The 43,502-nt window shown below is 55.4% G+C and carries 34 protein-coding genes; 24 read left to right on the top strand and 10 right to left on the bottom strand.

What is annotated here, in order from left to right:
• The 11 genes from WC488_00170 to WC488_00120 form a co-directional block, all read left to right on the top strand.
• The coding region (locus WC488_00170; protein ID MFA5076832.1) for a hypothetical protein at positions 1-757 on the top strand (757 nt) is incomplete at its 5' end.
• Positions 754-1,833 carry a hypothetical protein gene (locus tag WC488_00165; protein ID MFA5076831.1) on the top strand — a complete coding sequence of 360 codons (1,080 nt, stop codon included), beginning with the start codon at positions 754-756 and terminating at the stop codon, positions 1,831-1,833. The genes WC488_00170 and WC488_00165, both read left to right, overlap by 4 nt.
• A complete protein-coding gene (locus WC488_00160) occupies positions 1,830-4,067 on the top strand; it encodes a hypothetical protein (GenBank protein ID MFA5076830.1) in 2,238 nt (745 codons plus the stop codon). The genes WC488_00165 and WC488_00160 overlap by 4 nt, the downstream gene beginning before the upstream one ends.
• Positions 4,068-5,000, top strand: coding sequence for a hypothetical protein (locus tag WC488_00155; GenBank protein ID MFA5076829.1), 933 nt, complete (start codon positions 4,068-4,070; stop codon positions 4,998-5,000). It abuts the gene before it with no gap.
• Positions 5,000-8,152, top strand: coding sequence for a hypothetical protein (locus tag WC488_00150; protein ID MFA5076828.1), 3,153 nt, complete (start codon positions 5,000-5,002; stop codon positions 8,150-8,152). Before WC488_00155 ends, WC488_00150 begins: the two co-directional genes overlap by 1 nt.
• A 2-nt stretch (positions 8,153-8,154) precedes the next feature.
• Positions 8,155-9,225, top strand: coding sequence for a hypothetical protein (locus WC488_00145; GenBank protein ID MFA5076827.1), 1,071 nt, complete (start codon positions 8,155-8,157; stop codon positions 9,223-9,225).
• Between the two features lie 2 nt (positions 9,226-9,227).
• A complete protein-coding gene (locus tag WC488_00140; GenBank protein MFA5076826.1) occupies positions 9,228-13,100 on the top strand; it encodes a hypothetical protein in 3,873 nt (1,290 codons plus the stop codon).
• Positions 13,101-13,122: 22 nt separating this feature from the next.
• On the top strand, positions 13,123-21,096 hold the full coding sequence (locus tag WC488_00135; GenBank protein MFA5076825.1) for a right-handed parallel beta-helix repeat-containing protein: 7,974 nt from the start codon (positions 13,123-13,125) through the stop codon (positions 21,094-21,096).
• 11 nt (positions 21,097-21,107) lie between these two features.
• Positions 21,108-21,431, top strand: a complete 324-nt coding sequence (locus tag WC488_00130; protein MFA5076824.1) for a zinc ribbon domain-containing protein — start codon at positions 21,108-21,110, stop codon at positions 21,429-21,431.
• Positions 21,432-21,468: 37 nt separating this feature from the next.
• Positions 21,469-22,038, top strand: a complete 570-nt coding sequence (locus tag WC488_00125; GenBank protein MFA5076823.1) for a hypothetical protein — start codon at positions 21,469-21,471, stop codon at positions 22,036-22,038.
• Entirely contained in the window at positions 22,038-22,568 is a 531-nt protein-coding gene (locus tag WC488_00120; protein ID MFA5076822.1) for a tRNA (cytidine(56)-2'-O)-methyltransferase, read from the top strand. The genes WC488_00125 and WC488_00120 overlap by 1 nt, the downstream gene beginning before the upstream one ends.
• On the opposite strand, the gene WC488_00115 is transcribed toward WC488_00120, so the two are convergent.
• From WC488_00115 to WC488_00105, 3 genes are read right to left on the bottom strand one after another with little or no spacing between them, the layout of a single operon-like run.
• Complete coding sequence (locus WC488_00115) at positions 22,565-23,134, bottom strand: DUF1405 domain-containing protein (GenBank protein ID MFA5076821.1); 570 nt, start codon at positions 23,132-23,134, stop codon at positions 22,565-22,567. The genes WC488_00120 and WC488_00115 overlap by 4 nt on opposite strands.
• 4 nt (positions 23,135-23,138) lie before the next feature.
• Positions 23,139-23,609: an acyltransferase gene (locus WC488_00110; protein MFA5076820.1), complete on the bottom strand. Its 471-nt coding sequence runs from the start codon at positions 23,607-23,609 to the stop codon at positions 23,139-23,141.
• Positions 23,606-25,405, bottom strand: a complete 1,800-nt coding sequence (locus WC488_00105; protein MFA5076819.1) for a cation:proton antiporter — start codon at positions 25,403-25,405, stop codon at positions 23,606-23,608. Before WC488_00105 ends, WC488_00110 begins: the two co-directional genes overlap by 4 nt.
• Positions 25,406-25,648: 243 nt before the next feature.
• Here WC488_00105 and WC488_00100 point away from each other — a divergent pair, with 243 nt between their 5' ends.
• Positions 25,649-26,593 carry a hypothetical protein gene (locus WC488_00100; protein ID MFA5076818.1) on the top strand — a complete coding sequence of 315 codons (945 nt, stop codon included), beginning with the start codon at positions 25,649-25,651 and terminating at the stop codon, positions 26,591-26,593.
• A gap of 9 nt (positions 26,594-26,602) precedes the next feature.
• Entirely contained in the window at positions 26,603-27,001 is a 399-nt protein-coding gene (locus WC488_00095; protein MFA5076817.1) for an NUDIX hydrolase, read from the top strand.
• A 36-nt stretch (positions 27,002-27,037) separates the two neighbouring features.
• Here WC488_00095 and WC488_00090 read toward each other — a convergent pair whose 3' ends face one another.
• Entirely contained in the window at positions 27,038-28,408 is a 1,371-nt protein-coding gene (locus tag WC488_00090; GenBank protein MFA5076816.1) for an eight-cysteine-cluster domain-containing protein, read from the bottom strand.
• 37 nt (positions 28,409-28,445) lie between these two features.
• Positions 28,446-29,591: a redox-regulated ATPase YchF gene (locus WC488_00085; protein ID MFA5076815.1), complete on the bottom strand. Its 1,146-nt coding sequence runs from the start codon at positions 29,589-29,591 to the stop codon at positions 28,446-28,448.
• A gap of 111 nt (positions 29,592-29,702) precedes the next feature.
• On the opposite strand from WC488_00085, the gene WC488_00080 reads away from it, so the two are divergent.
• Entirely contained in the window at positions 29,703-30,257 is a 555-nt protein-coding gene (locus tag WC488_00080) for an arginine decarboxylase, pyruvoyl-dependent (GenBank protein ID MFA5076814.1), read from the top strand.
• 12 nt (positions 30,258-30,269) lie between these two features.
• On the opposite strand, the gene WC488_00075 is transcribed toward WC488_00080, so the two are convergent.
• Positions 30,270-30,764 carry a hypothetical protein gene (locus WC488_00075; protein ID MFA5076813.1) on the bottom strand — a complete coding sequence of 165 codons (495 nt, stop codon included), beginning with the start codon at positions 30,762-30,764 and terminating at the stop codon, positions 30,270-30,272.
• 38 nt (positions 30,765-30,802) lie between these two features.
• Positions 30,803-32,119, bottom strand: a complete 1,317-nt coding sequence (locus WC488_00070; GenBank protein ID MFA5076812.1) for a DHH family phosphoesterase — start codon at positions 32,117-32,119, stop codon at positions 30,803-30,805.
• A 93-nt stretch (positions 32,120-32,212) separates the two neighbouring features.
• Between WC488_00070 and WC488_00065 the strand changes: the two genes are divergently transcribed.
• A complete protein-coding gene (locus WC488_00065) occupies positions 32,213-32,728 on the top strand; it encodes a hypothetical protein (protein MFA5076811.1) in 516 nt (171 codons plus the stop codon).
• On the opposite strand, the gene WC488_00060 is transcribed toward WC488_00065, so the two are convergent.
• Entirely contained in the window at positions 32,703-33,284 is a 582-nt protein-coding gene (locus WC488_00060; GenBank protein MFA5076810.1) for a MarC family protein, read from the bottom strand. The two genes, WC488_00065 and WC488_00060, sit on opposite strands and share 26 nt — an antisense overlap.
• Before the next feature lie 198 nt (positions 33,285-33,482).
• Between WC488_00060 and WC488_00055 the strand changes: the two genes are divergently transcribed.
• From WC488_00055 to WC488_00015, 9 genes are all read left to right on the top strand, one after another.
• Entirely contained in the window at positions 33,483-33,845 is a 363-nt protein-coding gene (locus tag WC488_00055) for a PadR family transcriptional regulator (protein ID MFA5076809.1), read from the top strand.
• Positions 33,842-34,552 carry an ABC transporter ATP-binding protein gene (locus WC488_00050; protein MFA5076808.1) on the top strand — a complete coding sequence of 237 codons (711 nt, stop codon included), beginning with the start codon at positions 33,842-33,844 and terminating at the stop codon, positions 34,550-34,552. The genes WC488_00055 and WC488_00050 overlap by 4 nt, the downstream gene beginning before the upstream one ends.
• A gap of 73 nt (positions 34,553-34,625) precedes the next feature.
• Positions 34,626-36,083, top strand: coding sequence for a hypothetical protein (locus WC488_00045; GenBank protein MFA5076807.1), 1,458 nt, complete (start codon positions 34,626-34,628; stop codon positions 36,081-36,083).
• Between the two features lie 108 nt (positions 36,084-36,191).
• Entirely contained in the window at positions 36,192-37,415 is a 1,224-nt protein-coding gene (locus WC488_00040) for an ABC transporter permease (GenBank protein ID MFA5076806.1), read from the top strand.
• A gap of 98 nt (positions 37,416-37,513) precedes the next feature.
• Positions 37,514-38,401, top strand: a complete 888-nt coding sequence (gene pyrB / locus WC488_00035) for an aspartate carbamoyltransferase (protein MFA5076805.1) — start codon at positions 37,514-37,516, stop codon at positions 38,399-38,401.
• Between the two features lie 9 nt (positions 38,402-38,410).
• On the top strand, positions 38,411-38,836 hold the full coding sequence (locus WC488_00030; GenBank protein ID MFA5076804.1) for an aspartate carbamoyltransferase regulatory subunit: 426 nt from the start codon (positions 38,411-38,413) through the stop codon (positions 38,834-38,836).
• Between the two features lie 14 nt (positions 38,837-38,850).
• Entirely contained in the window at positions 38,851-39,450 is a 600-nt protein-coding gene (locus WC488_00025) for an L-threonylcarbamoyladenylate synthase (GenBank protein MFA5076803.1), read from the top strand.
• A gap of 192 nt (positions 39,451-39,642) precedes the next feature.
• Complete coding sequence (psmB, locus tag WC488_00020; protein MFA5076802.1) at positions 39,643-40,272, top strand: archaeal proteasome endopeptidase complex subunit beta; 630 nt, start codon at positions 39,643-39,645, stop codon at positions 40,270-40,272.
• A 91-nt stretch (positions 40,273-40,363) separates the two neighbouring features.
• On the top strand, positions 40,364-42,262 hold the full coding sequence (locus WC488_00015; GenBank protein ID MFA5076801.1) for a beta-CASP ribonuclease aCPSF1: 1,899 nt from the start codon (positions 40,364-40,366) through the stop codon (positions 42,260-42,262).
• 133 nt (positions 42,263-42,395) lie between these two features.
• Here the strand turns inward: WC488_00015 and WC488_00010 are convergent, their stop codons facing one another.
• Together WC488_00010 and WC488_00005 are read right to left on the bottom strand one after the other, a co-directional pair.
• Positions 42,396-42,980: a DUF2085 domain-containing protein gene (locus tag WC488_00010; GenBank protein ID MFA5076800.1), complete on the bottom strand. Its 585-nt coding sequence runs from the start codon at positions 42,978-42,980 to the stop codon at positions 42,396-42,398.
• Between the two features lie 9 nt (positions 42,981-42,989).
• Positions 42,990-43,466, bottom strand: a complete 477-nt coding sequence (locus WC488_00005) for a phosphoribosyltransferase (protein MFA5076799.1) — start codon at positions 43,464-43,466, stop codon at positions 42,990-42,992.
• Positions 43,467-43,502: the final 36 nt, after the last annotated feature.

Below are 43,502 nucleotides of genomic sequence, written 5' to 3'. Positions count from 1 at the left end.
CGGGCTCATGCAGTCCCTTTCTGTGCTCGCGTCCAACATCTCCACAGGAATCCTGGTCTACGAGGCGATGATTCTTTTCATGCGCTTCCTGTTCAGCATATCCATCACCGCGATACTGCCCATAGGCTTCGCGCTCCGTTTCATACCTTTCACCAGGAAGATAGGCGGGACCCTGCTCGGCCTCGCGATAGCAGGAATATTCGCGTACCCGTTCGCGATGGCGCTAGCTGCGGAAATTCACGACAACGTGGATGTTCAGCACTCGATGATAACCGCCGAGGACCTGGGGAAAGTTTCCCTCCACCTCCCATCTTTCCTCGTGGGCTTGTGCACCAACGATTTCATAAGAGTGTTCACATCTTTGAGCGAATGGGGCTGGTGGGCAATAATATGCATCCCGCTCTGCCTCGCGTGCTGTCTGCTGACCGGCCTGTGGCATTGCCTCGCGCCCATAGCAGGGTGGTGCTGGTGGGGAATCTCGTACCAGTTCTACAATTTCACCCAGATGGCGCTCATGCTCGTATCCTCGGCTGCGATGGTTTCGGCTTCCCAGCGGATGCAGAGCGCGATAGGGGCAGACGCGGGCGCGATACACGACATAGTAATGAACCATTTGATAATACCGGTGAGCAGCGCGTCCGCGCTCCCCATAATGGAAGCGGTGTTCGTGGGCGGATTCACAATCCTCGTTGCAAGGAGCCTTTCATCAGCCCTTGGCGGGGAGCTGGCCATAGCGGGCCTGGAGAGATTGATATGAGAAAATCCGCGCTCCTGCTCCTGCTTTTCATCGCCCTCGCCAGCGCAGCCCCAACCCTTGAAGTAGGCGCAGGTCAGTGCGCAGCCGATTCAGTGCGCAGGATGATAGACGACGGTGCAGGGGGCTTGATTGCGCTCATAATATTCACAACCATCGCGGCGCTCGCGCTCATATACATGGTTGCCTACGCCCTGAACAGGCAGGAGTACATCCTGCTCGTGAAGGATGAATTTTTCCATCTGGGCGTTTCAATAGCGATACTCGTCCTGTTCGGAATGATAATGAGCGTGAGCTGCGCGCTCGTCGGGAGCGCGTTCAACTTCGCCTACGAGAACATAAACAAAGGCTCGCTCAACGACCCGTGCTACGGGGAAAGCACGGACGTGCAGTCCGTTTCCGTGTGCTACATGCGCCTGATGGAATCCGACGCGAAGGAGATAATCAACACATACACGAAAGCCAACATAGACCTGCAGCTCAAGGCCTCGGGTTACGTGAGCTATTACGGCCTTCTTTCCGGGACCACGTTCGCGCCCAAGGCGTACATGCGCTCCCAAGCCGCGTTCATAGACAACGTGAACAACATGTTCGTGATACCCGCCTACGTGAGCATATACACGCAGGACATATTCATGCGCTACTTCGTGGGCTACAAGACGGAGGGCCCGGAGGGTGTGAACACCTCCGCAATCCTCGGGCTTCTCCTGCCCGGCGCGTTCGTGCTCCGCTTCTTCGCGCCCACACGCCAGATAGGGAACATGCTCATCGCGTTCTCCGTGGGGATTTACCTGATAATACCGGTGTTCGTGGCGCTGAACGCGATAATGTACCAGTACACGTTCACCCCGCAGGACTGCGACAGGTACAAAGACGTGATAGCAGACCCGGTTTCCATCTGGGGCGGGGAAGCAGAAACCACGGGCGGCCCGAACCAGGCGCTCGCGTGCGACTCCCCTGCGAACCTGCTCGCTGTCGCAAGGCTCTACCCCCAGGCGTTCCTGCTGCCCAACATAACCATAATAATATTCATCGCGTTCATGACCTCTGTGAACAAGGCGCTGAAGGTGCTCGGATGAGAAGGATACTATTGCTCCTGCTGTTTGCCGTTCTGGCAGGCTCCGCGTTTGCCGCTGCATCCAACGTGAGCGAAGTCGTGAAGGAGACCGAGCAGGGCCTGGGCGCTGTGGAAGCAGGCTCGCCCTTCTACTCCACCGGGATTCTCAACCAGTGGAAGGAGCTTTCGGTAACATTAGCGCTGATAATGGTGTTCCTCGTGGGGTTCGCGCGCATGATTGCAGACCCGCTCAACCTTCCCGACCTCAAGGCATGGGCGAACGTGGAGTGGGCCCAGACGATAGTGACTGTGGTGATAGTGCTAGCCACAATAGGATGCCTGGTTTTCGTGGACATGGCGGTCGCGGACGAGGTGAACAGGTCGCCCGGAAGCCCGGTGCAGTGCGACTCTTCTGAATTCTGCCTGATAAAGGTCTCCAATGTCTACTTAGACGGCCTCATCAACCTTTCCCAGGAAAGCTCGCGTTCAGCTTTCACCGCGAGCGTGAGCGCAGGCTCCACAGCATCGGAAAGGCAGACGTTTTCCTGCGGCACGCTCCTGATTCCGCCCTGCCTCTGGGGCTACATAAGCTGGGCGAACAACGGCTTCCTCATACTGGACGTGGAGCGCTACAACCAGGAAATAGAGATGTTCGGCTCGATAATATACGCGCTCGGGGTGCAGCAGTTCTTCGTGAACAAGGTTGCTTACTTGGTCGGGCCGGTGCTCCTGCTGATAGGGATAGTGGGGCGCGGCTTCTTCCTCACCAGGCGCGCCGGCGGCATGCTCATGGCTGTCGCGCTGGGCATAATGTTCGTCTTCCCGATGATGTACCTGTGGAACATGATAACGCTCAATGTTGCCGTTTACGGCGACCGGCTTTTCGCGATGCCGAACCCGGACTGCCCGAAGGAATGCGGGATGGAGGCGCCGATTGCGTATTCCATTTCGGACCAAAGTACCGGATATTACAATATAACCGAGATAATAGAGGATAACAAGCCTTCCGGGAGCACAATATCCGAATCTGAGCGCCGCGCCATCCTGGAAGGATTGGAGAACGGCTCGCGCTTTTCGTACGGGAACGCAGGCTCGTGCGAGAACATCTCCATTGAAATAAATTCCACCCATGCCCGGAACGGGCACAACAACGAGTTCGGGGACTACTATTGCCCGGACTATTGCAGGGAACTTCCATATCCCTACTCAATCTATGAATGCTCCAACGCGAAAGTCGAGCTCGCGTGCATGGAAATGCCCCGTGGGTGCAAAATAGTCCGGGAAGTGGCAATAGCGGGCGGGTCTTCGGACGTTTGCCTTAATGCAGACAATACCCCTATCTGCCCCGACGACTGCAAGGTGATTGCGCCGCTCAACGCGGACTGCACGTCCTGCTTCGAGCCGGGTTTCAGCTATTCCAGCCCGGTTTCCGCGCCGTTCAACTGCCGGATTGCGCTTCTGAGACAGACGCTCGACGCGCAGGGCCAGGTGGTGAGCGACATTTCCGGAAGGCCAGAAAGCTGCACCCAATCCAGCCTTACCGACCCTACGACCGGGGCAACCTACACGAACGATTACTCGCAGGCAACGATGAACTGCAAGGCCGACATGGACCCTGCGGAATCCTGCGCCTACATAGTTCCCGAGATGCCGGACTGTGAGTGCTCGGGTCCGGAGTGCTGCATTTTCGTGGAAGGGGTGAGCGACTGCGCGAATTTTTACGCGACCACGAGCGGAGGCAACGTCACGGTTTCCCAGCAGCCGAGCGTGGACGAAAGCCCTGACAACGAGGAAGTGGTGACTGGGACCGACCTGCAGGTGGTGCGGCACTACGAGTGCTCCTCGAACACCGCGGGTACGTGCCTCAACCACCCGAGCGACAGGTTCTGGAACAACAACACGCACACGTGCCAGTGCTACGGGCGCAACTGCTCCAAGCCTAGCGCGAGGTGCAATTCCTGCCTGGACGTTCCCAAGGACTACTGCTTCTTCAAGCCCTACGTGGCGCTCAGCTGCGCCGAAGACTGCACTACCGGGACGTTCCTCAAGCCCGCGCTCCTCACCGCTGCCGAATTCGCGAAAAAATCCAGCGAAGGCATGTTCGGGAGGGAGGACATAAAGAACGTGAGCCGGATGCTCCTTCCGGCCTATTTGCTGCCGCTCATCAACATCGCGGTCACGCTCATGTTCATCAGGGGATTCTCGCCCATATTCGGAGGGGACTTCGAAATTCCGGGCTACGCGAAGGTGCTGTGAATGAAAAAACTGATGCTCGCGCTCCTGCTGGTTCCGCTTGCCTTTGCCCAGTCTGCGTGGCAGGACCTCAGCATAGTGGCGATACTCGCGTCGGTCGCTGCGCTCGGCATATTGTTCGCAGTAGGCTATGGCATTGAATCCAACGAATTGAAATTCCTTGCAAAAGAGGAACTGTTCCAGGTGATGATCACCGCGGTCATGGTGGCCGGATTCATAGCAGTGGTGCAGCCCATCGTGCAGGGCGCGCACATAAGCGCCACTGCGGACGTGGGCGCCACGATAGACAAGATAACCGATATAAACGGCATACTCGGAAAAGCCGCGATGGAACTCGGGAAGGAAGGGAGCAAGTCCATATGGTGCAGCTTCTCTGCCGCGGGCTTCGGCGTCAGCTCCTGCTCGGGATTCAGGATGCTTGGCCCGGCGCTTTCACTGGGCTTCCAGCTCACCGCGACCGCGCTCGCAGAGCTCCAGGGCATGATGTTCCTGATGGATTTCGCCGAGACGTACATATTCACGCTCTTCTTCCCGCTCGGCCTCTTCATGCGCACGTTCAAGTACACGCGGGGCGCAGGCGGGCTCCTGATGGCGGTGGGGCTCGCGTTTTACGTCGTGATGCCCATAACTTACAGCTACCTTCACGGCATAATTGCGGACCCGAGCGTTCCAGTCTCGGACCCCTCGCCCATAAACGTCCAATCGTGCGATCACTACGCGATCCAGGGGACAGGCAACGAGAACGCGGCCATAGCGACGTTCCAGGGCGCGATACAAAACCGCGACGCCATAATACGCCCGCTCCTGTACTACGCGATAATGGACGCCACGCTGTGCGTGGTGGTTTCGCTCGCGGTCGCGGTCATTTCCATAAGGTACCTTTCCTCCATCGCGGGGGCAGAGGTGGACGTTCACGCTTTGGGCAGGCTGATATGATGACAACGGAGTTTGCAGGCGGAAAGGCATTCGTGCTCCTGCTAGCCGCGGCCCTGCTCTCCTCATCCTCGTTCGCCATTTTCGGCGTGGAGTGGAACAGGACGTTCCCGGGTTCAGGTGCATCTTCGCTTTCAACCATGATAAAAACATCAGACGCTTACCTGCTGGCCGGAAGCACCAGCCCGAGCGACTACAGCGCGCCGTCGGACATTTACGTGGTAAAGACAGACCTGAGCGGCAACCTCGTTTGGCAGAAGACGTTCGGCGGCTCAGGAATAGACCAGGGAAACGGCATAATAGAAACTCCCGGCGGCTACGTGGTGGCCGGCTCCACGGAATCTTTCGGCGCCGTGGGCAGTGACGCGTGGATAATCGCTCTTGACCGGAACGGCAACCACTTGTGGAACGTCACTTACGGCGGCGCAGGGGGACAGGCAGCAATTTCAGTCGTGGCCGGCCCGGGCGGCTACGTGGCTGTTGGATACACGGCCCCGGCATTCTACAGTGACGTTTTGCTCTTCAAAGTTGACGAAAGCAGCCACGCGGTGGACTGGAGCAAAACGTTCGGAGGGAGCCAAAGCGACCTGGCCAGGGAAATTGTCGCGCTTCCCGACGGCTACGCCGTGCTCGGGGACATCACTCCTCCAGGTTCCTTCAATTCTGACTTCTGGCTCATAAGGACCGACCTTGCCGGCACGCACCTTTGGAACAGGACCTATGGCGAAAGCGACGGGTGGGAATACGGCAATTCCCTGATTTCAATTCCAGGCGGATTCGTGCTCGCCGGCGACAAGTATCTAGGAATATACATTGTAAAAACAGCCGGCAACGGCGACGTGGTTTGGGAGAAAGCATATGAATTTTCTTCTGCCACGCGGGCCAACTCAATCACGCAGATCCCGGACGGCGGCTATGTGCTAGGCGGGCAAGGAGCAGGCTGCAGCGGGACCGGGGCTATGATTTCAAAACTGGATTCGGAAGGGAACATGACCGCTAACGAGACGTTCAGGGGCGTGAACAGCATCTCCGCGGTGATTCCGCTGTCCGACACCAGCTACGTGGCGGCAGGCGCAACTTCTTATTCATCACCAACCCCGTATTCCATGTGGCTCGCAGGCATAAACACGTATCCTGACCCGAACCTCACCATACAGAGCCCGCTCGAAGCCGGTGTATATCCTCCGTTTACCCCCATCGAGCTCAACTACACTGCCGCGGGATTCAATATATGCGAATACGCCGTGGACAACGGCCCTTACAAAAGTTTGGCTAACTGCTCGAATGCTACCCCAACTGGCTTGGGTGTGGGCAACCACACCGTAAAGGTGCATGCAAGGGACCAAAACTGCCATTCAGCAATAGTGAACGTTACATTCCAGATAACCAGCAACGCACTCTCGCTCCAGGTGCAGAGCCCTGTCCAGAAAGTTTACAACGTCACTGCAGCGAGGCTGAACTACACTGTGAAGCTCGCGAGCTCCTGCTGGTACACCCTGGACGGGGGAGCGAGCGTTAACCTTCCGAATTGCTGGAACGCCACCCTCGCGTCCCTCGCAGAAGGCAGGCACGCGCTCGCGGTTTACGCGACCAACGGCACCACCATAGTGAACGTTACGGTCAATTTCACGGTGGACAGCGTTCCGCCGGCAATCAGCATAGCCAGCCCTGAGGGCAAGACGTATTATCAATCTTCAATACCGCTCCAATATTCGATTTCCGAGAACGCCTCGTGCAGCTATGCGCTCGATTCAGGGGGGCCAATTCCTCTTCCCAGCTGCATGAACATTACGCTCGGCTCGCTTTCCTCGCTTCCCCACACAGTGACCGTTTCAGCAAGGGATAGCGCAGGCAACACAGCAAGCGCGAGCGTCTCTTTCGTTGTGGACACTGCGGCTCCCCTCGCGCTCACAATAAACAGCCCGGTCTCAGGACAGAACGTAACTTCAACGCCGGTGCACGTGGACTACGATGTAAGCGGGGCGGTGCGCTGCTCGTGGAAGCTCAACAGCGGCCCTGAAACAGACGTGGAATGCGGCGGGCCGATTACGCTGGACCCTTCCGATGGAACGCACACCCTGCACGTTTACGCGTTCAGCGCTGCAGGCGGCATGATGCAGCGGGAAGTGGTTTTCGAGGTCAGCAGCTCAGGCCAGCCAGGCGGCTCGGGCTTCTTCTGCTCCCAGGACTTCTACACTGTGCTCAACGAGAACATCTACCCGGTTTCGCTTTTAGCAGGAATACTTGCCGCGATGATTATAGGGCTGGTGTTCGCTGCTTCCCAGGCGCTGAGCGACCCCAAACTTTCAGTATGGTCAAGGACCGAGGCAGTGCAGCTCGTGATGTCCGCAGCGTTCATATTCATAATGATAGTGCTGCTCAACTCGTTCTGCCTGTTCACGGTTGCTGACATGGCCTCCATAGTGGGCGCCGCTTCCACCTCCTCTGCGTCAGTTTATGAAGGCGCGGAGGCGTACCTGCTCAGGGCCGCGAAGCTCTCGCACGTCGCCATACTGGAGAACAGGTACTACTTGGGCGCGATAAATATAGAAGAGGTTTACTCGACATGGAAATGCCCGCTCTGGTGCTTCCTTTCCATAGGCGGCACAGGAGCGTCCACGTCCCCCCAGGCCGGCGCTTCCTACATGTCTTCGGGCTTCATGCTCCTGATGAATTCCGCGACGCTCTCATTCTTCTCGGCGTTCATGCACATATTCTTCCTCAAGTATGTGGGAAGCGGGCTGTTCCTGTTCATGTTCCCCATAGCCATAGTGACGCGCTCGCTCCCGTTCATGCGCGGCTTCGGCTCGATACTTCTGGCAGTGCTCTTCGCGCTCTACGTAGTGTATCCGTCAATCCTTGCAGTGCTCTACGCGACCGTGGGCTCCACGGACCCTGACCTAATCAATATACCTGCCCCGCACCTGGAGAGCAGCCTCAAGGTTTCCGCGAACGCATTCAGCGGAGGCGGCTACAACGGCCCTGAAGTGCAGCCAGGCGACATGGCGTTCGCTGCAGGAATCTCGATGAAAGCTTTCTTCTACTCTGTGCTTCTCCCAACGATGGCGCTTCTCGGAGCCGCTGCAGCGGCAGCGTATGTGGGGCGCCTGATGGGAGAGGAAATAGATTTGAGCAGGCTTACCCAAATGGTGTGATTATGTCTTATTACCCTAGTCCAGAAACCGGCCTTGGCGGTGTGATAACCGGGTTTTCAGGCACCGAGTTCGTGGACTGGATGGGCGGCTGGGGCACCATGGTAGTGCTGTCCATGATGGTGGTGATTTTCTTCTACGGGCTCGTGTACATGCTGGCCTACGCGTTCAACGTGGAGGAGCTCAAGCGGAGCACGAAGAGCCACCTCTACGACGCGCTCTTCACCGCGCTCCTCGCGGTGATGGTGCTCGTGATACTGAACGGCATTTTCCAGGTCATGCTGCTCTATTTCAGCGGAGCCAGCGTGAGCTGCGACATGTACGGCAAGATAGAGCTTTCCAGCGGAGTCAATCCGTTCGACTTCGTGGAATGCAAGCTCACCGAGAAAGCGACCTACATGACCATGCTCTACGAGCGCATATATTTCTCAGCCCGCGACCCGTTCAAGAAATTCGGGCTCATGTGGGGCCTTTTCGGGATACCGATATACATGCAGGGCGCCTACATCTGGCAGACCCAAATCTCGCAGCTTTATACCCAGATTGAAAGCTACCGCATGCTGGCGCACATATCCGTGCTCCTCCTGATAGCGCTGAACGCCTATATAGGAGCGATACATTACATCTCAGCGAACATGCTCACAATGTTCCTCCCCATAGGGATAGTGCTGCGCGCGATACCGTTCACGCGGGGCATAGGCGCGTTCTTCATAGCGCTAGCCCTGGGCTTCTACATAATCTTCCCGTTCCTGTTCGTGATAACCGACCCGAGCTTCATCAAGGTGCCGGGCATGTACGTGGACCTTTCCGACCCCTCGGCAATCACTTTCCCGTGGCCCACCTTCAGCGGCGCGGTATCCATAATTACCATGGCGCCCCAGACCCAGACCGGCTCGGACTTTTTCGGTGCAGTGAGCATAAACGAGGGCGCCGCGGAACTGTCCAAGCTCTATTACGGCCTCATACTCCAGCCAATAGTGATTTTAAGCATAACGCTGATATTCGTGCGCTATCTAACGACGTTGTTCGGAGGGGAGAGCCAGGAGATTTACAGGCTTGCATCGAGAGTGATATGACCATGGGAAGGATTGCGCTCGCAGTTTCGGCTTTCGCCCTGCTCCTGCTCCTGGGCTGTTTCACGCCGAACATGAACGGCCCGTGCTGCAAGCTCGCGGACGCGCTCCAGGGCACGTGCAACCTCTACACACAGCCAGGCCCTGACGACCCTCCTGATTCCTCAGGGTCTGAGGAATTGTGCAACGGGAACACGCTCTCGAACGGGCTGAAATGCACGACGCGGTTCTGCACGCTCGCGAATTCCACCCCTGGGCGCAACGAAACAATATACATCAAATACACCACTTCAGGATACAGCGTGCTGGACTGCAGCAACTATTCCCCCTCGAACACTTCGCACCCGTGCAACAACATCGGCTATTGCTTCATAAACGCGGTGAACGAGAGCGCGCCGGACCAGAGTTACAATTACTCGGTTCCGATTTGCACCGAGCGCAGCGAGATGGGCATTGATACGGATTGCAAGACCATGCTGTGCGGGAACATAAAATACTCGCCCCAGCACTCCTTCCTTCCAGAGCCCGCGAAGAACCCCATGTACCAGAACCTCGGCTCTTCGTACACTATTAATCTATATAACGCGATGTGCAACTTCTACACTTTAGACAACAAGACCATGAAGAAACTCAAGAAGGGGAGCGGGATATTCGTAAACTCATACAGGTTCGGAATCGGGGAAAGCATTTCCGATTTTGAAGAGGGAAGGTACTATTTCCCTCTAAGCGACAGGTGGTGCGGCTTCGTGCCTGACCTGCCGGGGGCAGCCGAGGATGCTATGTGCAGCATAAGAGACAGGTACATGAACTATCTGAACCTTAGTGCTGGCGCGGGCGCATCCTACACACAGACGCACGTGAGCGGAAGCGGGAACGGCCAGCTCTGCACAGATGAACTGATATACATAATGGTCGATTACAAAGCTGACGGGGCGCATCTCCTCGTTACGGATACCGCGTTCAACACCGGCGACACGCCGCTGGATGAAAAATGGTGGCACGACAACTGCCAGGCAAGCAACCCCTCGTTTATCGGCGGCAAGGGGCCGTCCACTACTTCCGGGGACTTCCAGCACGGCGAATGGCACGAATTGGAAGTCCTTCCAGGTCATTTCGAGCCGGGTTCGCTGACGCTCACTGCTGGCTTCAGCGGCGGCGCCTGCAGCCTTGGTTCAGCCTCGACAACAGGCGGTGCAATCCAGCTTCCGGGGCAGTGCAGTGCCAGTGGCGCCCAGTCAGGCACCTTCTCCTACTCGTACGACGGCTTCCGCCTGGACTTTTCCGGAGACCCGAGGCGCTTCGACCCGTGCACGCTCAACAACCGCTCAGTATGCAGCCAGGATGGAAACCTGGATTTCGCACCTGCGCCCAGCGGCCAGTACGTGATGACCACGTTCACCGAGGGCACAGGTCAGTTCGCTACCTCTTACGTGATGCCAGCCAACAGGTTCTACAAGGAAAACCTTCTCGAAGCCTATCTTGCGGATGCCTCCAGCATGGATTCCACTGAAATGATGGACTTCGAGTGCAGCAGTTCCGGGGACTGCCTTTCCGGGCTGTGCATGAAAGAAGATTCAGGCTACGAGCGCTCCTTCTGCGTAGACAGCAGCAACGGCCTAAAAAACTGCCTCTGCTACGAAGTTGGAATGAGGGCCAGGCCTGGAAACGCAGTTTACTGCGAGCCCTACATGGTGAACGACACGTGGGGCGTCGAGCGCGCCACGTACACCTCCGCGGACGGCACGGTAAAGGACGCGGACCCCATCTTGTTTTTCACGAACAAGAGCGAACACGGCAACGCGATAGGGGAAGCGTACATGAACGAGGACAATTTCACCCAGACGTTCCTCTACCGCTCCTGCCATCCCGGGTACAATGTGGCGGCCGGCGAAGGCGGGCAGAAAATAAACATCTCGGATTTAGGGGCGTGCAAGCCCGATGATGGGGTTTTCGGCCTCGCGATAGACAGCTTCCTGAAGCTGGACAACACATACGGCTGGTGCGACTCATGCACCCTCGCCACCATGGTTGGGATAGACCTGGATTACTATTTCAAGAAATACCAGCGCGTCATTCCTTCCACAGGGCAGACGCTCCCCTATGTCTTCAACTGCCCTGCGACCACGTGCAACGACATGCAGGGAGTAGCAGTGGGAGTGATGGACGACATGGGCGGCTGCGAGCTCTGCGGAAAGAAGGTAAATGATTACATGGAGAACCTGGCACTGCTCAGGAACCGGGTGGACAACTACCACAAAGCAGGAGTTATACCAGTGGTCTGGTACGTGAACGGAACCCTGGGTTATGCGGAAGCCCAGTCAGGCACCTACGAGACTTACCACAACTGCCGCATACGCGCCCAGGACATAGAGCCCTATGTGGATGACATGGAAAGCTCCATCAGGAACATCCTTCTCGGGAACTATTTCTACTATGTCCCTGACGCATCTCCTTTCTTCGAGGATGAGGAAACCGACTGCGCCACCAACAGGAACCCGCGCAAATACGACGAGAAAATCAAATGCCCCTCCCCAATAACCGCGTCAGGGGCAGAAAGCAATTACGACATGGGCGAGTTCGGCTCGCCCGGGGGCGATTCTTACGCGGACCCGCCAGAAGGGACTGAAGGAGAGCAGGCCGTTGAACTGGGATGGTGGTCCTACAACGTTAAGCATATGACCTGCAACTGGACCGGCTACTACCATTTCCTCGGCCGCGCGATAGGCAACAGCGCATCCATAGTCATAATAGGCACGGACGACATGGACCAGCTCGTGCTCAGGAACCGCTCCATCATGCTCAAGGAGCAGGGGAACTGCCCGAACTGCCTTGCAGCAGTGTATTCCCAAAACGCGAACGTGACCAAGCTCGCGAAGGCGCTCGGATGCAACAGCCCGTACTCCTGCTCTGCAACCAGCGTCCCGGCCGGATATTACGTAGACGTCATAGTGTACGATTTCAGGGCCAACGATGCCGCTGGCGCGGACAGGGAAAAGGCCATACTGGACGCCTCCACAGAGACTAGCAGGAACATGCTCGCCAATTTCGGGAAGCCAAGCTTCCCGTACAACTTCGTTATAGACGACAGTGCCAATGGCTGGGAAGCGTACAACGATACCCTAAGTGCGATGAAATACCTGCTGGGCAACCAAACCGACTTGGTGAACAGCGGGCAGTTCGCGCTCTTTTACAAGAAATGGTTCAGGAACGACAACGAATCTCTCGTAACCCCCATGGCCGGCTCTTCCGGCAGGCCGCCCACGTTCAAGGATGAAAAGTTCTGCGCAATCCAGAAAGCCATAAACATCTACCTCAATCCGATAAAGAGGAAGACGCTGGTAAACGAGATAGCAACGGTCGCGAGCACCAGCGACGAGGCGAAGTGCGTCAAGTGCACGGACACTGAAATCCAATTCGGCCAGTGCGACCCGGCCTGCGAGAACGGAGTGGAATGCACGCTTCCCGCGGGCGCAGCTTCCCACGACGGCTACAGATGCCAGTTCAACACCGCGGTTGAGCCGTGCACGCCTTGCGCAAACTACGGCGACGCGAAACTCAGCTGCACCTACACATACCCGGACGACAGCACCAGCACCGCCCTGTTCCAGATAAATGAGCTCGACCAGCTCTACGGGGACATAATCGCGAGCATGCCCAAGGAGCAAAGATGCTGCCTGAGCTATGTGGACCCACAGACCAGCCAGATCTACAATTACACTTACAGCAAGAGCGTCGGGGAGGGCATGACCGTGACACCTGTGCGCTTCCCGAAATCCGGGAATGAGTCTCTGGACTGCGGGCTCAACAAAGACAGCGGCGAGTTCTGCGGCGTCCAGCTCCCGATAAAGGATTACCTTATAGAATGCAAGACCGGGTGATGACATAAAGAAAATATTGCTCTTGCTCATACTGCTTTGCGCGTTTTCCCACTCGGCATACGTGGCCAGGACATTCACAACCCCTGGCAGCCCTGCGCAGGGCGCTGACGTGGCGTTCAACTGGACCCCCATGGATTTTCCAGGGGCCACCAACGTTACATGCAACCTAACCCTGGACGGAACGGTGATATCTGCATATCAGGTGTGCAACGTGAGCCAGAATTGCACGTTCAACTACAGCAATATAGGGCCGTGCCGCCACGAATGGGAGGTGGTGTGCAATTACACCGATTCCGGAGGGCAGAATATAATGGGCTATAGCAGCTCCAACCACTTCGACGTTCCGCTCACTTCCTGCGGAAAGATAGAATCTTCAAGCAGCGGAAGGACGTGCACGCTGGCCAACAGTTTGTCTGCAGACAGCGGAACCTGCCTTGAAATAAACGCCACTGATTTGACATTGAACTGCAACAACAAACAAATTGCCTGCTCCGGCTCGTGCGGCTACGGCATATTTGTCCGAGGCTCAGGGGTCACCGTTGAGAACTGCAGCGTGTCCGGTTTCAGGTACGGCCTTTCGACGTTTTCTGGCGACCTCAGCGGCCTTACGATATCCCGTTCATCGTTCTTCCATAGCACCTTTGCCGGTGCAGACATAAACGGCATGTCGAGCCTAAAAATATACGACTCACAATTTTATGAAAACAAGGAGGGCCTGCGTCTGTCAGGTTCTGGCTCGGACGCGGAAATAGCCCGCTCAAGCTTCTATTCCAATGAGGAAACCGGAGTTTACGTCCTTAACTATGATGGAATTGCAATGTCATCCTGCAACCTCTCGCTCAATATTTTTTCAGGGCTGAACATCCGATCCTCCAAAGGCGTTTCGGTTTCAGCAAGCAGCATCTCCCAAAGCGCTTACGGCTTTGTTACGGAAGATTCCGAGAATGTCCATATCTCGGGTTCCAAAATTTTTAACCTGCAATACACGGAAGCGCCGTCCGCGTTCGGCCTTTTGTACAGTTGCGAAAATTGCGGAATTTCCGATTCAAATGCGAGCTCCGCGGATTTCGGCTTTTCAATCATATCTTCAAATAAGTTTTTCGTAATCAACACCAATATCTCAGGGGTGCCTTGCAGCACTCAGCCTTTTAGCTCTGGCATATATTCGGCGGATTCCCAGGAAGGAGCAATTTCCAAAGTCAGGATTCCGATGCCGACAGGGCCGGGCATCTGCTATACGATCTTGCTTAACAATTCACTAAAAACCAGCGTTTCCGGCGCGTGGCTGAACGGCTCCACGGAGGGATTTGTTGCTGTTGATTCGCCGCAATCCTCGCTTTCATCCTCCACGGTTGCGAACGTGCCTGCAATAAACGTGCGCATACAGGATTCCGCGGATTTCGACCTTAACGACACCCTGGTGAACCACAGCTCCCTGGGGGTTTTAGTGAACAACTCCCCGGGCTTCAAAATGATGAGAACAACCGTTACCGACCATATGTCCATGCTTTCCCCTGTCTTTCCGCAGCATTCGCTAGTTCTGCTGGATTCCGGGGGCAGCATGGTAAACGGAAGCACCATAACGAAGAGCGTAGTAGGGATTTACGCCGAGCAGTCCCAGCTCACGGTGGATTCGTCAGCGCTTTACAACAACAGCGAAATAGCCGTGAACCTCACGGATTCAGGAACCAGCACCATCTCCAGCAGTGAGGTGGGGCTGAGCAAAGCAGGCATCAGCGCCTTCCGCTCGAAAGTCTACGTGCGCTCGAACTCCATAATGAACATCTCGAACATAAGCGTGCTCCTCAACCTCTCTTCCCAGAGCGAAGTAACCTCCAATGTCATCGACCGCGCGTGGATAGCGATCGCAGGCTCCGATTCCTCCAACCTGGGTGTAAGCTTCAACAACATCTCCAGCGTTGACATTGGGATTCTGCTCAACAACTCCCAAGACGCCACGATAAACAAAAACAGGATAATAAATTTCGATTATTTTCCGCCAAAATACGGCAACCCGGAGTTCGAGCCTGAAAACATCCTTGCGGCAGGCATATTCGCCTCCTACTCCCCGCGCCTCGTGGTGAGCAGGAACACGGTGATGGAGAACTTCTGGGACGGAGCAGTCCAGCTTTTCGATTGCCCGGACTCGGATTTGTGGAGCAACAACTTCTCCATGGCAGGAACGTGCATGTCGCTATTCAACTGCTCCCATTCGTCTTTTTACGACAACCGTTTCAACGACTGCAGGGTTTTCGTGGACAACGAAAGCACGGACATGGCCGCGAGCATAACTCCCTCCGGGGGTACCAACATACTGGGCTGCGGCACGAAAGGCGGGAACGCGTGGACCAGCTCAAGCAGCACCGGAGTTTCAGACACGTGCGAGAACCTTGACGGAGACTGTTTCTGCGACTATCCGCCCAGCGTGGCCGCAGGAGAATATCTTAACGATTCCCACCCGCTCGCGGTGCACGAGGGCTCGGATTTCACTGTGCGCCCTGACTCGATGAACGGAAGGGCTCTGGACGCAAGGGAGCGCTACGACCGCAAGGAATACGTAGCCGCGACGCAGGAGCCGAACCAGCTCATAACGTTCTCCATCCTCACTAAGGTTCCAGGTAATTACGCATGCCACCTGATGCCGCCGCTCTCCGGCTCGGATTCGCTGGGCGTGAACGAGACCGTGGGCATAGGGGGCATAAGCACCGCGCGCGCCGAAGGCTGCTACCCGCTCGTGGTGAACTGCTCCTATTCGCCGGCACCCACAGTCTCCAAGCTTTCGAAACCCGCCTACTTCTGCGTGGACCGCACGGTTCCCACTATAGAGTTCGGCCAGCGCTCCCAGGCCAAGAGCCGCATTTACAATCCCTACGACGGCGAAACCGTGAATTCCAGCACCTTCACACTCAACCTGAGCGCAAGCGACAACAACAGGCACACTTTCATATCCGCTTGCGTAATTGAAGTCTGGAACCAGACAAGCTCTGAGCTCATGGGCAACATGAGCTTCGAGCCCACCAATTCCGGCGCATTCCAATATTGCAGTATAAACGTGAAGCTCGGCAACGGGGAGTTCCGCTACCGCGTGTTCGCCCTGGATTCTGCCGAGAATTACGATGGGACTGGATACCGCACCGTGATTGTGAACGGCCACCCGTCCGGCTGCGACGAGTGCGAGAACGTGAACGATTTCGATCCGAGCACAATACTCCTCACCACGCAGTCCGGCGCGAACAAGATAAAAGCAGTGCTGTATTTCGACAACGCGAGCACCGGCACGCGCCAGCCTGTCCCTGGAGCGCCAATAGCCGTTTGGATACGGAATTCAACTGACAGGTACCTAACCAAGATAGTGACCGACGGCCAGGGCGTAGCTTATTTAGACTATTCTGGATGGAAGGACGCTAGGAAAGAATACTCTTTCATATACTGCTGTTTCTACGAGGAGTGCGGCTTCGAGATGTGCCTCAACGCTTCTGGAGTTGACGATGCGTACAGGGACGCCAACGGGATTTACAGCGTGGACACCATACCAACCATGCCCAACCAGCCCGAGGCGAGCATGGAAAGGCACTACCTTCTCCCTGCGCTGAAGAAGATAGACATATCCCCGGATGCGCAGGACTTGTACGCGCAGCTCCAGCAGAGCCTGTGTATACCGATATTCATACTCTTCGGCCTGCTCATGGCCGCGCTTTACTACACAGGACGGAACCCGTTCGGGTTCCTGGACCTTTCCCCGCTCAGGGTAGGGCGGCACATCAGGTACAGCCCGAGGGGGATGATGACTGGGTTCAGGGTGAGCACCCAGACCATGGCCGGAGTCGGAACCAGAGTCGGGAGTTCCGCAGTGAAGCCGATGGCCGGTCCGACTAGCGGCTTAGGCAAGACGATGATGAGCGTCGGCAAGACGATGGGGAGAATCGCCAGTTTCGGAATAGGGGGCGACAAGTCCAAATCAAAAGACAGCGCGGCCGCCTCAAAACAGGACGCAGGTGCTGGCAAGCAAGCCGCTGGAACGCAGGCAAAAGGCCCGGGCTTCTTCGTGCGCTTCGTGAAGCAGACAATAAAGCAGGAATCCGCACCTTTCAGAAACATAAAGAACCTTGTTGCGCCCAGCGCGGAATCCAAGGGCGTCGGCCTGGGCAGCAGACTCGCGATGACCCTTTTCGGCGGGGACATATCCGCCGCAGGCGCGAAGATTGCGCAAGGCGGGCCAGCGAAGCCGGTTTCAAAAGTCCAGGATTCCGCAGCATCCCAGCTCAGGGTGGATCCGAACATGGCGCGTCAGTTCGGCATGGGAACCGGAGCAGGAGCAGGATGGATTGGCATGCTGGGATTCCTGGGAATGCGGGGCGCGGCGCTCAGCTCGCTCGCAGGGATAGTCTATCAGAGCATGGACGCGGCCAGGAAGAAATCCGTTGCATATGGGGATACTACGGAGATTGAAAAACAGCTGGGAGCAATAGGCGTGAAGCTCTCGGACAAGCAGCGCAGCGAGCTTGGCAATCTGGGGCTGAAAAGTAATAGGAGCATAACTCTTGCCGGCCCAAGGGGAACCACTTACATCGCGTCCCTTGCAAAAGGCGGGAAAATACGTGTCCAGGAGCAAGCCAGCTTCTCAAGGCAGATATTCAGGTTCATCACTGCGCTGACTGGATTCTCCAGCCTGATGGAAATGAAGGACACGGTAAAAGCAGTGCGCCTTGTGAACAGCATAGACCGAGACGTCAACCAGAAACTCATCGAGGCAAAACAGACACCAGAGAAGTTAAATTCCGAACAACTGGCTAGGATTAAGGCGGGGGAGGACCCAATCACCCATTTAGAAGCCCTCCAAATGCGCTATAATCAAACGAATAAGGGCGGCTCAGGGATGGTCAGCGATAATGTTTACCGGGTCGCGCAGGAGCTCCTGAACCAGAGGGCGTACATGCAGGGACTTTCCTTCGGCAGGGCGTTCGGCAGCGTGTTCGCCACTACTGCCGTGGGCTCGATATTCGGAACCATGCTCGCATCTTCGGTCGCAAACAAAATATACAATCGGAGCATGAACGAGGCACAGGCGGAGAAAATAATGCGCGATGCAAAACTCATTGGCAAAGACGGAATTGCCGATTCGGAAAAAATCAGGGATTTCCTGGCTGATCCTGCAGTGTATGCGAAAAAGCACGGGCTTTACCTGGGTCAGGTTGCGCAGGCGTTCGACGTTTTCTCAGAGAACTTCAAGAAGGCGAGGCAGGAAGCCACTCCTGTGCTGAATGAAATCATGCTCCCAGAACTGCTCATCAAACCCGAGCTCAGACTGGAAAGTTCGGTTTTGAACGCTTCCTTAGTGCGTAGCAAAGCGAGCAAGCCCCTCATCTCAATAATAAAAGACATCGTCGCAGAAAAAATACCTGCACAGAGCGAACTGGAGTCAAAAATAGCAACTGCCAAGCTGAACGAAACCGAAGCCAATTTTGCCAGGATTTCATTCAGCCTCATGAGGCAGGAGCCCATAACAATCAGGCAGTTCGAACAGTTGTCTGTAGCCCAGAAAGCCCTTGGAATAGAAAGCCCGGCACTTGACGCGGTTTCATCCGGGCTAAAGAAGCGCGTGGATGAAATATTGACTGCCAGCCCGGCAGAACAAAGCAGGATTATTTTCGAGCAGGAATCAAGGTCCTTCCTACAGTCCCGCGGCATCAGCTACCAGGAATTCCAAAAAGCTTCTGAGGCGCTTGTTCAGCAGCTTGTCACGGCAGGGCAAGCAAAGGCGGATTATTCTTATCCGAACGAGGGCGCTAGAAGCGTCATAGATGGTTTGGTAAAATCTATGTCTCAGCAACTGGATGAAAAAGATTCCGAAACCGTCGGTCGCATGATGGCCGATGCCGCAAACCACAGCATATCCGAAACCCGCGTAAATCAGAAGATCGTAACAACCTTTGTTGATCTGCTTGCAATGGGGGCGCGTTTGCCTAAAACCCAGAGGACCAAGTTCGAAACTGCCGTGTTCAGCGCCTTCTTCAGGACCAGCCTGACAAAGGACGAACAAACAGCCATAGAGCAGGAATTGAAGACACAGGGATTCTCAAAAATCGAGATAGGAAATCGGATAGAACAAATTGAAGACGGCATGCGCACTAGGAGCAAGGAATTCTTCAATACTTATGACGAGCGCATAAAGGAAAACCCCCAAAATCTTACTGGCGCTATTGATCAGGCCATGAAGCAGACAAAGGACGAGGACTCTAAGTTGCAGGCAGCGCTCTATGGACTGAGCCACGGTCTCGCCGACAGCGTGTTGTATTCAACGCAAAGTGCGAAAGAGCTTTCCAAAAAACTTACCGAGGCGTCAGGAAGCCAGCAATACATCGTACCGCTCCAAAAGGAGCCAGAGCAGTATCTCTCCCAACAACTTTCAGTGGAGCGTCATGCCGAACCGGATTACACTTCTGCGAACGCCCACATGGCTCAGAGGATGTGGAATTACGGGGATGAGAAGAAAGATAAGGCAGCGCTCCAAAACTACTTGAGTGTGGAATGGCTTGCGGAAAATGCCCCGAACATGGCTGCGGCAATGCTGAAGGACGAGGCGCGCGACGCTGCGCGCAAGTATATGGAAAAGCACGCTTCGGACGCGCACGAAGAAACTATCACTTACTCGGTTCCACACTCCGCTGCTGCGCGGATAGAACAGAAAGTGAACCAGTCTGCCCAGACCACTTCATTGGAAATGGCCGTAGATATCGCCCTGGATAATTCTAAGCCAGATGAAAAATCGGAAGTCAGAATAAGGAATAATGGCGGAATTTTGGAATTCCTCGTTCCTCAGGATGCGAAAGGCAAGGCGGAGTGGCAGAACGCTGAGGAACTGAAGGCCGAGAATTCCGGACTTATACAGAGCGTGCTTTCAGCTGCCGGAATGCCGAAGACCGATTTATTTGCGCCCAAGCTTGCGGGAGTTCCCACTTTCGGGGATATTCTCAAGCAGATGCTCGATCCGAAAAGCGAATCAGCAAAACCAATTTCGATTTCACCGCAGTTCCACGCCCAATCCTACAGATATGAAAGAGATAAGCTCGTAGTTGGGCCCGAAGTGGAAATCCAATACCTTAAACCAGAAGAACCTCCAATTATCTACATTGGTGGCGAGCAATACGACCTAAAAAACTCTTCCCATCGCGACGCCTTGGCCAGCGCGGTAAACCTCAATTCCAGAGGCCAGCTCCCAAAACCCGAGGCGCTTGCAAGGACGATAGTTACGGAGAATTACACCGATAAAGGAGAGCAATCAGGCGATGTCCCGGTTCGTCTCGAACCAGAAAAAATCACTGTTTTCGAAGGTTCCAGGGGGAGGCGCTTGGAAAGGGACGATGCCGGGGACAGGTTCTTGCTGGCGAACTTGGTCAAGGAAGCCAAAACGGTTAAGGGAGCCGAACCTGAACCCAAGCCCGCCGTGGACGTTGCGATACTTGCAGAACGGCTGAAAGACCGGAAACTGTTCAATTCTGCGGTTGAATTTGTAACTGCCCCCGAGACATTTACAATCAATCTTTCCTCTCCAGCTGGGGAAACGCTTGCGCCCGTGACAGTGGGCAAGAGCGGCCCTGTTTCGAACCCGGAAAGTGCGGATTACACGCGCGCCGGCTTCAATCTGGTGCACGGGCACAAGCCTTCCAAAGAAGAAAGCGCTGCCATAGAACAAAGCGCTCCTGTGGGCGCCCTGTACAAGGCGTCTGCGGCCTACGATTCAGCCAGGCTCGCTTACGAGTACGAGTCTGAAAGGGAAAAGAAGCGCTCCTACCTTGCCCACATGGGAATCGGCTCGCTGGACAACGAAGAGCTTTTCAAGCAACCTGCTTCGCGCATGCCGGATTTTGAAATAAACATGGTGAACCTAGTCCAACCAAAATCCAGGCCGCCCCAACCGCCCCAAGCAGAAACGCCTTCGGCGCAGCCTGCTGCATCTGCAAAGCCGACAATAACCCAGTCTCCAAAGGGTAAGTAGCGGGGGTTCCCATGGGTTTGATGGACCTTGTAACTGGCAAGGAAACCGGCGGAAAGGGCTGGAAGGCCAAATGCCCGAATTGCGGAAAAGAAATAACTTTAGATGTAGAGCGCTGCCCGCACTGCGGCGTGCACGTGAAGAGCATGTTCAAGAAGAAATGCCCGAAATGCAAAGAACTCAACGAGCTGGACGTGGAAAGGTGCGTGAAGTGCAAGTACGATTTCGCGGCCGAGCTCGCGCGCGCCAAGAAAACAATCTACGTGTGCCCGATATGCGGGTATAGGGCGGATTACTACATGCTCCGATGCCCGGCCTGCAACACGAGGTTCTCCTGATTAGTCATTTTAAACCTTTTCCACGGAATTTATCAGCATGAGCCTGCCATTCAAGGAAAAAACAGTTGAGCAGAAGGAGCCGGAGGCGATGCGCCTCAAGAAAATGGACCTGCTCAGCGACTTCGAGAGCGTGGAAATAAAGAAACTTGAAGGCGGGGACGCGAAAGACGTGCACAGGATAATGCTGAAAACCCTGTGGGAAGCGACCGAACAGCAGGCCGCGGAAGTGATAAAATCCGGATTCAGCTACGGGGCTTACGTGGAGCGGATGCTCGTAGGCGCAGGCCTGGCGTGGCCCACCAACTTCGACGGGGAAAAGGCCGCGATGAGCAATGCAGAGCCCAACGCGCTCTATTTCGAGGACGTGGCGCTCCTTCTCGCGTACGAGGGCAGGGGGATAAGGAGGATGCTCACGGCCGAGCGCGAGAAGGCCGCGCGGGCAGCGGGGTTCCAGTACGCGATAGCGCTCATAAGCCCGGACTGGAAAGGGAACATTTCGGAAATGATACGGGAGCGCGGGAACAAGACTGAGAAGGAGTACCTCGGACTGGGCTATTCGTTCGTGCAGGGAAAGGACGGGACGTTTGCAGTGAAAAGGCTGGTGTGATGCTGGTTGTGCTGAGACTTGGCCACAGGCTTCCGAGGGACGAGCGCATAACTACCCATGTGGCGCTCGTGGCAAGGGCGTTCGGAGCAGACAAGCTGGTGTACGCGGGCCAGCACGATTCAGGCTTCGAGGACAGCGTGAAGAAAATCGTTTCCAACTGGGGCGGGGATTTCACGGCCGAGTATTCTAAGAATCCGCTCAAGACCGCAAAGGAGTACAAGAAGTCCGGATACAGGATAGCGCATCTCACGATGTACGGCATCCCGCTCCAGGAGAAAGAGGATGAGCTCAGGAAAAGCCTCAACCTTTTGGTAATAGTAGGCGCAGAGCAGGTGCCTGCGGATTTCTACGGAATCGCGGATTACAATGTCGCGGTAACCTCGCAGCCGCACAGCGAAGTCGCTGCACTGGCAGTAGCGCTCGACAGGATTATGGCGGGAAGGGAGCTTTCCAGGGCATTTTCCTCGCGCTTTTCCGGGAAGCTGGAAATAATGCCAAGTGAAAAGAGTAAGAATCTGAGGAGGCTCTAGATTCCTATAAGGCTTTTTGCATTGGCGATGAACGCGCTCTTTTCAATCCACTTTCCTGTAGCGTAAGTGAATACCGGGATCAGGAGCGAGAGCGCGATGGTGAACGCCATCACAAGCTGAAGGTCGATGTTCGGCACGTACGGGTGCAGCCCAATCCCATAATCCATGTAGTCGTTCAGCAGGAACCATCCGGTTGCGAGCAGCAGTATTTTTTTGTCGAAATTCTTGGAAATCAGGAAGAATTGCAATATCATCCCAACGTGCTCCACTGCAAGGAGCATTCCGAATCCCTGGGAATCCATGTATTTCCCGTATCCAAGGAGCACGAACTCGGTCCATATCCCGTACTTCAGGAGCCCCATCGCGGTTATGCACCTGAGCAGGTCGTTTTTGAAAACCCCTATGTAGAACAGGCTTGCGAGGAGCACGTAGAGCGGGCAGTCAGGTATGAAAATCCACAGGAGCGGGCTGATTTTCACCATCTGGTCGTAGTAAGTCAGCATCCCGACCAGGAAGCCGAACATGTTCGCCCCTATGAGCAAGAGTAGGAGTATGCGAAAATTCATCCGATTACCTCATTCTTTTGGCAGGCACGCCTGCATAAAAGCCTTTCGCCGGCACGTCGGAGTTCACCAGGCTCATCGCCCCGACCACCGCCCCATCCCCTATTTCTACCCCAGGGAGGACCACCGACCGCGTCCCGAGCAGGGCGCTCGCGCCCACCCTCACGTTTCCAACCCTGAGCTTCCCTGGCAGCAGCTCGTGCGCGCTTATCACGCACCCGTACCCGACAATCGCGTTTTCCCCTATCTCAACCAGTTCCGGATAAAAAATATCAAGCGCGACACCCATCGCTATGAACGCGTTTTTCCCGACCTTCATGCCGGTGAGGCGCAACAGGGCATTCTTGATTCCTGGAAACGGAATCAGCATGGAAAGCGAGCACAGCGCGAAGTTGAACGCGACCCTGGGCACGCTCCTGTTCTTGAGCCAGAACCACCAGTCCCCGTTCCTGAAACTTGCCTCCTTGGTCCTTCTCATTTCCTGTGCCCCCTGTAAACCGGCTGGTTTATCGTCCTCATTTCGCCTATCATGTGCCTGTACGGCGGCTTGAAGCTGGCCCTTTTCATCTCGTAATGGTGCACGTACTGCCTGAACATTATCTTCTTCACTGTGACCGCGAGATTCCATATGAAGAGCAGCGAAAGCACGAGCGGAACCAGGAACACCAGCCCGAACACGCTGGGCAGGTTGAGGAAGGCCACCGCCAGCGGTATTATGAATGCCACGATGAACATGAAGAGCGCGACCGCGCTGTACAGCATCGCCATGTCGTCCAGGTCCAGTGCGTCGCCCATAGCATGGTGGAACGCGCCCGCAAGGCTGCTTACGACCTTCTTCGCCGAAAGGATTATTCCAGCCAGCGGGACCGCGAGCACGAGCGCTGCGAACCCTGCCACGTAAGCCGAGTACTCGGGCGCTACGTCCCTGGAGATGTTGTACCCGAGTATCGCGCACCCGGCTATTATCACCAGGAATACGAGTGCAAGCACGCTCCTGCTGGCCTCTCTTGCGAAAGTGCTGTAAACCGAGCCGTGGGGCGGCTCGAACTCCCCGAGCACCTTGTTCAGGTACAGCGAGATGCTCTTTCCCGAGTCGTATATCCTCCTCGGCGCGAACTTCCTCAAGAACACGTCTATAGCCTTGTCGTACTGCATCAGTATGCCTCCGCTCAGCGCGGTGAGGAACACGAGCGCGGAAGTCACGCTGACTATGTCGAAAGGCGCGACAAGGGTCTTGGTCTGCTTGGCTATCAGGAGCGAGAATTCCCCTATTGCGAGTATGAAAAGCCCGGCCCGCACCGCGGAGCTTCCCTTGTATCCGAGCAGGTAGGAAGAGGTAAAGGTCGACATGAATACGCCCCCTGTCACGAGCACGTACAGCACGCCGATGATTGCTATGTTTTGCACCATGGATTCCGGGTTCACCAGCATGCCTATGGAGATGAAGAAGAACGCCGAGAACAGCATGCTGAAGTTCGAGAGCGTTTCCTGGGTCTTTGCGTTGAACCCCTTCACCGAGGACAGGAGATTGCCAGCGAGGAAAGCGCCTATGCTGGGCGCGAGTCCTATATAAGACGCGAAGAGGCTGAGCAGTATCGCGAAGCTCATGGAGAAGAACAGCACCACCTCATCGGAATTCCACCGCACCAGCCTTTCGAAGAGCACCTTGGTGACTTTCTGGAGCACGAAGTAAGTGGTTACGGCGAGCACCAGAGTGGCCTTCAGGATGGATATCAGGACGGTCCCGCCGTCCTCGGTCTTGCCGGTAGTCATGCCCGAATAAACAGCGAGCAGGAATATCGCCAGCAGGTCCTCTATTATGAGCACCACGAACACCAGGTTCGCCTCAGGGCTTCCAGCCGCGTTTTTCTCGTCCACGAGCTTGATGAAGAAAGTTGTGCTCGAAATGGCCAGCGTGGATGCGAGTATTATCGAAGTCAGGCCGTTCAAGCCGAGGAGCAGCGAGGCCTCGTAGACCACTATGAAAACAAAGCCGTCCTTCACGAGCCATATTATGAATGAACGCAGGCCGACGTTAGCTATCTTGCCGACGCTGAACTTTATGCCGACGAAAAACAGGAGCAGTATGGCGCCTATGTCCGCGAATATGTTTATGTATTCGCTCTGGTCCACTATTCCGAGCATGTTCGGCCCGATTATGGCGCCGGCCAGCAGCAGCCCCACCACCGGCGGGAGCTTCAGCCTCAGCGCGAGCAGCATGAAAACGACCGAAGCGAGCAAAATCAGCCCGAGCTGGGTTATCATGTCGGCCATGCATCTCTCTATTTAATGGAATATTTAAATTCGTTCTGGCATTTTCCAGCCCTTTCGCCCTTTCCACGATTTTCCAGCGCGCTTTTCCCAAACCATCCGTTTTTGCTCATTCAGCGCCTGCAAACCATCATTTGGTCTATTTATACGATAAACCACCAAAAGACACTTAAATGCAAACCACTTTCTCCCCCTAAAACCCAATAGCTTTAAATATAAAGAACGCGCAGAAAATATGTGGTCTTTATGTCAGGTTCCAAATCTAAATCCAAATCCAGGGCTGTATCTGCAAAGGCCAGGAAAACCGGGAAAGCCAGGGTCACTCCCGGGAAGCTCAGCAAGGGCGGCAAAGCCAGAATAACCCGGAAAAAACCTGCTTCCAGGATTCGCACCGGGGCGCGGGCAAGGAGTTTCGCCCACTTCAAGCGCGACCCGAAAATGGCGAAGTCCCGAGCGCGCGTGCGTGCCCGCGCCGGCAAATCTTCAAAGTCCCAACTTTCAAGGCTTTCAATGAAGTCCAAGAGGAAGCTTTTCAAAAAACCCAAGCTCATGCCAAAATCCTCCAAAACCCTGAAGATGAAGCTTAAGACTAACGCGAAGCTGAAAATGAAGCTGAAGAAAAGCGCCGGTTCGAAAGCAAAACCACGCAAGGCGCCCGCAAAAACCAGCGTCATTGAGGCCAAGGCTGTGCAGCCCCAGAAAAAGGCGCTCTCCAGAGAGCTTCAGGACGTGCTCGCAAAGGCCGAAGCCAGGCACTGGATAATAGAGCTGGGCGGCGAGAACGCCATAGACGTGATACGCGGCCTCCCCTTGATTCCAAACGACGAGGAACTCGCGAAGAAGCTCAAGATAAAGGTTTCGGACGTGCGGGCCTCGCTCAACAAGATGCACAACGAGGGCCTCGTAACCTACGTGCGGGACAAGAACAGCGAAACCGGATGGTACTCGTACGCGTGGGTGATAAACGAGGACCGCATCAAGAACTGGGTGTGCGAGCACTACAGCATGCAGGACTCGTGCGCCCCGAAGGAAGGCACGGCATTCTATTTCTGCAAGAACTGCGGCCTCGAGAGCGTGCTGGCTTTCGCAGACGCCTCGGATTGCGCCTTCAGATGCCAGAGCTGCAACACTTCGCTGGATTTCCTTGACGACGACAAGTTCTCGCAGCTCAGGAAGCCGAAGATGCCCTGATTGGTTTTCATGTCTCTCAACGAATTCAAGCCTGAATTGAACGCCTATCTCGTGCCATTCCGGGGCGGGAAGGTGCTTGTGCTCAAGAGGAAGAACGGATTCTGGGAGTTTCCGGGCGGGGGCGTGGAATTCGGGGAGAACCCCGAACATGCGGCCGCGAGGGAAACCGAGGAGGAAACCGGCCTGAAGGCGGCCAATCTCTCGCTTCTCGGCGTTACTTCGGCGGTTTACAGGAAAGACGGCGCGGAAAAGCATTCGGTTTACGTGGTTTACAAGGGCGACGTTTCAGGGGAAGAGTTCAGGCTCGGGCCAGAGCACGAAACCGGCAAATGGGTGACGCCCGGGGAGCTGCAGTTCCTCAAGCTCGGGTACAACGCCCAGCCGGTGTGCGACTTAATCAAAATTTAATTCCCTGGTTCCTGCGCCCTGCGGTTCGCCCTTTGTTCAGCTGCTCGCGTTGGCACCTGTCATGCTTTGCATGCATGCCATGTAGTTCTCATTGTTTTTCCACTCGCACCTATTCTGCACGCATCCGCACGTGGTGAACTTGAGGCACTCGAACTCGGGCCGCATCTCGCAGGTTGTTATCGTGCCCTTGCCGCTTTCAGGTACGCACAATTGCGCCGAGCAGCCCGCAGTGAAGCACTGCGAATCCGCGGCACAAACGCTCGCATTTGCCGTGGAATTCGTGGAGTTCGCGAGCAAGGACGCGCAGTAGCTCCTTTTCTCCACGTCCAGGACGTTTTCGCAGAAGCTCGCATTCTTTTTCCTCGCGCCCATCTCTATCCAGCAGTCGTCCCTGAACGAAGCGTTGTCCACGCTCGGGCAGAGGTCGCTCCTGAGCGCCTGGGGCGCGAGAGTGAGTATGCACCTGTCCTTGGCCCCTCCTGCGAGCAGGCACAGGTCAGGCAAGTCGTTGGAGACAGCGTAATTCCTTACGCACGCATCCTTGGTGGTTGCGTTCCTGGCGCAGCTCAGCACGTTCTTCTCGACGTTTATCGCTTCAAGGAAGAGCGCTTCGGTTTCGTTCGTGTTCCCGAGCGCAGGATGCACGGCTTCAGCCGCGTCAGCCGAGCCCCATAAGGCCTCCTTTATCAGGGTGATCGTTTCCCTCGGCTCCCCGAGGTAGGTGTAATCAAGCTTCGCAGAGAGGGTGTTGCTCTCGTTGTCTATGCAGTACTCGAAAGTGTAATCCTTGGAGTAGAGGAGCACCGGGTCGTTCGGGCTCATTCCGAGGTCGCGCAGGTCCACCAGCGTGAGCTTGGAATAATCCAGCACGTATTTTATCAGCTGGCACTTCTTTCCGCCCACCTCGCTTTCACCCACCCCGCCTTCGAAGGCCATCGCGCCGCTCCTGTTGTATATGGCCAGGGCATTCACGTTCCTCTCGGTCCTTCCGCCCAGGAAGGAACTGTTCATGGAACTGAAGGACTGGGCTAGCGAAGAGTTCGCATCGACCTGGGAACAGCTGGTGTTCCCGTAAAAGCTTATGCAGAGCGCGTCCGCGCCGCCTGCGGAGTATATGGCCTTCTCGAACACCGGGCTTTGCACCTTTAGAGTGCTGAAAAGCCGGGACTTCACCATCCTCGTCTCTATGGGATAGCCGTCTATGTCGTCTACGTATGCGTACGTGTAAGTGTCGTATCCGGCCGGCTTTTCAGCAGCCCTGAGCAAAATTTCGTACGGGCTGCTCTCGTTTGCCCCTTCACCGTGCTCCTTCGGGAGCAGGGCCGTGCCGACCACGAATACCGCATAGCAGAAAATTGCCGCTGCAACAACGGCAGCGAACGTGAGCGCGTAGTTTTTGGCCTCCATAAAATCACCATTAGAATGTGCTGGTTCAGGGCACGGACTAACCCGAAATTATCCGCATTATATCTCCATCATTAATAATATAATCCTTGCCTATGCGCAGCTTCCTGCGCGCGTCCACCGCGGAGATGAAGTTCTTGGCGAGGTCGGTGTGCACCCTTTCCGCAACCTGGAGCGCCGTGGAGCCTTTCGGGAGCAGGAACACGTTCGGAAGCACATTCCCCTTCCTGTCGCTCCATTTGTGCTCGTCTTCAACCGGATACACTGCCACCAGCCCGAGAGTGCCGTTCACGACCTGCTCGAGCACCTGCTGCACGCCGGTGCTCCCATTCACCTTCATGTAAGCGTCTATGGTGGAGAGCGCCCGGCGCTGCTCCTCGGTCGCATTCGCGATTTTGAATTCCCCTGCGCCCGGCGTGTACTCTATCGCCCCTGCCTTAGCGGCTTTCCTGAGCGCAAGCTCGTAGGCTGACGCGCACTTCACCACCCTGCCTGCGTAGCGCTCCATGAGCCTCTTGGTCCCGCTCGCCGAATCCCACTTGTTCGCAGCCACGAGCACCGGCTTCACCTTCCTCATCTCATCCGCGAAAGCGAGCCGCTCCTCCTGCTTCCAGTTGAGCGTTTCGGCCAGCCCGAGCTTCCTTACTGCAGCTTCCACGTGCGCGTGGCCAATCTTCATCGAGCTGAACAAATCGTAAAGCGCGGACGCGGGCCTGCCGCTCACCTTGTTCCAGTTCCTTTCTAAAATGCCGGCAATCCAGTGGGTCATCTCCTTTTCCAGGAATTCAACTTCTAGCGAAGGGTCTGAGCCCTCGGATGGGTTGCCCTCCAAGTCTGTCCGTCCGCTCGCGTCAACCACCTGAATGAGGGCGTCCGCCTGCCTTATGTCATCGAGGAACTGGAGCCCCAGCCCTCTCCCCAGATGCGCGTCAGGCACGAGCCCCGCGACATCGGTTATCTGGATGGGTATGAACCTGGTGCCCTGCACGCAGCTCGAGTCGCGCGGCGTGCACTGTTTCCCTATTTCGGTGTGCGGGCACGGCTTCCTTATGTACGCCACGGCCCTGTTCGGCTCTATCGTGGTGAAGGGGAACGGCGCTATTTTCGCGTCCGCCATGGTGAGCGCTGAGAACAGCGTGCTCTTCCCTGCGTTCGGCTTGCCTACAACGCCAATCGAAATCGACATGCCAGTACCTGCGTTAGCTTCCGCGCGAAAAAAATCTTCGGAAGTGATGTAAGATTTATAAATTCTGTTAAGAAAATAGGAACGATGAATTTTTAATTGGGTGGCGATTGGATGGCTTCAGCTTTGGTACCTAAGGAAGTGTTTTTCACGAAGGGAGTAGGGCAGCACAGGGACTACCTGTCCTCGTTCGAGGCAGCGCTGCGGGACGCAGGAATAGCGCCCTACAACATCGTTTCGGTTTCCAGCATATTCCCTCCGGGGTGCAAGATGATCTCGCGTGAGAAAGGGCTGAAGAAGCTGAAGAAGGGGCAGATACTCTTCTGCGTGATGGCGCGCATAGCTTCCGACGAGCCCAACCGGCTCATCGCGTCAAGCATAGGCTGCGCGCTGCCGAAGGACAGGAAGAAGTACGGTTACCTGAGCGAGCACCACGCGTTCGGGCAGACGGACGAGAAGGCAGGGGAATACGCAGAGGACCTCGCGGCTTCCATGCTCGCGACCACGCTCGGGCTCCCGTTCAGCCCCGAGCAGGCGTGGAACGAGAAGGAAGAATATTTCAAGATGAGCAGGGAGATAGTAAAAACCACGAACATGACGCAGTCAGCGGTTTGCGACAAGGGCGGCAAATGGACCACTGTAATCGCGACAGCAGTGTTCTTATTCTGATTGGCAGAAGGTTCACAACTTTCCAGTGTTTCCGTTCGCAAATGCCAGTTCTGGAACTTTCGGAAGCTTTATCTCAAATTTCATGCTCTTTAATGCCTCCCACATCTCCTGCATCTTCCTGAACGCCACTTCGGGCTTCATGCAGAACTGGACTTTGTTCAGCACCTGGGCCTGAACCGCGGGCCCTATCTTTTCCTGGAGCCATTTCTTTCTCACCTTGTAAACGCGGTACCAGCGATTGAACGGGCTATATTTTACGTATGCGACAAGTTCCTTTATCCATGGCTGGACTTTTGCCGCAAGCCCTGAAAAACTGGATTTTTGTTCCTGAACTACGACGCAGGCAATTTTTTCCGCCTGCCTGGCCGCAGGAGTTTTGCGTGTGTTAACTTTAGGTTCAAACCACTTTCCAAATGCACGCCTGCCATTTTCGTTTTTCTGCGAAGCAGGGGCAGAACTGGCCCTAGCACTCGCATTGGAAATGTAGTTCAATCGCTGAGCCCCCATGCTTGTTCAATCAAAAATAGTGTTTAAATATATTTCTATCAGTCCTTCGCTTTTTGACGAATCGCTTCCTTTTCCATCTCGATGAAATCCCTGGCCTGAATTAGAAACTCATCCAGCCTTTCCTTCGGGATGCTTGCCCCTGCGGCCACGCTGTGCCCGCCCCCTATCCCGCCGACTTTTCCGGCAGCGCAGCTCATGACGTTTCCCAGGTTTATGCCGGTCTTCCTGCCGACCCTGGAAGAAACCTTTATGTCCCCTGCCTCTCCATCCGCGATTCCGATGAACGGCTTCTGGGCGCCCTGGAGCACCATCCCGCACACGACTCCTATTATGCCCTCATCTATTGTTCCCCGCGCGTCCAAAAAGAGAAAGGAGCCCAAGTCAGCCATGCTGGCCCTTGCGAACAAAACCCCCTCCCTTATCATCCTCTTGTGCAGGGCGAGGAACGAAGAAGCTTCCAGGTACGCGGCCTCGTCCCCAAGGCAGACAGCGATTCCCAATTCCGGCTTCCCGTGCCTTCCGCAAGCATTCAGAACGGTGGAGAATTCGTGCGCATCGTAAAGCGCGCTCTTTCTCGGACGTTTGGGCAGGTCGTAAACCTCGCCCACCAGATTCTCAGTCCTGCGCCTTGCGGAAAGAAGTTCCGCTATCGCCGATACGAGTTTTTTCTTTTCGTCCAGGTCCAAATCCGCGTAAACGCGCCATTCCTCCCCTTTCCTTATGGAAATTCCCAAATCCTCAAGCAATTTCTGGGCGCGCTCCTCGCTGTACGCTACCCCTGGGATAGAAGGCTCGTCGCTGTAAGCCAGGAATTGCACGAGCGGCCTGGAGAAGCGCCCGTAAAAGCGCAAATCAATCTCCTTTTTTATTTCCCCGCCCGCGATTCCGCGCTCGCACATGATTCTGTTCGCGCCTATGAGCGGATATTGCATGTCCCCGAGCGCGCCAACCAAGCCCAAATCCGCGTTCTTTCCGAACACGAAATACGCGGTTCCGCTCGAGCTGAGCTCGGAACCTCCGTCCACCCCATAGAGCATCGGGTTTATCTGCGGCTTCCCTGTTTCCTTGATTTGGTGGTGGTCTATTATGAGCACGTCTTTCAGTTCGCGCACCCTCTCGTTGTTGCCCAAGTCCACGAAAATTACCTCCTTTTCCCCCATCAATTTCTCTATCGCCGCATCGTCGAGCTTTTTTATGCCTCGCATCCTGTGCTCGCGCCCGAGGAAAGCGCTCTTCACTATCGCCCCTGAGGAAAGCCCGTCCGCGTCGTAATGGTGCACGATAAGAGGGTCAGAGAAGCTGAACGCTATCTTTTTCGCTTCACGCGCAGCCTCCTCGAATTCCGCGAAACCCATAAACAGATTTCCGCGGCCGGATTAAAATAACTGTTCATGGCCCCGTTTCAAGTAATCCGAATTATTTAATAATCTACAACATATAATATGATTATGAACTTCAAATTCAGCGATACGCCGGTGATGGACGAGGGGATAAACAATAGGATGATAATCCCAGCGCGCTTTGAGGTGGGTTCCGAGGAAACGCTGTGCGCAGTGCTTTCGCCGGATGAAATGCTCGTGCTCGCGCTCTGCACGATGACCAGATGGTGCGGGATTGCGCATCTGGACGTGCCCAAACCCGGCTACGGAAGCTTCAGTGTCCAGGAAGCGCTCGAACGGCTCTTCAGAGGGAGATCAGGATTGCTTAAGACTACTGAAGCCGGCATCCTGGTGTTCGGAAAAGAAGAAAATGCTGCTATGCAAGCCGGCGTTGAATGGCTGAGTGTCAGGAAAATACAGGTTGAGACCAGATTCGTTAAACCTGTCCCTGAGCGCTCAAAAGTGCAGGCAAAACTTGACCCTTCATGGAAAAAGGCGCGTGTTTTCGGGCAGGAAATTCAGAATCCGCAAAATGCGTCCTCAGGGCAAAATACTGACTTCAGGCGCCGAGTCCTGCCTTTATGAACGAGACCCCCATCGCGACCAGGAACAGCCCGAAAACTTTCGAGAATATGTCTATCGTCCTGCGGCCGAGGAGGTTCCTTATGGAAACCGCGCGGTCGAACACAATCCAGGAAGCCAAAAGCGCAAGCACCATTGCCACGAACGGCACAATCATCCCTTCCTCGGAGCTCATCACTATGAGCGCGGTTATCAGCCCAGGGCCGGTGAGCATCGGGGTCGCTATGAGGGTCACGACTGCGCTCTTGTCCCCGTTCTTCTCGTTCGAGCCGTGGAATCCGAGCACGGTTTCCAGCCCGAGCAGGCCGAGCACGATGCCCCCTGCAATCCTGAACGAGCTCATGTCTATCTTCATTAAATCGAGTATGAAGGTTCCGCCAATCAGGAAAACCGTGGCGACTATTCCGGCGATTATCACCGCATCCCGCGCGGATTTCCTTATCTCACGTTCCTTCATCTTCTCGGTGAGGGAAATAAACATGGGAAGGCTTGCAAGCGGATCGATTATCACAAATACGTATACAAAGGCCGATACTAGCGCAACCAACTGCTCCATCATCCAATCTCCTTTTTCCGGTCCTGCATCGCCTGCTTAACCTATATCGTCCACCTTTTTATTCCTATCCATGAGAAAATTCCCCCTGCCGCGCGGACAGCAGTGTCCTAGCGTGAGTTTCGGTCCGGCGCGGCAGCGTATCTATTTATAAATAGATACAAATATGTACCTATCTATATTTGTCTAGCACAAGTGTTGAACATGCTCAGGAAGCTCAAGATGGGGGATTTGGGAAAATTCATCGTGAAGAAGACAGTTGCGCTCATGACCCTCTGGATGATAAGCAAGAAGCCCCACACCGGCTACGAAGTGATAAAAGCGTTCTCGGCCGAAGGGATGCACGCGATGACTCCGTCAAGGGTTTACCCGCTTCTCGCAAAGCTCGAGAAGGAAGGGATGGTGTCCGGCCTCGCTGAGGCGCGCGGGAAGCGGAAGGTGAGGATATACAACATAACGCCTGCCGGCAGGAAAAACCTGTGCATAGCCTCGAAATTGCTGTGCTCGGGCATGAAGGGCAGGTTCTTCAGAGAAATGCTGCATCGGAAAATGACGGCGGTTGGATGAAACTCAAACAGAATCCCCAGGGCGAGATAATGCGCGCCGAAAACCTGACCAAGGTGTTCAGGCTCGGCGATGCCGAGATACGGGCAGTGGACGGGATAAGCATTTCGATAAAATCCGGGGAGTTTGTGAGCGTGCTGGGGCCGAGCGGATGCGGCAAGAGCACCCTGCTCCACATGCTCGGGCTCCTGGACCGGCCCACGAGCGGGGACATCTACATCGAAGGCGCCCACGTGTCGCAGATGAAGAACGGGGACGTGACTGCGTTCAGGAGGAAAAGGCTGGGCTTCGTCTTCCAGCAGTTCAACCTCATAAACAACCTCACGGTCTTCGAGAACGCGGCGCTGCCGCTCATGCTCGACGAAGTGGAAGAGCACAGGAGGATGGAGAAGGTGCTCCCGCTGCTGGAGCGCCTCGGCATCGCGCACAGGATGAACAACTACACGAACAACATAAGCGGGGGGGAAATGCAGCGCGTCGCCATAGCGCGCGCTCTCGCACTGGACCCGGACATAATATTCGCGGACGAGCCCACTGGCAACCTGGACAGCAGGAGCGGCGAGGAAGTGATGCGCATATTCAGGGAGCTGAACGCCGCAGGCAAAACGATACTGATGATAACCCATGACAGGAACATAGCCAAGAATGCGGACAGAATTATATACCTAAGGGACGGAAAGATAGATAAGATGGATGACAAAAAAGGATGAAAACAGAAAGTATAATCCGTGCCGGGAAACCGCGAAGGAAGCACGGATGATGTTCGTGGATGAGGTGTGATTTATGAAAAAACTGATGTGGATTTTCGCCCTGCTGGCAATGGCCGGCATGGGGTTCGCTGCATTCTCTGTCAGCGCTTCTGCGAGCAAGTCTGTTTTCAAGCCCGGCGAGAGCGGAGCAATAATTCTGGTGGTGGGCAATTCCGCAGGGTCCAGTTCCATAACCTCAGCGAAGGTCGAGGTAAACGGGAATCCGGGTTTCACGTACCAGGACAGCGTGCTCATAGGCGACATGGCCGCCGGCACGTCCACGACGCTCACGGTGCCGCTCACTGTCAAGCCCGGCACGCCGAGCGGAGTGTACGTCTTCAACTTCAGGGTTTACGGCTCTGAGCTCGCGGGGGACGGCTCCTCGGACTTCAACTACAAGGAGGCCAGCATACCGATTTACGTCTTGAATCCGCCAATCCTGCTCATAAGCGGATACAGCAAGGATTACAGCGAGGGCAGCGAGTTCTCGTTCAAAATTGACAACAAGGGCGGCATCGCAAAGAGCGTGCGGCTCATGGCGCTTTCCCCATTCTCCATAGCGGGCGCGAACGAGATTTACCTGGGAGACATAATCATGAGCAAAAACACATCTATAAACCTGGATGTAGGCGACGTGAACGAGGGTGCGAACACCCTCCAGTTCAGAATCACCTACGACGACGAACTGGGAAACAGCGTGAACGAGACCAAGGACATAGCGCTCACGGTCAGCAAGGAAACCCCTGACATCTCTTTCCTGCAGGTTTCCAAAATCACATCCAGCATGGACAATACCGTGACCCTGCGCGTCGTGAACGGCGCCAAGCAACTCAGCGGAGTGAAGCTTTCGTTCTCCAACCCGGACATAATACTCAAGGGAGGGGAAGAGGTCAGAATCGGGGACCTTGCGAGCGGCCAGACCAAGGAAGTTACGTTCATCATGCATCCGGGCGTATCCCCGGGCACGGTGAACGAGAACGCCACGATTACATACACTGATTCGGGCGAACAGAAGACCGAGACGATAAAGGTGGCACTCACCTTCGACTCGGACAGCGACGTGCAGGTTTACATAGAATCCAAGCCCCTGCCGGTCGCAGCCGGGCAGGAGGAAACGCTTTCTGTCACGGTCGCCAACACCTGGGATTATCCAATTGAGTCGAGCTCGGTCAAAATTTCAGGGGATTTCTTTGAACTCCTGAGCGTGCAGGATGAACAATACATAGGCCTGCTGAACAAGGATGATTTCAGCAGCGTGCAGTTCAAGATACGGATAAATGACGACGCGAAGCCCGTGAACAACCTCACCGTGCGGGTGAAGTACAAGGACACTTTCGGCAACTTCATAGAGCGGCAGAAGGTGCTCCAGGTCAGGGTGGGCGAAAAGGCCGCGGACCAGAGCAGCCCGCTCCCGCTTCTGCTCGGCGCAGGGGTGGTGGTCGTTGCGGCGTACCTGCTGTTCTTCCGCAAGAAGAAGCCCAGCCAGGCGTGAATATTCTCCGGTCGTCGGCAAGAAGGGAGAAACGGGCGGAGAGCGCCGTTTTCCCGCAGGAGGTAAATGCAGACCCGGACAACGGTTGATTGATGAGAGGTATGTGCGATGAAGCTAAATGACATGCTGACATATGCGTTCAAGAGCCTCACCCACAGCAGTTTGCGCACGTGGCTCACCATACTTGGAATAATAATCGGCATCTCATCGGTCATAATACTGGTGTCCATTGGCCAAGGGCTCAACGTGTCCATAAACGAGCAGCTCGCGCAGTTCGGGACAAAGACCATAGTGGTGATACCGGTGAACCTGGATGGGGCCCAGGGCGTGAGCTTCGGTCCGAGCACAATGGCCACCAGCGGCAAGCTCTACATGAAAGACGTAGGGGAAATAAAGAAGCTCGCGAGCGTGGATTTGATATCCCCGATAATAACTCAGCGCGCATCGCTCGGATTCAAGGGCAAGGATATAACCTCTTCGATAACCGGTGTGGAGCCGGACATAGCCGGGCAGATAAGCAAGGAAGTGGCGGACGTTGAAGCAGGCAGGTGGCTCACATCCAGCGACCGCAACGTCGTGGTTCTTGGGAACGACATAGCGCAGAAGAGCTTCGGAAAGGACGTAGTGAGCGTCAACAGCTACGTTTACATAGATAATCACCAGTATCGCGTGATAGGCGTTTTGAAGAAAAGCGGGAGCTCTTTCGCCAGCACCGACAGCTCGGTTTTCGTAAACTTCCAGGATGCCCAGGACCTCTTCGCGTCCACGCTCGCGAAAGACGAGGTGAGCGCAATCCGGCTCACAGTCAAGGATGATGCTGACGTGGAACTTGTGGCTGGCGAGATAGAGGACAAATTGAGGAACCTGCACCGCGTGCGCGAGGGAGAGGAGGATTTCGGGCTCATAACCCCGGATTTCATAAACAGCACCGTGGGCACCATAACATCCCTGCTCACTGTGTTCCTGGGCGCGATAGCCGCCATTTCGCTGGTTGTGGGGGGAGTGGGGATAATGAACACCATGTTCATGGCCGTGGTTGAGAGGACCAAGGAGATAGGGACGCTCAAGGCGATAGGCGCGAGCTCGAAGGAAATACTTTCAATCTTCTTAATCGAGAGCGGGGCCATAGGGATGGTCGGAGGAGTGCTCGGCGCGCTGTTCGCAATCGCACTGCTCCTGGTGGTTAAAAACTTCAGCGTGCCTGTTTACATAGACCCGTTCGTTGTTTCTGGTGCATTCGCATTCTCTTTCCTCATAGGGCTCGCGAGCGGCTTCATACCTTCCTGGAACGCGTCCAAGGTCTCGCCTCTGGAGGCGCTCAGGTACGAATAGCGCCTGATTGGGATTTGCATCGCCCATTTGCAGAATGGGCGCAAAAAGCTGATGCGAAACCATTTAATATTGAACGCGGCACTTAGCTTACGATATACATGGACATGATCTCGATGCGGGATTTGGACAAGAAGACCGCGACGGCTATTTTTGGGCGCGCAGCGAAGATAGAGAAGGGCGTTTTCAAGGAAAGGAAAGGGATACTCGCGACCACCTTCTTCGAGCCCAGCACAAGGACCAAAACCTCCTTCCTGAGCGCCGCCTCGCGCCTGGGGCTGAAAATCATAGATTTCAACCCTGAGAACAGCTCCCTGATAAAAGGGGAAAGCTTCTCCGACACGATACGCATGTTCGATAATTACGCCGACGTGCTCGCAGTGAGGCATCCCAAGGAAGGAAGCGCGAGGCTCGCAGCGAGGCTCGCGAGGCATCCGGTTATAAACGGCGGAGACGGGGCGAACGAGCATCCTACTCAGGCGCTCATAGACCTTTACACCATCCAGAAAGAGAAGGGGAAGCTCGAGGGGCTGAACGTGGTGCTCTTTGGGGACCTGAAGCATGCGCGGTCGATGCATTCGCTCATATACGGGCTCGCGATGTTCGGCGCGAAGATGAGGATGGTTGCGCCCCAGGGCCTGGAAGTGAGCCAGGACATATTGGAGGAAATAAAGGGGAAGTTCGGGGCGAAAGTGCAGCTCGGCAACGAACCTGACTTTTCGGGCGCGGACGTGGTTTACGTCGTGAGGGTTCAGGAGGAGCGCTTCGTGGACAAGTACGAGGCCAAGAAGATAAAGGAGAAGTTCAGGCTCAGGCTCGCGGATTTGGAGAAGGCGAAGAAGGACGCCATAGTGCTCCACCCGCTTCCCAAGATAGACGAGATAAGCAGCGACGTGGACGGAAGCAGGTACGCAAGGTACTTCGAGCAGGCCGCGAACGCGGTGCCTGTGCGCATGGCTGTAATAGAGTACTGCCTGGACAGGAAATAGGTCGATTGCATGATTGTTGAGAAAATCTCCAACGGGACGGTGATAGACCACATAACTGCAGGGATGGGGAGGCGGGTGCTCAGCCTTCTCGGAATAGATGAGACATATCCGCATCGCGTAGCGCTCATGATAAACGTGCCGAGCAAGAAGACCGGCAGGAAGGACATAGTGAAGATAGAGGGAATATGCGTGGACTCTGCAAAAGCCAACATAATAGCGCTCGCGGCTCCTAACGCGACCATAAACATAATAAAGAACGAGAATGTGGAGAGGAAATTCAACGCCGAGCTTCCGCGGAAGCTTTCTGTGGGAAAATGCCCCAATCCTAATTGCATAACCAATTCGGAAAAGGGGTATGAGGATTTTTCCCTGGAGGGCAGCCATTACAGGTGCAATTACTGCGAGCGGCTGTTCAGGAGCACCGAACTGGTCTGATTTTCGGGATTTGGATGGGAAAAAAGCTGGCTGCGCTGGAGAACGAGTATAACGAAGCGCTCAGGCGTGGGCTGGAAACGCTGCGCTCCGGGAAGTTGCTGGTTTTCCCTACGGATACGGTTTACGGATTGGGCGGGGACGCGACAAATCCGGAAGTGCTCGAAAAAATATATTCTGTGAAGGAGCGCGACCGCGGGAAACCTTTTGCAGTGGTGATGAGCGGATTGGAAATGCTGAGGGAATGGTGCGAAATACCCTCAGATGCGGCTTTCGCGCTTCCCGAACTGCTTCCAGGCCCGTACACGCTCATATTCAAATTGAAGCAAGGGAAAAAGCTCGCAGGGCGGATTGAGAAAATAGGCATCCGCGTTCCGAACCATTTCTTCCTGCGCAAGCTCGTGCTGGATTTCGGAAATCCTATAATAGCAACCAGCGCCAATCTGAGCGGAGGGAAGGACCCGGTCAGCGTGAAGGAAATAGACGCGAAGATACTGCGTTCCTCTGGCCTGTGCATAGACGGAGGGGAAACCGCTGAGAAGAAGCCCTCCACTGTAATAGACTGGGCGGAGAGAAAGGTGCTGAGAAGAGGCGCAGGGAAGTTCGAATTCAAATGATTCTGAATTGAACGAACTGCAAAAACGCGCAGGGCGAGCAAAAGGTTTATAAAACTGTTATGCCCCAATAGCATTGTCCCCTGAATACTTATTCGTGCTTTTGTTTTTTGTAAAAACTATAAAAGCTGAGAACCCCAAGCGCCGTCAAGGCAGGGTGAAAAAGAGAAACATTCACAATAAACGGTGATACTCATGGAAGAAGAAAACACAAAGACTCTCAAGACCGGGACCACTACGGTGGGCCTCGTATGCAGGAACGGAGTGGTGCTCGCGAGCGACAGGCGCGCCACAATGGGCTTCCTCATAGCGAGCAAGGACATAGATAAGATTTACCCTCTTTCAGAGAGCATAGCGATGACCATAGCAGGCGGCGTGGGGGACGCGCAGACGCTCGTGCGCTGGATGCAGGCCGAGATTAAGCTCTATTCCCTGAGGCAGGGCAAGAAGATGTCCGTTTCCGCCGCCTCTTCGCTCCTGGCGAACATACTCGTGCAGTACAAGTATTACCCGTTCTTCGTCCAGCTCCTTGTCGGGGGCTACGACAACGGGAAGCCGAGACTGTACAGCGTGGACATGCTCGGCGGAGTTACCGAGGAGAAGCTCGCAAGCACAGGGAGCGGCTCCCCGGTGGCTTACGGGGTGCTCGAGGAGCTCTACAAGGAGGAATCGCTCGCCGTGGATAATCTCAGGATTGCGGCAAAGGCGGTTTCCGCGGCCATGAAAAGGGACGCTGCGAGCGGCGAGCGCGTCGACCTGGTGCTCGTTGACGAGAACGGCTTCAGGAGATACTCCAAGGAGGAAGTCAGGCAGTTTCTAGCATGATTGGAGCACGTATGCGCATGTTTCCCCGGCGCTTCCAGACGCGGTTTTGGCCGTCAGCGCGCCACTTACAGAAAAAATTACGGTGATTGAATTGTATTACAAAGAGATAGAAAAGGTAGTGGGGGAGATAATGCCCCCGGAGTGCGAAGTCACGAAAGTGGAGCCAGAGGGGCTCAACGTCGTGATTTATCTGAGGAACATCAGGGCGTTTTACGGGAGCGACCAGCTGATAAAGCACGTTGCAGGCGCAATCAAGAAGAAAGTCCTCATAAGGGCCGACCCAAGCGTGCTCATGGACATGGAGCAGGCCATACAGAAGATAAAGGCGCTGCTTCCGGCCGAGGCAGAGGTCACGAGCATCCGCTTCGTCCCTGAGTTCAGCGAGGTGCACATAGAGGCGGTGAAGCCCGGACTCGTCATAGGGAAGAGCGGCGTGGTGCTCAAGGAAGTGATACTGCAGACCAACTGGGCGCCGGTGGTGCTCAGGACTCCGACGATGGCTTCGGCCACCATAGAAGGGATAAGGAAGAGCTTCGTGCTCGAGGCCGCAGAGAGGAAGAAATTCCTCTCGCAGATAGGCAGGCGCATATGCCAGGAGCTCCCGAAGAGCGACTGGCTCCGCATCTCGTTCCTGGGCGGGTTCAGGGAAGTGGGCAGGAGCTGCATGCTCGTGCAGACACAGCACAGCAAGGTGCTCGTGGACTGCGGCGTGAACCCTGTAATAGGGGAGCCTACGAAGGCGTACCCGTACCTGAACATGCTCGGGTTTTCGCTGGACCAGCTTGATGCTGTTGTAATTTCGCACGGCCACATGGACCACATGGGCTTCGTGCCTTATCTTTACGAGTACGGCTACGAGGGCCCGGTCTACGCCACGCCCCCGACGCGGGATTTCATGGCCCTGCTCCAGCAGGACTACATAAACGTGATGAAGAAGAGCTTCAACGTGGACCCGCCGTACACACGGAAGGGAATCCAGAAGGAACTCAAGCACATCATACCCGTGGATTACGGGGAAGTGGTGGACATAGCCCCTGAGATAAAGATGACGCTCTACAACGCGGGCCACATACTCGGAAGCGCGATGGTGCACCTGCACATAGGGGAGGGACTGCACAACCTCGTTTACACCGGGGACATAAAATTCGGGTTCACCAGGCTTTTCGACCCTGCGAACATAAGCTTCCCGAGGCTGGAGAGCCTGTTCGTGGAAAGCACCTACGGAGGCTGGGAAGACATGATGCCCGCGCGGGCAGAGAGCGAGAACGCGCTACTGCGCGTGATAAAGGAAACCACGGACAACAAGGGCAACGTGCTCATACCTGTATTCGCCGTGGGGAGGAGCCAGGAGATTCTCCTGGTGCTCGAAGATTTCTACAAGCGGAACCCTGATTTCAACGTGCCGCTGTACATAGACGGCATGGTGCTCGAGGCGAGCGCGATACACACCGCCTATCCGGAATACCTGCGGGAGAGCCTGCAGAAGCGCATACTCTCAAACCAGAGCCCCTTCGAGTCGCCGATGATAAAGGTCGCGAAAGGGGAGGACAAGAAGGCGATAGTGGAAAGCGGCGAGCCGTGCATAATACTCGCCCCCTCGGGAATGCTCAACGGCGGCCCGAGCTACGAGTATTTCAGGCTGATGGCCGGCGAGCCGAAGAACAGCATGGTTTTCGTAGGATACCAGAGCGCCCTCTCCCTTGGTTCTAAGGTGCAGAAGGGGATGAAGGAAATCCCGGTGATAGGCGAGGACGGGAGGACCGAGATAATGAAGATAAACATGCGCATCGAGACCGTGGAGGGGTTCTCAGGCCACAGCGACAGGCGGCAGCTCCTCGCGTTCCTGAAGAACACCATGCCCACGCCGGAGCGCATATTCACCATGCACGGCGACTGGAACAAGACCGACGACCTCGCGAAAAGCGCGGCCATGATGCTCAAGCGCAATGTGAGCGCGCCTCTGGACATGGAATCAGTGCGACTTAGATAGATTTTCATTGTATTTGTAAATCGTATCGTGTTCGTATCTCGCAATTTACAAATGCCGAAAAAATTGCTCTAGCTGTTTAAACCTCGAATGCCTTCATTTATCGCAATTTTCTCGTTTCGCTTTTTCAGTTTTCTTACCTTATTTGCGAATCCTGACTTCGATTTACGCGCGTTTCCCTGCCCGGCCCTAGCACGAACGTGTTTATCATCGGTATCATGTAGAAAGGGACAGCGAAACCAGCTATGAACCCGGTTATCATCCTGAGCAGGTTGGTGCTTTCCCTGAGCCCTATGAGCTGCGTTCCGCCGTCCAGGGCGATGGGCACGAGCGCAACCGCGAAATAGATGAGCGGAGGCACGATTCTGTCGTCAATCCTTTTCGCGAACGGAAAGAGCAGGCCTCCGAGGAGCATCGCTCCGTATATCGCGACATCCCTCGAGCATACCGGGAACTTGTACCCATATATGGAGTCGAAATGCATCTCGCTCTGCCTTCCTGAAACCGCAGTGCCGTTTCTCGCGCAATCGTCAATGGTTCCGTCGCTGAAATAGCAGATTGAGCGCGAAGCGAGCTGGTGGCAGGTCGGGGCGTACAGGTTCTGCATAATCGTGAACAGCCCGGGCGCCCCGAGCGCAGGCAGGAACGGGGTTATGAATATGGGCAGTATGAAAAGGGCGCACAAGCCCATGTAGAGCGCGTATCCAAGGTATTTCCTCACGGGCACCACCTACTTTCCGGTTTTTTTCCTCTCCCGCTCGGTCTCGCGAACCTCCCAGGGGTAGATTATCCAAGCTGTGGTTTGCCCTATGCAGTAATCAGGAACCACTATGCTGCCTGGCTTGCAGTGGAGCGCGGCTATCTTCACCTCCGAGGCTCCTGCCCTTTTCACGTGCTCCTTAGCTACCGCAAGGCTCCTTCCAGTATCCGCGACATCGTCCACGAGCAGCACCTTTTTCCCCTTCACGTCGACCTGGAGCGGCTGGGTGATGTTAGGGAACCCGCTGGTTTCGCCTATCGTCTTGTAGAACTCTATCCGTATGGTGGTGACGTTGTGGTTCGCCAGCACGTCCGAGAGAAGCCGTGCAGGAACCAGGCCGCCTCTAGAGATGCCGACAATCCAGTCAGGCCTGAACTCGCGGACCATGGACGCAAGCTCGGCGCACATCGCGTCCACCTCCTGCCACGTGGGCTGCATGAACTCCATGAATCGGTTTGGGCGGTTGTTTTTTAAAAGCGCTTT

It is taken from the genome of Candidatus Micrarchaeia archaeon, assembly GCA_041650355.1.
Classification (GTDB): Archaea; Micrarchaeota; Micrarchaeia; order Anstonellales; family Bilamarchaeaceae; genus JAHJBR01.
This window is presented reverse-complemented; position numbering and strand designations above follow the sequence as displayed.

Coding starts and splice junctions, on each gene's coding strand:
- WC488_00165 (MFA5076831.1), top strand. CDS start 754: ATGAGAAAATCCGCGCTCCTGCTCCTGCTTTTCATCGCCCTCGCCAGC.
- WC488_00160 (MFA5076830.1), top strand. CDS start 1,830: ATGAGAAGGATACTATTGCTCCTGCTGTTTGCCGTTCTGGCAGGCTCC.
- WC488_00155 (MFA5076829.1), top strand. CDS start 4,068: ATGAAAAAACTGATGCTCGCGCTCCTGCTGGTTCCGCTTGCCTTTGCC.
- WC488_00150 (MFA5076828.1), top strand. CDS start 5,000: ATGACAACGGAGTTTGCAGGCGGAAAGGCATTCGTGCTCCTGCTAGCC.
- WC488_00145 (MFA5076827.1), top strand. CDS start 8,155: ATGTCTTATTACCCTAGTCCAGAAACCGGCCTTGGCGGTGTGATAACC.
- WC488_00140 (MFA5076826.1), top strand. CDS start 9,228: ATGGGAAGGATTGCGCTCGCAGTTTCGGCTTTCGCCCTGCTCCTGCTC.
- WC488_00130 (MFA5076824.1), top strand. CDS start 21,108: ATGGGTTTGATGGACCTTGTAACTGGCAAGGAAACCGGCGGAAAGGGC.
- WC488_00125 (MFA5076823.1), top strand. CDS start 21,469: ATGAGCCTGCCATTCAAGGAAAAAACAGTTGAGCAGAAGGAGCCGGAG.
- WC488_00120 (MFA5076822.1), top strand. CDS start 22,038: ATGCTGGTTGTGCTGAGACTTGGCCACAGGCTTCCGAGGGACGAGCGC.
- WC488_00115 (MFA5076821.1), bottom strand. CDS start 23,134: ATGAATTTTCGCATACTCCTACTCTTGCTCATAGGGGCGAACATGTTC.
- WC488_00110 (MFA5076820.1), bottom strand. CDS start 23,609: ATGAGAAGGACCAAGGAGGCAAGTTTCAGGAACGGGGACTGGTGGTTC.
- WC488_00105 (MFA5076819.1), bottom strand. CDS start 25,405: ATGGCCGACATGATAACCCAGCTCGGGCTGATTTTGCTCGCTTCGGTC.
- WC488_00100 (MFA5076818.1), top strand. CDS start 25,649: ATGTCAGGTTCCAAATCTAAATCCAAATCCAGGGCTGTATCTGCAAAG.
- WC488_00095 (MFA5076817.1), top strand. CDS start 26,603: ATGTCTCTCAACGAATTCAAGCCTGAATTGAACGCCTATCTCGTGCCA.
- WC488_00090 (MFA5076816.1), bottom strand. CDS start 28,408: ATGGAGGCCAAAAACTACGCGCTCACGTTCGCTGCCGTTGTTGCAGCG.
- WC488_00085 (MFA5076815.1), bottom strand. CDS start 29,591: ATGTCGATTTCGATTGGCGTTGTAGGCAAGCCGAACGCAGGGAAGAGC.
- WC488_00080 (MFA5076814.1), top strand. CDS start 29,703: ATGGCTTCAGCTTTGGTACCTAAGGAAGTGTTTTTCACGAAGGGAGTA.
- WC488_00075 (MFA5076813.1), bottom strand. CDS start 30,764: ATGGGGGCTCAGCGATTGAACTACATTTCCAATGCGAGTGCTAGGGCC.
- WC488_00070 (MFA5076812.1), bottom strand. CDS start 32,119: ATGGGTTTCGCGGAATTCGAGGAGGCTGCGCGTGAAGCGAAAAAGATA.
- WC488_00065 (MFA5076811.1), top strand. CDS start 32,213: ATGAACTTCAAATTCAGCGATACGCCGGTGATGGACGAGGGGATAAAC.
- WC488_00060 (MFA5076810.1), bottom strand. CDS start 33,284: ATGATGGAGCAGTTGGTTGCGCTAGTATCGGCCTTTGTATACGTATTT.
- WC488_00055 (MFA5076809.1), top strand. CDS start 33,483: ATGCTCAGGAAGCTCAAGATGGGGGATTTGGGAAAATTCATCGTGAAG.
- WC488_00050 (MFA5076808.1), top strand. CDS start 33,842: ATGAAACTCAAACAGAATCCCCAGGGCGAGATAATGCGCGCCGAAAAC.
- WC488_00045 (MFA5076807.1), top strand. CDS start 34,626: ATGAAAAAACTGATGTGGATTTTCGCCCTGCTGGCAATGGCCGGCATG.
- WC488_00040 (MFA5076806.1), top strand. CDS start 36,192: ATGAAGCTAAATGACATGCTGACATATGCGTTCAAGAGCCTCACCCAC.
- pyrB (MFA5076805.1), top strand. CDS start 37,514: ATGGACATGATCTCGATGCGGGATTTGGACAAGAAGACCGCGACGGCT.
- WC488_00030 (MFA5076804.1), top strand. CDS start 38,411: ATGATTGTTGAGAAAATCTCCAACGGGACGGTGATAGACCACATAACT.
- WC488_00025 (MFA5076803.1), top strand. CDS start 38,851: ATGGGAAAAAAGCTGGCTGCGCTGGAGAACGAGTATAACGAAGCGCTC.
- psmB (MFA5076802.1), top strand. CDS start 39,643: ATGGAAGAAGAAAACACAAAGACTCTCAAGACCGGGACCACTACGGTG.
- WC488_00005 (MFA5076799.1), bottom strand. CDS start 43,466: ATGGAGTTCATGCAGCCCACGTGGCAGGAGGTGGACGCGATGTGCGCC.